Annotated in this window: 55 protein-coding genes (1 of these 55 cut by a window edge); 38 read left to right on the forward strand and 17 right to left on the reverse strand. The window is 65.3% G+C overall.

Annotation, left to right across the window (positions count from 1 at the left end; genetic code table 11):
• Window positions 1-209: 209 nt before the first annotated feature.
• Window positions 210-467 carry a GlsB/YeaQ/YmgE family stress response membrane protein gene (locus AC0IPL_RS12970; protein WP_474274938.1) on the forward strand — a complete coding sequence of 86 codons (258 nt, stop codon included), beginning with the start codon at window positions 210-212 and terminating at the stop codon, window positions 465-467.
• A gap of 62 nt (window positions 468-529) precedes the next feature.
• Here AC0IPL_RS12970 and AC0IPL_RS12975 read toward each other — a convergent pair whose 3' ends face one another.
• Window positions 530-1,369, reverse strand: coding sequence for a universal stress protein (locus AC0IPL_RS12975; protein WP_474274939.1), 840 nt, complete (start codon window positions 1,367-1,369; stop codon window positions 530-532).
• Window positions 1,370-1,573: 204 nt separating this feature from the next.
• Here AC0IPL_RS12975 and ccoN point away from each other — a divergent pair, with 204 nt between their 5' ends.
• From ccoN to AC0IPL_RS13000, 5 genes are all read left to right on the forward strand, one after another.
• Entirely contained in the window at window positions 1,574-3,187 is a 1,614-nt protein-coding gene (gene ccoN / locus AC0IPL_RS12980) for a cytochrome-c oxidase, cbb3-type subunit I (RefSeq protein WP_474274940.1), read from the forward strand.
• A gap of 14 nt (window positions 3,188-3,201) precedes the next feature.
• Window positions 3,202-3,930, forward strand: a complete 729-nt coding sequence (gene ccoO, locus AC0IPL_RS12985) for a cytochrome-c oxidase, cbb3-type subunit II (protein ID WP_474274941.1) — start codon at window positions 3,202-3,204, stop codon at window positions 3,928-3,930.
• 11 nt (window positions 3,931-3,941) lie between these two features.
• Window positions 3,942-4,151, forward strand: a complete 210-nt coding sequence (locus AC0IPL_RS12990; protein ID WP_474274942.1) for a cbb3-type cytochrome c oxidase subunit 3 — start codon at window positions 3,942-3,944, stop codon at window positions 4,149-4,151.
• Window positions 4,148-5,017, forward strand: coding sequence for a cytochrome-c oxidase, cbb3-type subunit III (gene ccoP, locus AC0IPL_RS12995; RefSeq protein WP_474274943.1), 870 nt, complete (start codon window positions 4,148-4,150; stop codon window positions 5,015-5,017). Before AC0IPL_RS12990 ends, ccoP begins: the two co-directional genes overlap by 4 nt.
• Before the next feature lie 134 nt (window positions 5,018-5,151).
• Entirely contained in the window at window positions 5,152-5,568 is a 417-nt protein-coding gene (locus AC0IPL_RS13000) for a VOC family protein (RefSeq protein WP_474274944.1), read from the forward strand.
• A gap of 8 nt (window positions 5,569-5,576) precedes the next feature.
• Here AC0IPL_RS13000 and AC0IPL_RS13005 read toward each other — a convergent pair whose 3' ends face one another.
• On the reverse strand, window positions 5,577-6,269 hold the full coding sequence (locus AC0IPL_RS13005) for a DUF2270 domain-containing protein (RefSeq protein ID WP_474274945.1): 693 nt from the start codon (window positions 6,267-6,269) through the stop codon (window positions 5,577-5,579).
• A 459-nt stretch (window positions 6,270-6,728) separates the two neighbouring features.
• Between AC0IPL_RS13005 and AC0IPL_RS13010 the strand changes: the two genes are divergently transcribed.
• The 5 genes from AC0IPL_RS13010 (at window position 6,729) to ccoS (ending at window position 12,127) form a co-directional block, all read left to right on the forward strand.
• The gene (locus AC0IPL_RS13010; protein ID WP_474274946.1) at window positions 6,729-7,607 is read left to right on the forward strand and encodes a LysR family transcriptional regulator; all 879 of its coding nucleotides are present in this window, start codon (window positions 6,729-6,731) and stop codon (window positions 7,605-7,607) included.
• 197 nt (window positions 7,608-7,804) lie between these two features.
• A complete protein-coding gene (gene ccoG / locus AC0IPL_RS13015; protein WP_474274947.1) occupies window positions 7,805-9,280 on the forward strand; it encodes a cytochrome c oxidase accessory protein CcoG in 1,476 nt (491 codons plus the stop codon).
• A gap of 3 nt (window positions 9,281-9,283) precedes the next feature.
• On the forward strand, window positions 9,284-9,748 hold the full coding sequence (locus AC0IPL_RS13020) for a FixH family protein (protein ID WP_474274948.1): 465 nt from the start codon (window positions 9,284-9,286) through the stop codon (window positions 9,746-9,748).
• 5 nt (window positions 9,749-9,753) lie between these two features.
• Complete coding sequence (locus AC0IPL_RS13025) at window positions 9,754-11,931, forward strand: heavy metal translocating P-type ATPase (protein ID WP_474274949.1); 2,178 nt, start codon at window positions 9,754-9,756, stop codon at window positions 11,929-11,931.
• 34 nt (window positions 11,932-11,965) lie between these two features.
• Complete coding sequence (ccoS, locus tag AC0IPL_RS13030; protein WP_474274950.1) at window positions 11,966-12,127, forward strand: cbb3-type cytochrome oxidase assembly protein CcoS; 162 nt, start codon at window positions 11,966-11,968, stop codon at window positions 12,125-12,127.
• 289 nt (window positions 12,128-12,416) lie between these two features.
• On the opposite strand, the gene AC0IPL_RS13035 is transcribed toward ccoS, so the two are convergent.
• From AC0IPL_RS13035 to AC0IPL_RS13045, 3 genes are all read right to left on the reverse strand, one after another.
• Window positions 12,417-14,024 (reverse strand): D-alanyl-D-alanine carboxypeptidase family protein, encoded by a 1,608-nt coding sequence (locus tag AC0IPL_RS13035; protein ID WP_474275052.1) that lies wholly within the window; start codon window positions 14,022-14,024, stop codon window positions 12,417-12,419.
• A gap of 431 nt (window positions 14,025-14,455) precedes the next feature.
• On the reverse strand, window positions 14,456-14,776 hold the full coding sequence (locus AC0IPL_RS13040; RefSeq protein WP_474274951.1) for a hypothetical protein: 321 nt from the start codon (window positions 14,774-14,776) through the stop codon (window positions 14,456-14,458).
• Window positions 14,777-14,845: 69 nt separating this feature from the next.
• On the reverse strand, window positions 14,846-15,559 hold the full coding sequence (locus AC0IPL_RS13045; protein WP_474274952.1) for an HAD family hydrolase: 714 nt from the start codon (window positions 15,557-15,559) through the stop codon (window positions 14,846-14,848).
• A gap of 88 nt (window positions 15,560-15,647) precedes the next feature.
• On the opposite strand from AC0IPL_RS13045, the gene clpS reads away from it, so the two are divergent.
• The 5 genes from clpS to AC0IPL_RS13070 all read left to right on the forward strand — a co-directional run bounded on the left by clpS (window position 15,648) and on the right by AC0IPL_RS13070 (window position 19,819).
• A complete protein-coding gene (gene clpS / locus AC0IPL_RS13050) occupies window positions 15,648-15,989 on the forward strand; it encodes an ATP-dependent Clp protease adapter ClpS (RefSeq protein WP_474274953.1) in 342 nt (113 codons plus the stop codon).
• Window positions 15,990-16,004: 15 nt separating this feature from the next.
• Window positions 16,005-16,994 (forward strand): class I SAM-dependent methyltransferase, encoded by a 990-nt coding sequence (locus tag AC0IPL_RS13055; protein WP_474274954.1) that lies wholly within the window; start codon window positions 16,005-16,007, stop codon window positions 16,992-16,994.
• Between the two features lie 110 nt (window positions 16,995-17,104).
• A complete protein-coding gene (locus AC0IPL_RS13060; protein WP_474274955.1) occupies window positions 17,105-17,911 on the forward strand; it encodes an SDR family NAD(P)-dependent oxidoreductase in 807 nt (268 codons plus the stop codon).
• A gap of 12 nt (window positions 17,912-17,923) precedes the next feature.
• Window positions 17,924-18,817: an oxygen-dependent coproporphyrinogen oxidase gene (hemF, locus tag AC0IPL_RS13065; protein WP_474274956.1), complete on the forward strand. Its 894-nt coding sequence runs from the start codon at window positions 17,924-17,926 to the stop codon at window positions 18,815-18,817.
• Window positions 18,818-19,000: 183 nt separating this feature from the next.
• A complete protein-coding gene (locus AC0IPL_RS13070) occupies window positions 19,001-19,819 on the forward strand; it encodes a glycoside hydrolase family 25 protein (protein ID WP_474274957.1) in 819 nt (272 codons plus the stop codon).
• 126 nt (window positions 19,820-19,945) lie between these two features.
• Here AC0IPL_RS13070 and hemC read toward each other — a convergent pair whose 3' ends face one another.
• The gene (gene hemC, locus AC0IPL_RS13075; RefSeq protein ID WP_474274958.1) at window positions 19,946-20,905 is read right to left on the reverse strand and encodes a hydroxymethylbilane synthase; all 960 of its coding nucleotides are present in this window, start codon (window positions 20,903-20,905) and stop codon (window positions 19,946-19,948) included.
• Window positions 20,906-21,088: 183 nt separating this feature from the next.
• On the opposite strand from hemC, the gene hemE reads away from it, so the two are divergent.
• Window positions 21,089-22,123: a uroporphyrinogen decarboxylase gene (gene hemE / locus AC0IPL_RS13080; RefSeq protein WP_474274959.1), complete on the forward strand. Its 1,035-nt coding sequence runs from the start codon at window positions 21,089-21,091 to the stop codon at window positions 22,121-22,123.
• A gap of 96 nt (window positions 22,124-22,219) precedes the next feature.
• Entirely contained in the window at window positions 22,220-22,387 is a 168-nt protein-coding gene (locus tag AC0IPL_RS13085) for a hypothetical protein (RefSeq protein ID WP_474274960.1), read from the forward strand.
• Window positions 22,388-22,408: 21 nt separating this feature from the next.
• Here AC0IPL_RS13085 and AC0IPL_RS13090 read toward each other — a convergent pair whose 3' ends face one another.
• Together AC0IPL_RS13090 and AC0IPL_RS13095 are read right to left on the reverse strand one after the other, a co-directional pair.
• On the reverse strand, window positions 22,409-23,503 hold the full coding sequence (locus tag AC0IPL_RS13090; protein ID WP_474274961.1) for a CaiB/BaiF CoA transferase family protein: 1,095 nt from the start codon (window positions 23,501-23,503) through the stop codon (window positions 22,409-22,411).
• Window positions 23,504-23,549: 46 nt separating this feature from the next.
• The gene (locus tag AC0IPL_RS13095; RefSeq protein WP_474274962.1) at window positions 23,550-24,446 is read right to left on the reverse strand and encodes a helix-turn-helix domain-containing protein; all 897 of its coding nucleotides are present in this window, start codon (window positions 24,444-24,446) and stop codon (window positions 23,550-23,552) included.
• An 81-nt stretch (window positions 24,447-24,527) separates the two neighbouring features.
• On the opposite strand from AC0IPL_RS13095, the gene pobA reads away from it, so the two are divergent.
• Complete coding sequence (pobA, locus tag AC0IPL_RS13100) at window positions 24,528-25,709, forward strand: 4-hydroxybenzoate 3-monooxygenase (protein ID WP_474274963.1); 1,182 nt, start codon at window positions 24,528-24,530, stop codon at window positions 25,707-25,709.
• A gap of 185 nt (window positions 25,710-25,894) precedes the next feature.
• Here pobA and AC0IPL_RS13105 read toward each other — a convergent pair whose 3' ends face one another.
• Entirely contained in the window at window positions 25,895-26,569 is a 675-nt protein-coding gene (locus AC0IPL_RS13105) for an NAD(P)-dependent oxidoreductase (RefSeq protein WP_474274964.1), read from the reverse strand.
• A 177-nt stretch (window positions 26,570-26,746) separates the two neighbouring features.
• Here AC0IPL_RS13105 and AC0IPL_RS13110 point away from each other — a divergent pair, with 177 nt between their 5' ends.
• The 10 genes from AC0IPL_RS13110 (at window position 26,747) to AC0IPL_RS13155 (ending at window position 35,946) form a co-directional block, all read left to right on the forward strand.
• The gene (locus tag AC0IPL_RS13110) at window positions 26,747-27,292 is read left to right on the forward strand and encodes a CoxG family protein (protein ID WP_474274965.1); all 546 of its coding nucleotides are present in this window, start codon (window positions 26,747-26,749) and stop codon (window positions 27,290-27,292) included.
• A 111-nt stretch (window positions 27,293-27,403) separates the two neighbouring features.
• Window positions 27,404-28,375, forward strand: coding sequence for an ABC transporter ATP-binding protein (locus AC0IPL_RS13115; RefSeq protein ID WP_474274966.1), 972 nt, complete (start codon window positions 27,404-27,406; stop codon window positions 28,373-28,375).
• A complete protein-coding gene (locus AC0IPL_RS13120; RefSeq protein WP_474274967.1) occupies window positions 28,372-29,133 on the forward strand; it encodes an ABC transporter permease in 762 nt (253 codons plus the stop codon). Before AC0IPL_RS13115 ends, AC0IPL_RS13120 begins: the two co-directional genes overlap by 4 nt.
• A gap of 323 nt (window positions 29,134-29,456) precedes the next feature.
• Window positions 29,457-30,254, forward strand: a complete 798-nt coding sequence (locus AC0IPL_RS13125; RefSeq protein ID WP_474274968.1) for a S49 family peptidase — start codon at window positions 29,457-29,459, stop codon at window positions 30,252-30,254.
• A gap of 171 nt (window positions 30,255-30,425) precedes the next feature.
• A complete protein-coding gene (locus AC0IPL_RS13130) occupies window positions 30,426-31,376 on the forward strand; it encodes a calcium/sodium antiporter (protein ID WP_474274969.1) in 951 nt (316 codons plus the stop codon).
• 73 nt (window positions 31,377-31,449) lie between these two features.
• Window positions 31,450-32,229, forward strand: a complete 780-nt coding sequence (locus AC0IPL_RS13135; RefSeq protein WP_474274970.1) for an SDR family oxidoreductase — start codon at window positions 31,450-31,452, stop codon at window positions 32,227-32,229.
• Window positions 32,230-32,550: 321 nt separating this feature from the next.
• On the forward strand, window positions 32,551-34,440 hold the full coding sequence (gene uvrC / locus AC0IPL_RS13140; RefSeq protein WP_474274971.1) for an excinuclease ABC subunit UvrC: 1,890 nt from the start codon (window positions 32,551-32,553) through the stop codon (window positions 34,438-34,440).
• A 138-nt stretch (window positions 34,441-34,578) separates the two neighbouring features.
• Entirely contained in the window at window positions 34,579-35,250 is a 672-nt protein-coding gene (gene pgsA, locus AC0IPL_RS13145; protein ID WP_474274972.1) for a CDP-diacylglycerol--glycerol-3-phosphate 3-phosphatidyltransferase, read from the forward strand.
• On the forward strand, window positions 35,250-35,495 hold the full coding sequence (moaD, locus tag AC0IPL_RS13150; RefSeq protein WP_474274973.1) for a molybdopterin converting factor subunit 1: 246 nt from the start codon (window positions 35,250-35,252) through the stop codon (window positions 35,493-35,495). Before pgsA ends, moaD begins: the two co-directional genes overlap by 1 nt.
• A gap of 4 nt (window positions 35,496-35,499) precedes the next feature.
• A complete protein-coding gene (locus tag AC0IPL_RS13155; protein ID WP_474274974.1) occupies window positions 35,500-35,946 on the forward strand; it encodes a molybdenum cofactor biosynthesis protein MoaE in 447 nt (148 codons plus the stop codon).
• A gap of 398 nt (window positions 35,947-36,344) precedes the next feature.
• Here the strand turns inward: AC0IPL_RS13155 and AC0IPL_RS13160 are convergent, their stop codons facing one another.
• The 3 genes from AC0IPL_RS13160 to ubiA are packed head-to-tail and all read right to left on the reverse strand — an operon-like array spanning window position 36,345 to window position 39,589.
• Window positions 36,345-36,659 carry a hypothetical protein gene (locus AC0IPL_RS13160; protein WP_222456363.1) on the reverse strand — a complete coding sequence of 105 codons (315 nt, stop codon included), beginning with the start codon at window positions 36,657-36,659 and terminating at the stop codon, window positions 36,345-36,347.
• On the reverse strand, window positions 36,659-38,566 hold the full coding sequence (locus tag AC0IPL_RS13165; RefSeq protein WP_474275053.1) for an OmpA family protein: 1,908 nt from the start codon (window positions 38,564-38,566) through the stop codon (window positions 36,659-36,661). The genes AC0IPL_RS13160 and AC0IPL_RS13165 overlap by 1 nt, the downstream gene beginning before the upstream one ends.
• 60 nt (window positions 38,567-38,626) lie before the next feature.
• Window positions 38,627-39,589, reverse strand: a complete 963-nt coding sequence (ubiA, locus tag AC0IPL_RS13170; RefSeq protein ID WP_474274975.1) for a 4-hydroxybenzoate octaprenyltransferase — start codon at window positions 39,587-39,589, stop codon at window positions 38,627-38,629.
• A gap of 12 nt (window positions 39,590-39,601) precedes the next feature.
• On the opposite strand from ubiA, the gene AC0IPL_RS13175 reads away from it, so the two are divergent.
• From AC0IPL_RS13175 to AC0IPL_RS13190, 4 genes are all read left to right on the forward strand, one after another.
• On the forward strand, window positions 39,602-40,327 hold the full coding sequence (locus AC0IPL_RS13175; RefSeq protein WP_474274976.1) for a 16S rRNA (uracil(1498)-N(3))-methyltransferase: 726 nt from the start codon (window positions 39,602-39,604) through the stop codon (window positions 40,325-40,327).
• Window positions 40,327-41,307: a hypothetical protein gene (locus AC0IPL_RS13180; protein ID WP_474274977.1), complete on the forward strand. Its 981-nt coding sequence runs from the start codon at window positions 40,327-40,329 to the stop codon at window positions 41,305-41,307. Before AC0IPL_RS13175 ends, AC0IPL_RS13180 begins: the two co-directional genes overlap by 1 nt.
• Window positions 41,304-41,831, forward strand: coding sequence for a hypothetical protein (locus AC0IPL_RS13185; RefSeq protein WP_474274978.1), 528 nt, complete (start codon window positions 41,304-41,306; stop codon window positions 41,829-41,831). The genes AC0IPL_RS13180 and AC0IPL_RS13185 overlap by 4 nt, the downstream gene beginning before the upstream one ends.
• A 65-nt stretch (window positions 41,832-41,896) precedes the next feature.
• Window positions 41,897-43,267, forward strand: a complete 1,371-nt coding sequence (locus tag AC0IPL_RS13190; protein WP_474274979.1) for a glutamate--cysteine ligase — start codon at window positions 41,897-41,899, stop codon at window positions 43,265-43,267.
• 149 nt (window positions 43,268-43,416) lie between these two features.
• On the opposite strand, the gene AC0IPL_RS13195 is transcribed toward AC0IPL_RS13190, so the two are convergent.
• The 5 genes from AC0IPL_RS13195 to AC0IPL_RS13215 all read right to left on the reverse strand — a co-directional run bounded on the left by AC0IPL_RS13195 (window position 43,417) and on the right by AC0IPL_RS13215 (window position 47,853).
• On the reverse strand, window positions 43,417-43,890 hold the full coding sequence (locus AC0IPL_RS13195; protein ID WP_474274980.1) for a YHS domain-containing (seleno)protein: 474 nt from the start codon (window positions 43,888-43,890) through the stop codon (window positions 43,417-43,419).
• 521 nt (window positions 43,891-44,411) lie between these two features.
• Window positions 44,412-45,017, reverse strand: a complete 606-nt coding sequence (plsY, locus tag AC0IPL_RS13200; RefSeq protein WP_474274981.1) for a glycerol-3-phosphate 1-O-acyltransferase PlsY — start codon at window positions 45,015-45,017, stop codon at window positions 44,412-44,414.
• Complete coding sequence (gene pyrC, locus AC0IPL_RS13205; protein WP_474274982.1) at window positions 45,017-46,324, reverse strand: dihydroorotase; 1,308 nt, start codon at window positions 46,322-46,324, stop codon at window positions 45,017-45,019. The genes plsY and pyrC overlap by 1 nt, the downstream gene beginning before the upstream one ends.
• A gap of 40 nt (window positions 46,325-46,364) precedes the next feature.
• Window positions 46,365-46,898, reverse strand: a complete 534-nt coding sequence (locus tag AC0IPL_RS13210; RefSeq protein ID WP_474274983.1) for a hypothetical protein — start codon at window positions 46,896-46,898, stop codon at window positions 46,365-46,367.
• A gap of 4 nt (window positions 46,899-46,902) precedes the next feature.
• Window positions 46,903-47,853: an aspartate carbamoyltransferase catalytic subunit gene (locus AC0IPL_RS13215; protein ID WP_474274984.1), complete on the reverse strand. Its 951-nt coding sequence runs from the start codon at window positions 47,851-47,853 to the stop codon at window positions 46,903-46,905.
• A gap of 206 nt (window positions 47,854-48,059) precedes the next feature.
• On the opposite strand from AC0IPL_RS13215, the gene AC0IPL_RS13220 reads away from it, so the two are divergent.
• The 5 genes from AC0IPL_RS13220 to AC0IPL_RS13240 form a co-directional block, all read left to right on the forward strand.
• Window positions 48,060-48,824 (forward strand): uracil-DNA glycosylase, encoded by a 765-nt coding sequence (locus AC0IPL_RS13220; RefSeq protein ID WP_474274985.1) that lies wholly within the window; start codon window positions 48,060-48,062, stop codon window positions 48,822-48,824.
• A 15-nt stretch (window positions 48,825-48,839) separates the two neighbouring features.
• Complete coding sequence (locus AC0IPL_RS13225) at window positions 48,840-49,439, forward strand: metallophosphoesterase family protein (protein ID WP_474275054.1); 600 nt, start codon at window positions 48,840-48,842, stop codon at window positions 49,437-49,439.
• A gap of 159 nt (window positions 49,440-49,598) precedes the next feature.
• Window positions 49,599-50,141 (forward strand): molybdenum cofactor biosynthesis protein B, encoded by a 543-nt coding sequence (moaB, locus tag AC0IPL_RS13230; RefSeq protein WP_474275055.1) that lies wholly within the window; start codon window positions 49,599-49,601, stop codon window positions 50,139-50,141.
• Window positions 50,142-50,270: 129 nt separating this feature from the next.
• Window positions 50,271-51,734: an efflux RND transporter periplasmic adaptor subunit gene (locus AC0IPL_RS13235; protein ID WP_474274986.1), complete on the forward strand. Its 1,464-nt coding sequence runs from the start codon at window positions 50,271-50,273 to the stop codon at window positions 51,732-51,734.
• 5 nt (window positions 51,735-51,739) lie between these two features.
• On the forward strand, window positions 51,740-54,076 hold the 5' portion of the coding sequence (locus AC0IPL_RS13240) for an efflux RND transporter permease subunit (RefSeq protein ID WP_474274987.1). It continues 1,059 nt past the right edge of the window; 2,337 of the gene's 3,396 nt are visible here — the first part of the coding sequence; it begins with the start codon at window positions 51,740-51,742; the stop codon falls past the right edge of the window.

Genomic DNA, 54,076 nt, shown 5'->3' on the forward strand with positions numbered 1-54,076 from the left:
TCCTGTTTGTGCTGAAGTGTTGGGCATTTTGGGGCGTGACACAAAAAAGCGTTCCCACGCCCAACGGGAGGATGCCTTTTGCCCCAAAAGGCGGACGACGGGCGGGAGCCTGCCGCTGCAGCTTCAGGACGGCATTTCCGCACAGAGCGGGCTGACCGCGACGGGCGGTTGTGCTCTAGTGGGCGAGGCACAACACAGAGGAGGCCGGAATGCAGTTCGGAAGTCTTATCGGGATGCTGATCGTCGGAGCGCTGGCCGGCTGGCTGTCGGGCAAGATCATGCAGGGCCGCGGTTTTGGCCTGCTTGGCAATATCATTGTCGGTGTGGTGGGCGCCTTTCTGGCCGGACTCATCTTTCCGGCGCTGGGGTTCGCTGCGGGCGGTGGTTTTTTCTGGTCGCTGGTCCATGCCACCATTGGCGCGGTGATCCTGCTGTTCCTGATTGGCTTGGTCCGCAAGGCCCGCTGAGCCGCAAGGCGCCCGCGAAGGGGCGCCTCTTTTGTCCAGCGCGGCCCTGCTGACCTGCGCGCCTAATGCGCCATCAGAACCGGAAGCTTGGCCTGTTCCAGCATCGTGCGGGTGGCCCCGCCCAGGATTGCTTCGCGGAAGCGGGAATGCCCGTAGGCGCCCATCACGATCAGGTCGGCGGCGGTGTCGGTGGCATGGCGGTTCAGCACGTCCGACACCCGCGGCAAGGTCTTGCTGAGCACGTCGATCTCGCAAGTGACGCCGTGGCGGGCCAGCATCTGCGCCAGCATGCCGCCGGGATCCGAGCGCTCGGGGCTGTGCTGCGGCGGTTCGATCACGACGAGTCGCACCAGCTCGGCAGCCTGAAGAAACGGCAACGCGTGGCGGATTGCGGCCATCGCCTCCATGCTCTCGTTCCAGGCCAGCAGCACGGTGGTCGGGCGCCGCAGCGGCGTGGCCTCGTCCGGCACCACAAGAACCGGCGCGCGGGCCTCGAACAGGGCGGCTTCAACGATGGGGGCCGCCTCGGCGCGTTTGGCCGCGCCATAGGGCTGACCTAGCACCACCAGATCCGAGAACCGGGCGCGGCGCGCCACGTGGCGGCCGATGTCTGCGATCTGGGCCAGGCCGGTCTCGGTGGAGAACGGCACCCCTGCCGCCCGCAGCTGCTGCTCGGCGTAGGTCTCGGCGAGGGCGGCCTCTTCCTCGGCGCGGGCCAGGGTTTCCTGCAGCACCAGCGCATTGGCCCCGGCGTAGTAATAGCCGGTCTGGGTGCGGTCGACGCCCAGGCACAGCGCCTCGGCATGGGCGTCAAAGACGTCGGCCAGCGCCGCGACCTGGGCCAGCGGGGCGTCCGCGCCCTCGGCGGTGGACAAGACGGTTAACACGGATTTGTAGCACATTCGGAGGTCTCCTGCCTGGCCTGCACCAGCCGCCGCAGGGGGGGCGGGCGCGACAATTCACTGCACTGGCAGAAGTGTCACATGTCGTCCTGACGTGTCTTGATGCAGATCAAGGCGGCAAAAACGGGCCCGCGGCATCAAGGGTGCGGACAAAACATGCCTCCGGGACGCAAGATTCGCGGAGTGCGGGCAAAGGGACGCAAGATGTCTAATTATATCAAGCTGATAGCGCTTGGTCTGATCACGCTGTTTGCGATGATTGGCACCAATTACGCGCGCGATCTGGCCTATCAGGTGCATGCGGTCATCGTGATGATCGTGGCCGGTGGGCTGTTTCTCCACACGCTGCGCCAGACCGGCGAGCCAGCCCCGGCAACGGTGGCGCATCCGCAGAACGCGTATTTCGACAGCGTGATCCGCGCTGGCACCATCGCCACCGCCTTCTGGGGCGTGGTCGGCTTTCTGGTCGGGACCTTCATTGCGTTCCAGCTGGCCTTTCCGGCGCTGAACTTTGAATGGGCCGAAGGGCTGGCCAACTTTGGGCGCCTGCGGCCGCTGCACACCTCGGCGGTGATCTTTGCCTTTGGCGGCAATGCGCTGATCGCCACGTCGTTCTACGTGGTGCAGCGCACCTGTGCGGCGCGGCTGTGGGGCGGCAATCTGGCGTGGTTCGTGTTCTGGGGCTATCAGCTGTTCATCGTGCTGGCGGCGACCGGCTATCTGTTCGGCTCGACCCAGTCGAAGGAATATGCTGAACCCGAATGGCACGTCGACCTGTGGCTGACCATTGTCTGGGTGGCCTATCTGGCGGTCTTTCTGGGCACGGTCATCAAACGCAAGGAGCCGCATATCTATGTGGCGAACTGGTTCTACATGGCCTTCATCGTCACCGTGGCCATGCTGCATGTGGTCAACAACATGACCATTCCGGTGTCGATCTGGGGGTCCAAGTCGGTGATTGTCTGGCCCGGCGTGCAGGATGCGATGATCCAGTGGTGGTACGGCCACAACGCCGTCGGCTTCTTCCTGACTGCGGGCTTCCTGGGGATGATGTATTACTTCATCCCGAAACAGGCCGAGCGCCCGGTGTTCAGCTACAAGCTGTCGATCATCCACTTCTGGGCGCTGATCTTTCTGTACATCTGGGCCGGTCCGCACCACCTGCATTATACCGCGCTGCCGGACTGGGCCTCGACCCTGGGCATGGTGATGTCGGTGATCCTGTGGATGCCTTCCTGGGGCGGCATGATCAACGGTCTGATGACCCTGTCGGGGGCCTGGGACAAGCTGCGCACGGACCCTGTGATCCGCATGATGGTGATCTCGGTTGGCTTCTACGGCATGTCCACCTTTGAGGGTCCGATGATGTCGATCCGCGCGGTGAACTCGCTGTCGCATTACACCGACTGGACCATCGGCCACGTGCATTCCGGCGCGCTCGGCTGGAACGGCATGATTACCTTTGGCGCGCTGTACTACCTGGTGCCGGTGCTGTGGAAGCGCGAGCGGCTGTATTCGCTGTCGCTGGTCAGCTGGCACTTCTGGCTCGCCACCATCGGCATCGTTCTCTACGCCGCGTCGATGTGGGTCACCGGCATCATGGAAGGCCTGATGTGGCGTGAAGTGGATGCCAATGGCTTCCTGGTGAACTCCTTTGCCGACACCGTTGCCGCGAAATTCCCGATGTATGTGGTGCGGGGTTTGGGCGGGGTCATGTTCCTCGCTGGTGCCATCATCATGTGCTACAACCTCTGGATGACTGTCCGTAGGGCGCCGGCCAAAGAAGCCAGCCTGACGGCATCTGTCCCGGCTGAATAAGGAGCCAGGAAATCATGTCCATTCTCGACAAACACAAGATACTCGAGACCAACGCGACGCTGCTCTTGGTGTGCAGTTTCCTGGTGGTGACCATTGGCGGGCTGGTGCAGATCACGCCGCTGTTCTACCTGGAAAACACCATCGAGAAGGTGGAGGGCATGCGCCCCTACACCCCGCTGGAGCTGGAGGGCCGCGACATCTACATCCGGGAGGGATGTTATGTCTGTCACAGCCAGATGATCCGCCCGATGCGCGACGAGGTCGAACGCTACGGCCATTACTCGCTGGCAGCCGAGTCGATGTATGACCGGCCGTTCCAGTGGGGGTCCAAGCGGACTGGCCCGGATCTGGCCCGTGTCGGCGGCCGTTACTCGGACGAATGGCACGTCGATCACCTGCGCGATCCGCAGGCGGTGGTGCCGGAATCGGTGATGCCGAAATATGGCTTCCTTGAGAAGACCCGCATTGATGGCCGCTATATCGGCGAAGTGATGGCCACCAACGCCATGCTCGGCACGCCCTACACGGATGAGATGGTAGAGCAGGCGCAGGCCGACTTCCGCGCCCAGGCGGATCCCGACAGCGACTACGACGGGCTGCTGGAGCGCTATGGCGACAGCGTCAACGTGCGCAACTTTGATGGCCAGCCGGGGGTCTCTGAGGCGGACGCGCTGATTGCCTATCTGCAAATGCTGGGGACGCTGGTCGATTTCTCGACCTTCACCCCGGACGCAAGCCGGTAAAGGGGGCAGAGATGGAACTCTATACGCTTCTCAGGCAATTTGCGGACAGCTGGATGATGCTGTTTCTGCTGAGCTTTTTCATCGGTGTGGTGATCTGGGCCTTCCGGCCTGGCAGCACCAAGGTTTACCGCGACACCGCCAATATCCCGTTCCGGCACGACGATGCACCCGCACCCGCCGGACCGGCTGACGCCGCTGCCAAGAAGGAGGCGCAGGCATGAGCAAGAAAGCGCAGAAATTCGAGGATGATCCCAACACCACCGGACATGAGTGGGACGGGATCGAGGAATTCGACAACCCGATGCCGCGCTGGTGGCTGTGGACCTTCTATGCCACCATCATCTGGGGGGTTCTTTACACCATTGCCTATCCCGCGTGGCCGCTGATCAACGGTGCCACCGCTGGGGTGCTGGGCTGGTCAACCCGTGCCGACGTGGCCGCAGAAATCGCCGCGGTGGAGGCCGCCAACGCACCGATGAACGCCCGGCTGGAAGGGGCGGAGCTGGTGGCCATCGGCAGCGACGCGGAGCTTGGCCCCTATGCGGTGTCGTCGGGATCTGCGGTGTTCAAGACCTGGTGCGCCCAGTGCCACGGGTCGGGTGCGGCAGGGGCCAAAGGTTACCCCAACTTGCTGGACGATGACTGGCTGTGGGGCGGCACGGTGCAGGACATCCACGCCACAATCGCGCACGGCATCCGCAACGAAGACAGCGACGACGCGCGCTATTCCGAGATGCCTGCCTTTGGCCGGGATGAGCTGCTTGAGAAGGAAGAGATCTCGCAAGTCGTGAACTTCGTGATGTCGCTGTCGGGGGAGCCGCAGGATGCGACCCAGGTTGCAGCCGGGGCCGGGGTCTTTGCCGACAATTGCGCCTCTTGCCACGGTGAGGACGGCACTGGCGACCGCAGCCAGGGCGCGCCGAACCTGGCGGATGCGATCTGGCTCTATGGGGGCGATTACGCCAGCCTGACCGACACGGTGAACAACGCGCGTTATGGGGTGATGCCGGCCTGGAACAGCCGCCTGACAGAGGCGCAGATCCGCGCGGTCTCGGCCTATGTGCATCAGCTGGGCGGCGGCGAGTAAGCCGGGCTGTCCACCGCAACACCAAAAAGGGCTGCTCTGGCGGGGCGGCCCTTTTTTGCAGAAACCTCCAAGCTTGCGGCAGGGCTGCAACCGCGGTTCAATGCGCCAGTATCCTGGAGGGAGGCAGCCGACAGATGATCGCCTATGTCACGGTTGGCGCGGATGACATTGCGCTTGCGAAACGGTTCTATTCCGCGTTTCTGCCCGCTCTTGGCTACCAGCTGCGGGAGGGTTCAGAGGGGCTGAGTTTTGCCCTGCCGGTGACACCGGGGCAGGCGCCGGTCCTGCCGGATTTCTACGTCAAGCCAACCTTTGACGGGCAACCGGCCTCGGCCGGTAACGGGGCCATGGTGGCATTTGAGGCCCAGAGCCAAAGCCAGGTGCGCGCGCTGCATGCCGCGGCACTGGCGGCGGGCGGATCTGACGAGGGCGCGCCGGGCTTTCGCGCCGCGTACGGGCCGCGGTTCTATGTCGGCTACCTGCGGGATCCCCAGGGCAACAAGATCGCGCTGTTTTCCAGCAACCCGCAGGACCCGGGGCGCGCCGGATAGCACGCACGTCACCCCATTGAGGTCGTATTGCCGCGCAGCTGCGCGCGGGTGCTGTCGCTCCAGGTGCTCCAGGCGCTGATGCCCGCCCACAACAGCACGTAAAAACCACCCGTCGCCAGCACCAGCTCGCCCGGAAACGGGCCGATGTCGGCGCGGCGAATGGCCTGCTCCAGCGAGGTGACCCCGGTGGGATGCACCGCGATCTTGCCAGCATAGGCGAGGGTCTGGATCAGCAGGATCCAGAAGTAATTGCGCCGAATCCGGCGCCCGATCGCGGTCATATGGCTGACGTGATAGTCGGGGCGCAGGTAATCCTCGGCCAACACGATCTGCCAGTTGTCTTCGAGGTGCAGGTCGCCCTCTGTCAGCATCGGTGCATAGAAATGCGTTTCCATCCAGCGGGCGCGGGCGCGGAAGACGTTGAAATAGCGATAGCGCCGCGCCTCCAGCATCAGGAAGAAAATGATCAGCACCCCGACCAGTATCAGCGGCAGCGGGGAGGCCTCGGGCGAGGAATAAGAGATCGACAGCGCCACCCCGAGCGTGACCACGGCCCAGTTGGTGGTGGTGTCCAGCCGCGTGCGCCAGATGGTGCTGCGATAGATTTCGCCCCGGTAGAGGTGCGCCAACGCGCCGATCTCTGCCGCGGTCAGCTCAGCGCGTGGCGGGCCCGGTTGTGGTGCAGGCTGTTGTGTCCCCATGCCCCGAGCGTAGGTTTATTATTCAGTCAGGGCAAGTTTTTACCCAGCTTGGCGCGGCGGTTTGATCGGGATCAAATCACCTGCGCGCGGTCGGCGGTACAGCTGTGTCAGACACGCCATCGTCGCCCCCATGATCCCCTTCAGGGGTGGCATGTGATCCCGCCAGGCAGACGTGCAGGCCCGGCGGGCGCTGCGTCGGCTTTCCGAACTGTTCGCGCGTTTCCCGGAGAGCCGACGCTTTTTTTGTCTGCGCTGCGCGGCGGCGAGGTCTGAGGGCGGGCGGTGTCGGCCTGCGGCGGGGTGATCCGTGTTGCGGTGAACAGGCTCTGTGCAAGAATACCAATCATGTCTGGGCGCTCCTGTGGGCGAGTGGTGAGGTCTCTGAACATCTCCATCCTTGCCCGCAGGGGCGATTCCTGCCAGTTAAGAAAAATCATCAAATGTAAGTCAGGCTTACATATGGATTGGAAGGTGATGCCGCCGATGGCAGGCCTGCGCGCCTTTGCCGCCTTTGCTGAAACCGGCAATCTGGTGCAGGCAGGGCAGGCGTTGAATGTCAGCCATGCTGCCATCAGCCAGCAGCTGCGCGCGCTGGAGGCGCATCTGGGCGTGGCGCTGGTGGACCGTAGCGGGCGCTCGCTGACGTTGACGGCCGAAGGCACACGGCTGGCGCGCGCGCTGGCGCTGGGGTTCGGGGCGATCCAGGCGGCGGTGCAGGAGCTGACTGGCGCCAGCGCCGCCCGCCCGTTGCATGTGACCTGCACCCCCAGTTTTGCGGCACAATGGCTGGTGCCGCGGTTGCCGGGCTTTCAGGCCGAACACCCGGAGACCGAGCTGGTACTGGACCCGTCCGGCGCCTTGGTGGAGCTGAAGCCCGGCGGCGTGGAGATTGCGCTGCGCTATGGCGATGGCCAGTGGCCGGGGCTGGAGGCGGAACTGCTGCTGGCCTCGCCCATGGTGGTGCTTGCGGCGCCGCAGTTGCTGGCGGGGCGTCGGGTCGACACTGCGGCGGATCTGCTGGATCTGCCTTGGCTCGAAGAACTGGGCACCAATGAGGCCAGTCGGTGGTTCCGCTCGCAAGGGGTCGAGGACAGTTTTCGTGGCCCGCGCACCCGGTTGCCCGGCAACCTGTTGATGCAGGCCGTTCGGGCCGGGCAGGGGGTGGCGGTCAGCGTGCAGAACTTCGTCGAGGAAGACCTCGCCGAGGGGCGCCTGCTGGCCCTGTTCACCGAAGCGGAGGGCAGCGGCTATCACATCGTCACGCGCCCCGGTGTTCTGCGCCCCGAGGCCCGCGCTTTCATCGCGTGGTTGCGGCGTGAACGGGGGCGGGCGCAATAGCCGCAGGTCAGGGGGAGGCTCTGCGGCATCGTGCCTCTGGCGGGGGGTGCGCACAGGCATAGGTGGCGGATTGCCTGCGGGACATCAGGTTCGGCGCGAAAACATGATTGTGTCATGTCTTTTTTGATCCACGTCAAAGTTGCCGCTCGCCGCATCTGGGACAAGGGCGCAAGACAGCCATAATCCGGAGTGAGTCCGTGAGCGATTCAGAACCCGCACCCAGCCTGTATGCCGCACGTGAGCCGATTTTTCCGCGGCGCGTCTCCGGTAAGTTTCGGAACCTGAAGTGGTACATCATGGCGGTGACGCTAGGGATCTATTACCTGACGCCCTGGATCCGCTGGGACCGCGGCCCCAGCCTGCCGGATCAGGCGGTATTGCTGGATCTGGCCGGGCGGCGGTTCTATTTCTTCTGGATCGAAATCTGGCCGCATGAGTTCTATTTCGTTGCGGGCCTGCTGATCATGGCAGGACTGGGGTTGTTCCTGTTCACCTCGGCGCTGGGGCGGGTCTGGTGCGGCTATGCCTGTCCGCAAACCGTCTGGACCGACCTGTTCATCCTGGTGGAACGCTGGATCGAAGGGGACCGCAACGCGCGGCTGCGGTTGCACCGGCAGCAGGGCTGGGATCTGCGCAAGGCCCGGCTGCGCGTCACCAAATGGATCGCCTGGTTGCTGATCGGACTCGCCACCGGCGGTGCCTGGGTGTTCTATTTCGCAGATGCGCCGACGTTGCTGCGCGACCTGGTGACGCTGAATGCCCACCCCGTGGCCTATACGACCATGCTGATCCTGACGCTGACCACCTTTTTCTTTGGCGGCTTCGCGCGTGAGCAGATCTGCATCTACGCTTGTCCCTGGCCGCGCATTCAGGCGGCGATGATGGATGAGGACACCCTGACCGTCGGCTATCGCGACTGGCGCGGAGAGCCGCGCGGCAAGCTGAAAAAGACGCCCGCGACAGCCGCCGCCGTTCCTGCCACCGCCGCTCCCGCCGCCGCTGTGCCGACGCCGCAGGGTGATTGCATCGATTGCATGGCCTGCGTCAACGTCTGCCCGGTGGGCATCGACATCCGCGACGGCCAGCAGATGGAATGCATCACTTGTGCGCTGTGCATCGACGCCTGTGACGACGTAATGGCCCGGATCGGCAAACCGCGCGGGCTGATCGACTATATGGCGCTGTCGGATGAGGCGGAGGAGCGCGCAGGCAAGCCGCCCCGAAACATCTGGAAACACATCCTGCGCCCGCGCACGGTGCTTTACACGGCCCTGTGGGGGCTGGTTGGTCTGGGGCTGGTGTTTGCCCTGTTCATCCGCGCCGCCATTGAGCTGACCGTCGCGCCGGTGCGCAACCCGACCTATGTCACCCTGTCCGACGGATCGATCCGCAACACCTATGACGTGCGGCTGCGCAACAAGCATGGCGAGCCGCGTCCCTTCACACTGTCGATCAAGGGTGGCGCCGCCATGCAGATCGAGCTGGAGGGCGTCGACGGCACCACCGTCGAGGTGCCCGCCGACAGCGCTCTGCTGCAACGGGTCTATATCGTGGCCCCGCCAGAGGCTGCATCCGCGGTGGCAGCGGCGACCCCGGTGCGGATCTGGGTGGAAGACCAGCTCAGCGGCGAACGCGCCCACAAGGACAGCAGCTTCAACGGACGGGGGAATTGAACCATGGCTGAGCAAACACGGGAATTCACCGGAAAGCATGCGTTGATGCTGTTCTGCGGTGCTTTTGCAGTGATTATCGGCGTGAACATCGCGCTGGCGGTGAATGCGGTGAAAACCTTTCCGGGGCTGGAGGTGAAAAACTCCTATGTCGCCAGTCAGCAGTTTGATCAGCGTCGCAGCGCGCAAGAGGCGCTGGGCTGGTCGGTCTATGCCTCCGCGCAGGGCGATCAGGTCCGGCTGGAGATCTCCGACGCGCAGGGCAACCCGGTCGAGGTCGCCAAGCTCAGCGCAACGCTGGGCCGCGCTACCCATGTGCTGGACGATCAGGAACCGCAGTTCATCTTTGACGGCACGGCCTATGTGGCGTCGGCCGATCTGGGACCGGGCAACTGGAACATCCGCATGGTGGCGCGGGCCGCAAATGGCACCGAGTTCACCCAGCGGGTGATCCTGCACGTAAAGGGCTGACGGCGATGACCGCACAGCTTCGCCCCGCCCTGGCCGCCTGCCCGGCCTGCGTGGCCGCCCCGCAAGCCGCAACCGCAGCGCCGCCGGCCGACGCGCGGCTGGCGCTGTCGCTGCCGGGCATTCACTGTCAGGCCTGCATCTCGACGGTCGAAAGCACGCTGAACGCGCATCCGGCGGTGCATTCGGCGCGGGTGAACCTGACCCTGAAACGCGCCCTGATTGAGGCGGAGCCAGAACTGCGCGCGGCCGACCTGATCCCGGTTTTGGCGGCGGTTGGCCATGAGGCACATGAACTGGACTTGGCGGCGCTGGCGACGACGCAGAGCGACCGGGCCGGGCGCGATCTTCTGATGCGACTGGCGGTGGCCTTCTTTGCGTCGATGAACGTGATGCTGCTGTCCGTCTCGGTCTGGTCCGGGGCGTCGGATGCCACGCGCGACCTGTTCCACTGGATTTCCGCCGCGATCACCTTTCCGGCGATCCTTTTTTCTGCCCAGCCGTTTTTCCGCAACGCCTGGAGCGCCCTGCGGGTGGGGCGGTTGAACATGGATGTGCCGATCGTTCTGGCGCTGGGGCTGGCGCTGGTGACCTCCCTTTGGGAGACCGCGCTGTCAGGAGAACACGCCTATTTCGACGCGGCGCTGACGCTGACCTTCTTTTTGCTGGCGGGCCGCTACCTCGATTACCGCACCCGCGCCGTGGCACGCTCCGCGGCAGAGGAGCTGGCGGCCCTGGAGGTGCCCCGCGCCATTCGTCTGGAGGACGGCGCAGAGCAGGAGCGGCCAGTCGCGGAGCTGACGATCGGCGATGTGATCCGGGTGCGTCCCGGCGGGCGGATGCCGGTGGACGGGGAGATCGTGGAGGGCCAGTCGGAACTGGACCGGTCTTTGCTGACGGGCGAGACGCTGCCGGTCTATGCGCAGCCGGGGTTTTTGGTGTCCGCGGGCGAGGTCAACCTGACCGGACCGCTGACCATCCGCGCCACGGCGGTGGGCGAGGACAGCTCGCTGCACCGGATGGCGGATCTGGTGGCAATCGCGGAATCAGGACGGTCGCGTTATACCTCGCTGGCGGACAGGGCGGCGAAGCTCTATGCGCCGGGCGTGCATATCCTGTCGGCGCTGGCCTTTGCCGGCTGGTACCTGTGGACCTTCGACATCCGCATGGCGCTGAACATCGCGGCGGCGGTGCTGATCATCACCTGTCCCTGCGCGCTGGGCCTTGCGGTGCCCGCGGTGACCACCGCCGCCTCGGGGCGGTTGTTCAAGCGCGGCATGCTGATCAAACACGCCACCGCCCTGGAGCGGCTGGCAGAGGTCGATACGGTCGTTTTTGACAAGACCGGCACGCTGACCGAGGGCACGCCGCAGCTGGCCAATCTGGACGATCACTCCGCCGAGGATCTGGCGATTGCGCTGGCACTGGCCGATGGTTCGGCGCATCCGTTGTCGGTCGCGCTCGCCCGTGCGGCGCGCGCCGCAGGGGTCGCGCCGGCAGATGTGCAGCAGATTGCAGAGGTGCCGGGACATGGCACGCAAGGGCGCTACCGCGGCCGCGCCGTGCGTCTGGGGCGGGCCGCCTGGGTGGGGGCACAGCAGGGCCGCCAGACGGCGGCCTGGCTCGACACCGGGCGCGGGCGGCCGCAGCCGTTCCTGTTCACCGATGCGCTGCGCCCCGGTGCTGCGGCGGCGGTTGAGGCCTTGCAGGCGGCGGGCAAATCGGTGCTGCTGATCTCCGGCGACGCCACTGGTGTGGTTGAGGATCTGGCCACCCGGCTGGGGGTGAGCCGTTGGGTGGCCGAGGCGCTGCCGCAGGAGAAATCCGCCCGCGTGCAGCAGCTGACGGACCAGGGGCACAAGGTGCTGATGGTTGGTGACGGGTTGAATGATACCGCGGCGCTGGCGGTGGCACATGTGTCGATTTCGCCCGCGTCGGCGCTGGACGCGGCGCGGGTGGCGTCGGACATCGTGTTGCTGGGACAGGATTTGACGCCCATCGCCGAAGCCTGCGGCGTGGCGCAGAAAGCGACCCGCCGGATCCGCGAGAATTTCCGCATTGCGACGCTGTACAACGTGGTGGCGGTGCCGCTGGCGATTGCGGGTCTTGCGACGCCCTTGATCGCGGCGCTGGCGATGTCTACGTCTTCGATCACCGTGTCGCTGAATGCGCTGCGCCTGCGCTGAACGTCACAGGGGCCAAACTGGAGCGAAACCAAACATGAGTGTGCTTGCCTATCTGATCCCGATTTCGCTGTTCCTCGGATTGGTGGGGCTGGTGGCCTTTGTTTATACGGTGCGCAGCAACCAGTATGACGACCCGGAGGGGGATTCCCGCCGGATCCTGAGTGACGACTGGGATGATAAGCCGCGCCCGGATTGATCGTGTGGCGGGGGGCTCCCGTCCGCCGCCTGTCTTTTCTTGCGAAAAGACTGCCGTCCGTTGGGCGTGGCACCGCGCCACGGCGCGGTGCCACGCCCAACCCCGCCAGCGGGTGCTGGCCTTCGCCAGCGCCTGCGCGGGGGCGGGAGGGCCACCTGGGCGACATGGAGCCGCGCCTGCCAGTTTGGGAGCCGGGCGGGGGCGAGAAAAAAGGCGCCACCTGTGAGGGGCGCCTTGGGTGTTCGACGGGTGGGCAAGCCACCTCAGGGCAGGGCCGCGGGCCTGTGCGTCAGGAGGGGCCGATGGTCTTGCAAGCGACGTTGCGCGCGTTGAGGCGGCGGCAGGCCAGCTCGGCGCGTTGCTGGCTCATGCCGAGGAAATTCGCCTCGAAACCGCGGCGGGTTTTGGCGACCTTGCGCAGGGAGCCGTCAAGCGTCTCCAGTTCCGACAGCGCCGTGCGCAGCAGCACCTTCTCTGCCTTGTAGCGATTGGTATAGAGGCCGACATTGATCCCCCAGTAGCGCCCGCCCGAGGTCGACAGGCGGGTGACCACCACCGGCTCCGGCTGCGGCTCCGCCTGGGCCAGACGGGCAGGGCGGGCGACAGGGCGCAGTCCGCTGAAGGGCTGCTTCTGCACCGCCGGGCGAATCTGTGCGGAGACCGAAGAGGGAGCGGCGGCGTTGCGAACCTCGGTTTCGCCAAGGGCGGCAGCAATGCTGCTGAGAACAGCGTCGCCAATCGGGGCGCCCGCGGCGCTGACAGTCTGGAGGTTTTCGATCTGGCCCCCGGGCTGCGCGTCCGCATCGTCGACCGATTGTGACGCAGCGGTCTCAGACGTGGCTGCGGCGACATCCACAGTGTCGGCTGCCAGATCCTCTGGCCGGGGGCGAGGCTCGAGCACGGGTTCGGGGGCCTGCAGGGCTTCCTCCAGCGCGGCCACCAGAACCGGCGAGTCGCCACTGGCGGGGCGCAGCTTGGGCCGCAGGCTGGTGGTCACCTGACCGCTGACGCGCAGGGTCTTGCCGGCGGCGCCAGTGCTGCTGCCATCGCCGCTGTCGGCCACCACCACATCGGCGCCCATGTAGGCGGGGCGTTGCGGGCGGCGCAACTTGGCCCGCGAGGGCGCGCGGCGGAAGCCGAGGTCCAGCAGCTCTGCCACCTTGGCATTGCGCGACGCCGTGGATTTGCCGCCGAACACGGTGGCGATGATGCGCTCGTCGCCACGTTTGGCCGAGGCCACCAGGTTGAAGCCCGCGGCGCGGGTATAGCCCGTCTTGATGCCGTCGGCGCCGCGATAGGCGGCCAGCAGGCGACGGTTGGTGTTGGGCACTTCGCGGATGCCCGCATGGGTCGAGCGGCGCGAGAACAGGTTGTAGTATTCCGGATAATCATACAGCAGGTGCCGCCCCAGCGTGGTCATGTCGCGCGCGGTCGACAGGTGCCCGCTGGCAGTGAGCCCATGGGCATTCTTGAAGGTGGTGCGGCTCATCCCCAGCGCCTTGGCGGTGCGGTCCATGCGGCGCGTAAAGGCGGCCTCGCTGCCGGACAGCGCCTCGCCGATGGCGGTGGCGGCATCATTGGCGGATTTCACGGCGGCGGCGCGAATCAGGTAGCGAAAGGCGATCTTCTGCCCAGATTTCAGCCCCAGTTTCGACGGCGGTTCGGCGGCGGCGTTGCGGCTGATCCGAACCTTGGTGTCCAGTGTGATCTCGCCGTTACGCACCGCTTCGAACGCGATGTAGAGCGTCATCATCTTGGTCAGCGACGCTGGGTGCAGCCGGGTGTCGGCATTGCGCGAATGCAGCACCTCGCCGGTGCGGGCATCAATCACCATGGCCGCATATGGCGCCGCAGCCGCCTGCCGCGCTGGCAGGGATAGCCCGGCCATCGCCAGCATCAGCAGGGCAACGACCCATCGCAACCTCGTGGCGTGCCACGCAGCGACCGGTCGCACGGACGCCTGCGGCCCCGACGAGGGGCGCCGAGTTGCGTTGAATCGAAAAGGAAGAAGCCGGTTGCGAAGCGACCGGAAACCGACTCGCGGGGTACGGGTATGCCGACCCGCCGCCGGATTGACCTGCGTGTTCACTGCCATGTTTGCCTCATGTCGCCGGTTTTCCGGCTGACGATTTTTGCCTGATGCAAAAAACGTACCACAGGGTTTATGAGGAATAAACAGCCGCCGCAGCACGCCCGCGCAGGCGAAGGCAGGATTTGGCCGGCATCTAGTGGGTTATATTCGCGTGCCCGCTAGATGCGCCAAGTGCTAACAAAAGGTTACCAAAAAAACTTGCACTTTCCCTGGTAATACTGGCCGAGGGGTCACATTCAGAGATCGCGTGCGGAGAAAAACGGGCTGAAAAAGTCCAGTTCGACGGTGAAGGCGCAGGGTTGGGCGATCCGTGCGCCGATGCGGGCGTCAAGATCCGCCAGCAGCGCGGCGCAAAAGTCCGCATCGCGGTGCGGTTTGGTCAGCAAAGTGACGCGCAGGGCGGCATGGCTGCGGTGAAACCGGTCGCTGGGATAGGCGCGGCCCTTGCACGCTCCGGCGCCGTCGTCATGGGCGCGGATGATGGTTTCGGTCTCTGCCAGAATCGACTCGACGTCGATGTCGAGGTCGCCGGAGAATTTCAGTTCCACATGCGGCATTGGGGCGCTCCCTTCAGGTTTTCAACCGGATAGCGCCCCGACCTGCCAGCGTCCAGTGTGGGGATGCGATCATCCCATCCGCTCGAGCAGAGCCGCCAGACCGCCGAGATCGGCAATCTCGGTGTAGCGGGGATTGTCCGCGGGGGTGTCGGCGTGCTCGACCTCCCAGACCAGCCCATGCGGGACATAGGTGCCCCAGGCACCGGCCTCGATCGGGGCGACCACGTCGGAGCGCATCGAATTGCCCACCATCATGGCGCGGGCGGCGCCGTTGCCGTGGCGGTCAAAAATGCCGCCGTAGACTTCGGCGGTCTTTTCCGACACCACTTCGACCGCGTCGAACAGCTCGCCCAGGCCGGATTGCGCCAGTTTGCGTTCCTGATCCAGCAGGTCGCCCTTGGTAATCAGCACCACCTTGTAGCGCGCGGCCGCCGCCTCCACCGCCTCGCGGGCATGGGGCAGCAGCTCGATCGGGTAGGAGAGCATCATCTGCCCGGCCACGATCAGCTCTTTGAGCACGCTGGCGGGCACCTGCTCCTGGGTCACCTCGATCGCGGTTTCAATCATCGACAGGGTAAAGCCCTTCACCCCGTAGCCATAGCGCCCGAGGTTGCGTTTTTCGGCGTCCAGCAGCAGCCGGTCCAGCTGCTCCGGGCCGACCTCATCGGGGGTGTGATCCATCAGCAGTTCGGCGAAGCGTTCCTGGGTCACGCGAAAGAACCGTTCATTGTGCCAAAGGGTATCGTCGGCATCAAAGCCGATTGTTGTCAAATTACGTGCCAATCTGTGTGTCTCAGTCTCTTTTCCTGCCCCCCCAAGAGGCTATATAAGCGTCACAGGAAATTCCATCCATCACTGGAACAAATTGCTTATGCCGCTGCAGACCGTAATGATGACCGATCATTCAGACGACGACACCGACGCCGGTGTCCTGACCAAGACGCGGCCCAAGACCAAGCGCCCGCCGCGCTACAAGGTGCTGCTGTTGAACGACGACTACACCCCGATGGAATTCGTGGTGATGGTGCTGGAGCGGTTCTTTGGCATGACGCACGCGCAGGCGTTCGAGATCATGCTGACGGTGCACAAGAAGGGCGTTGCGGTGGTTGGCGTGTTCAGCCATGAGGTCGCCGAGACCAAGGTGGGCCAGGTGATGGATTTTGCCCGCCGCCAGCAGCATCCGCTGCAATGCACCATGGAAAAAGAAGACTAAACAAGAGGCTGCAAGATGTCCCTACGCCTGTCACTGGCCGTTGAGACGGGCGGCTTTGCCGTGCCGTCCGACGGCCGCATCGCGGTGTTTCACCCGCGCGCGGACCATGATCTGTCGGCGTTGCCCAAGGCACGCGTGCAGGTGATCCAGCCGCTGCGGCCAGAGCATGACCACTTTGCCGCGCAGGGCTATGACTGCGCCCCGACCGCACAACCCGGCGCCGTATTTGCCGCCGCGGTGGTGTTCCTGCCGCGCGCCAAGCTGCTGGCGCGGATGCTGGTCGCGCAGGCCGCGGCGGCCACGGATGGGCCGGTGTTGATTGATGGCGCAAAGACTGACGGAATTGATTCGCTGCTGAAGGCGCTGCGCCAGCGCGGCACACCCTCCGCGCCGATCTCCAAGGCCCATGGCAAGGTGTTCTGGATCGACGGCGGCATCGACCTGTCCGACTGGCTGCCCGCCGCACCGAAGGTGGTCGAAGGGTTCGTCACCGCGCCGGGCGTGTTTTCAGCCGATGGGGTCGACCCGGCGTCGGCGCTGCTGGCGGCGGCACTGCCGCAGAAGCTGGGGCGGTGCGTGGCGGATCTCGGCGCGGGCTGGGGCTACCTGTCGGCGGAGGTTCTGAAGCGCGAGAGCGTCGAGGAACTGCATCTGGCAGAGGCCGACTATCACGCGCTGGCCTGCGCGCGGCAGAACCTGCCAGACAGCCGGGCGCAGTTCCACTGGGTGGATGCGCGCGGCTGGAAAGCGCCGGGCACGGTGAACACGGTGGTGATGAACCCGCCGTTTCACACCGGCCGCGCGGCGGAACCGTCGCTGGGCCAGGCCTTTATCGGTGCGGCAGCGTCGATGCTGGCGGCCAGTGGCAGCCTGTGGATGGTGGCCAACCGGCATCTGCCCTATGAGGCAGTCCTGGGCGAGCGCTTTGCCCAGGTGCGCGAAGAGGGCGGCGACAACCGGTTCAAGATCCTGTCTGCCGCCAAGCCCCGGCGCGCCCGCCGCTAGCGGTGCACGTTCTCGGGGCTGACGGTTTCCAATTCGGCCGCCCCGGTCTAACGTGCCCTGCGAACGTGCCAGTCAAATGTGCCAGTCAAACGGCCAAGGGAGCCTACCGCATGTCCTTTTCAATCTCTGGCAAGACCGCCATTGTCACCGGTTCTTCCAGCGGAATCGGCCTGGCGATCGGCAAGCAGTTCGCCGCCGCCGGGGCCAATGTGATGTTTGCCGACACCCAGGAGGCGCAGCTGCTGGCCGAGCTGGGCGCGCAGGCCGATGACAGCAACATCCGCTATTTTGCCGGCGACCTGCGCGAGCGGCTGACCATCGCCAACCTGCTCTCGGCCACCATCGACGCCTTTGACGGGGTCGACATTCTGGTGAACGGCGCACGGCAGATGGTGGTCACTGACCCGCTGGACCCGACCGATGACACGCTGGACCAGCTGTTGACCCAAAGTCTGCTGCCCACCATTCGCCTGTCGCAGCAGGTGGCCAAGCGGATGATCAAGCAGGGCGAGGAAAGCCAGGGTGGCCAAGGACCGCTGGGCAGCATCATCAGCCTGTCCTCGATCGCGGCGCGGCGCACCCACCCGGAGCTGATGGCCTATTCGGTGGCCTCCGCTGCGCTGGATCAGGCGACGCGCTCGCTGTCGGTGGCGCTGGCGCCGCATCGGATCCGTGTCAATTCCATCGCCTTCGGCTCGGTGATGAGCGCGTCGATGCAGGGCACGCTGAAAGACAACCGCAGCTATCGCCAGGACATCGAGGCGCATACGCCGCTGGGCCGCATCGCCTCGCCCAACGAATTGACGGAAACCGCGCAATACCTGGCCTCGGATGCGTCCGGCTTCATGACGGGGCAGGTGCTGACGTTGGATGGCGGCCGCACGCTGCTGGACCCGGTGGCGGCGCCGGTACATTGATTGGACAGTCCCATGACGCTTGAGATGACAGAAGAAAAGGCGCAGGCGGCCGCCTGGTTCCGCGCGTTGCGCGACCAGATTGTCGCCGCCTTCGAGGGGCTGGAAGCCAGCCATGATCAGGGGCCGTTTTCGGACATGGCACCGGGCCGCTTTGAGGTGACGCAAACGACGCGCAGCGCCGAGGATGGCAGCGATGCCGGCGGCGGGCTGATGAGCGTGATGCGCGGCGGCCGGGTGTTTGAAAAGGTTGGCGTCAATATCTCCGAGGTGTATGGAACCCTGGGCGAACGGGCCCAGCACGCGATGGCAGCGCGCAAGGGGCTGCCGGGCATGACGGAAGACCCGCGGTTCTGGGCCTCCGGAATCTCTTTGGTTGCGCATATGCGCAACCCGCATGTGCCGGCGGTGCATATGAACACCCGCATGTTCTGGACCCCGCATGGCTGGTGGTTCGGCGGTGGCTCGGATCTGAACCCCTGCATCGAATACGAAGAAGACACCGCGCATTTTCACCACCAGCAGAAACAGCATCTGGGGCCGCATGGGGCGGAGCTTTATCCGCGGCTCAAGGCCTGGGCGGATGAGTATTTCTATATCCCCCACCGTGGTCGCGCCCGTGGGGTTGGCGGCATCTTCATGGATGACCGCAACAGCGGCGACTGGGCGGCGGATTTCGCCCTGACACAGGACATCGGCCGCGCCTTCCTGCCGGCCTTTGTGCCCCTGGTGGAACGGCGCCGGGTGCAGAGTTTTGACGACACCGACAAGGACGCCCAACTGATCCATCGCGGGCTTTATGCGGAATACAACCTTGTCTACGACCGCGGCACCAAGTTCGGGTTGGAAACCGGCCATGACGCAAACGCGGTGCTGATGAGCCTGCCGCCGCTGGCCAAGTGGGTCTGAGCCAAGGGCCGACCTTTGAGAGTTTTGAACGCGCTGTCCCGCTCCCGGGCGGCGCGTTTTGCCTTGAGGCGGATTTGCGCTGATGTCCGTTTGCGATGCGCGACTTTCCTCCGACCTACGCTAAGATGACGGGAAACAGGCAAGACAAAAGCAGGCTATCCATCGGGGCAGGGAGTATCTCACATGCGCAGCAGGGTCGTGGCGTTTCTGGTAGTGGCAGCATTGATGGGGGGCTGCGGCAGCTCGCCAGAGCGGACGGCAAGCGGCGCGGAGGTCAGTCGCGGCGAACCCGCCAGCGGGGCGCTAAGCGGCCTGCGCACCTATCCGCGCTTTGCCGACAATGACCCCCATGACTGGGACGGGCGCAATCCCTGGTCCTATCCCATCCACGGAATCGACGTGTCGCGCTATCAGGGCGATGTGGATTGGAACCAGGTGCGCCGTGCGGGCGTGTCCTTTGCCTACATCAAGGCGACCGAGGGCGGTGACCACACGGATGCGCGGTTTCGCGACAACTGGCGCGGCGCCGGGCGGGCCGGTCTGAAACGCGGCGCTTATCACTATTACTACTTCTGCCGCCCGGCAGCTGAACAGGCGCGTTGGTTCATCAAACATGTGCCGCGCGATGCAAACGCCCTGCCGCCGGTACTGGACATGGAGTGGAACCACCGCTCCCGCACCTGCCGCACCCGCCCCGACGGCGCCACGGTGCGGGCCGAGGCGCGCAAGTTCCTGAACATCCTGGAACGCCACTACGGCAAGCGCCCGGTGGTCTACACAACTGTGGATTTCTACCGCGACACCGGCATCGGGCGGCTTGGCGGCACCGAGTTCTGGTTGCGCTCGGTCGCGGGCCATCCGCAACGCGTTTATCCGGGCCAAAGCTGGAGCTTCTGGCAATATTCCGGCACCGGCGCGGTGCCCGGCGTGGCAGGCAATGTCGACCTCAACACCTTCCGTGGCAGCCCGCAAAGCTGGCTCAGGTGGTCGGGTCAGATCTGAAGACGGGCAGGGGGCTTTGCCCCCTCGCGCCGCTGGCGCTCACCCCCAGGATACTTTCAGCCAGAAGAAGGGCGGATCTGGCTTCTTCTGGCCTGAAATATCCCGTAGCGCGAGGCAGAACCTCCCTCAAGATTTCCAGTCGAAGAAGCCTTTGCCCGCCTGTTTCAGCAGTTTCGCTGCCATCTCCCGGCCCAGGGCGGCGCCGTCCTCGATTGTACAGGTCTGGTCGTCGCTGATCGCCTCGGAACCGTCCGGGCGCAGAACTTCGCCGCGCAGGCGCAGGGTGGAGCCGTCCAGGTCCGCAAGGCCCGCAATCGGCGTCTCGCAGGAGCCATCCAGCGCCGCCAGAAACGCGCGTTCCGCCGCCAGCCGCTGGCCAGTCAGCGTGTCATGGATCGCCGACAGCATGTCACCAGTGCGGCTGTCGTCGTCGCGCCGCTCAATGCCGATGGCGCCCTGCGCCACCGCGGGCAGCATGTCGGCGGTCTCCATCGCGGTGGCGGGCACATCGGCCATCCCCAGTCGGTTGAGGCCGGCCATGGCGAGAAAGGTGCAGTCGGCCACGCCCTCGGACAGCTTGCGCAGCCGGGTCTGCACATTGCCGCGGAACTCCACCACCTTCAGATCGGGGCGGCGGTTCATCAGCTGTGCGCGACGGCGCAGGGAGGAGGTGCCGACAACCGCGCCCGGTGCAAGGTCGTGGATCGAGGACAGCGCCGGTGAAATGAAGGCATCCCGCACATCCTCGCGCGGCAGGTAGCAGTCCAGCGCGAGCCCGTCGGGCTGGGCCACTGGCATGTCCTTCATCGAATGCACCGCGATGTCGATGCCCCCGGACAGCAGCGCCTCTTCGACCTCTTTGGTGAAAAGGCCTTTGCCCCCCAGCGTCTTCAGCGGTTTGTCCGCCGCGATCAGCGCCTGATTGTCACCGGTGGTGGTGATTGGCACGATTTCGAACGCCTCCTGCGGCAGGTCGAAGGCCGCAGCCAGCCGGTTGCGGGTTTCATACGCCTGGGCCAGCGCCAGCGGCGATCCGCGGGTGCCGATTTTCAGGGGCGAGGCGGGGGAGGGCAGGGTCAGTGTCATGGGCAAAGCCTTAAATCAGATTGCGCCCCGGTGGAAACCGGTTTTTACCGGTCTCCCGGCCTGTGTGGGGCGGCTTTGACATAAACCAAAGCAGGCGTGCAGGGGGCGCGTCAGATCGCCCCTGCCCTTGACATTCGCCGACGCAGGCGTGACCTCAGGGGGGCGAATGATTGCGAGGATGACATGGCCGGACAAAAGAAGCTGCTGCGTGCGTTGGCGGGGGAAACACAGGATGTGCCGCCGATCTGGATGATGCGCCAGGCGGGCCGCTACCTGCCGGAATACCGCGCCACGCGGGCCGAGGCAGGGGATTTCCTGAAGCTGTGTTACAATCCCGATCTGGCAGCAGAGGTCACCCTGCAGCCGATCCGGCGCTACGGCTTTGACGCGGCGATCCTGTTTGCCGACATCCTGTTGGTGCCGCAGGCGCTGGGGGCGGATCTGTGGTTCGTGACCGGCGAAGGCCCGCGGCTGTCGACCATCACGACCGAGGCGGATTTTGCCAAGCTGGGCCCGGTTGCCGACATCCATGAGACCCTGAACCCGGTCTACGAGACCGTGCGCATCCTGTCGCGCGAGCTGCCGCGCGAGACCACGCTGATCGGCTTTGCCGGGGCGCCTTGGACGGTGGCGACCTATATGATCGCGGGCCGTGGCACGCCGGATCAGGGACCGGCCCATGGCTTGCGCGAGGAAAACACCGCCCTCTTCGAAGCACTTCTGGCGCGCATCACCGAGGCGACAATTGAATACCTGTCCTGTCAGATTGAGGCCGGGGCCGAGGTGGTCAAGATCTTTGACAGCTGGGCCGGTTCGCTGAAGGGCGCGGCGTTTGAGAAATACGCGCTGGAACCCTGTCGCCAGATCACCGCGGCGCTGAAGGCGCGTCATCCGGATATTCCCGTCATTGGCTTCCCGCGCGAGGCGGGCGAGAAGTACGTGGGGTTTGCAAAGGCAACCGGCATTGACTGTGTTGCGCTGGACAACTCGGTCGATCCGGATTGGGCCGCGGCGCATGTGCAGGTCGATGGCTGCGTACAGGGCAATCTGGCGTCGCGCCATATGGTCACGGGCGGCCAGGATCTGGTGGAGGACACCCGCCGCATCGTCGCGGCCTTCAAGAACGGGCCGCATATCTTCAACCTGGGTCATGGTATCACGCCCGATGCCAACCCGGATAACGTGCAGCTGATGATCGACACGGTGCGCGAGGGCTGATACCAGCGCTTCGTCTGACCAAACCTGCCCGGCCTTGTGCCGGGCGGCGGTTTCGGGCATCAGCGGTGCGATTGGGCTGCTAGCGAGGATATGGCCATGGATTACGGAAAATCTGGAGCGCCCAAGAAGGGCAGTAACAAGCCCCGGCACTCTGAACATAACGCCAAGGGATCCGGCAAGAACCCCTATGACAAGCAGGCCGACAAGTCCGCGCTGCTGAAGCGCATGAAGGCCGCCGCCGACAAGGCCAAGAAGGCAGACTGAGCGCCACCCGCCAGCCATTTGTCAGTCGCCATTCACAAGGCCCAGTTCCGTCAGGATACCCTCCCGGTGCTGGCCGCGCTTTGGGATTTCGGGCGGCGTCCAGGCGGGCTGGTCGGAAAACCGCGGCGCGGGGGCCGCTTGAAGTACGCCCTCGGGCGCGGCCCAGCTGCCGCGTGCGTTCATCGGATGGTCCATCGCTTCTTCGGGGTTCAGCACCGGGGCGACGCAGGCGTCGGAGCCATCAAACAGCTCCGCCCAGTGATCGCGCGGCTGGCTGGCAAAGATCCCGGCAAGCCGCGCCGTCAGCACTGGCCATTGGGCCCGGTCGAACTGCTGTTGAAAAGCTGCATCCTCTGCCAGCTCCAGTTTTTCCAGAAACAGTGCATAGAACTTCGGCTCCAGGCATTGCACGCTGACATGCCCGCCATCGGCGCAGGCATATGTGCGGCTCCAATGCGGGCCGTCCAGCAAATTCGCGCCGCGGGTGACGCCAAAATTCCCGGCTTGTCGGATGCTCATCAAAAGGTTCATCATATGCGCCGATCCGTCATAGATCGCCGCGTCGACCACGCAGCCTTCGCCAGTGGAGCGGGCTTTCAGCACCCCTGCCAGCATGCCGGCCACCAGATACATCGCGCCGCCGCCGATGTCGCCCACCAGCGTGGCGGGGGGTAACGGCGCATCGCCGGGGGCTGACGCATACCACAGCGCGCCGGACAAGGAGATGTAATTGAGGTCATGCCCCGCCGCGTGGGCCAGCGGGCTGTCCTGACCCCAGCCCGTCATGCGACCATAGACCAGCGCAGGGTTCACGGCGTGGCATTCGGTCGGGCCAAGGCCCAGCCGTTCCATCACGCCGGGGCGAAATCCCTCGATCAACCCATGCGCGGTTTCGGCGAGTTTCAGAAAGATCTCCGCGTCGCCAGGATCCTTCAGGTCCAGCGTGATCGACCGTTTGCCGCGATCGAGCAGCGAGCGTTCGGACATGCCCGGCGTGGGGTTGGGACCGGGGCGGTGCACGCAAATTACCTCGGCACCGAGATCGGCCAGTGTCATCGCGGCAAAGGGGGCCGGGCCCAGGGCTTCGACCTCAAGAATGCGAATCCCGTGCAGCATGTGTTCCCCCTTTGCCTGCCGTCCTGCGTCGCCAGCTTGCGGCAGCTCAGCCGCTGCGGGCAAGCTGTTGGCGGAACTTTCGTGGCGGCACACCGGTGCCCTTGGCGAAAAAGCGGCTGAAGTGGGCCGGGTCGGAGAAGCCCAGCTCATAGCCGATCTGGGCGGCACTGAGAGTGGTGTAGATCAACAGCCGCCGCGCCTCGCGCAGGGTGCGGGCGCGGATCAGCGCCGAGGCGGGTTGGCCGGTGGCCTGATGGGCAAGGCGGTTCAGGTGGGTGGCAGAGACCGCCAGCTGTCGGGCGTAATCGGCCAGCGGCAACCGCTGGCGAAAGCTGTCCTCGACGAGGGCTTCGAATCGAGCAAACAGCGGGCTTGCCTGCTGTGCGCCGGTGCTCGGTTGTGCGGTGGCGATGGCGCGGGCCGCCAGCGCGGTTGTCGCCAGTGCCAGCCCCCGCAGCATCTGCGCCCGCCCGAAGTCGCGGCGGCGGTGTTCGGCATGGAGCTGCCGGGCCAGCGGTTCCATCGCCTCTGGCAGCGGCAACACCGCGGGCTGATCCAGCGGCGCCTGAACCCCCTGCGCGGCGGTTAAGCCCTGGTCCAGCAGGTCGGATGTCAGCGTCAGCACCCAGCCGTTGGTGTCATTGGCGAACCGGAACCCATGCACGGCCCCGCGTGGCACGTTGATCAGGCAGGGGGCGGTCAGAGGATGGGTGTTTGCGTCAATATCGGCACGGCCGCCACCGTGGGTCAGCAGCAGCAGCTGGTGCAGCCGGTCGTGGCGGTGTGGGGACAGATGCCAGTCGTGCAACGCAGAGCGGGCGCGGATCGTCTCCACATGCAGCTCATCTTCCAGTTCGGCGGTTTCGCCAAACAGGTGGTAGCTGCTGATGCTGGAGGTGGAGGGCATGTTCGAAATGTACAAGAACTGGCGCAGTTGGTCCATTCGCAATCCTGCAATCCAGGTGCATAATTTGCGTCAATGTATGCCCGGCACCACCGTTGCCGGGCCGGATGGGAGACGCACATGACCAGCCATCAGACCCAGATCGTCATCATTGGGGGCGGACCGTCGGGGCTGCTGCTGTCACAGCTGTTGCACCGCAAGGGGATCGCCTCGCTTGTGCTGGAGCGGCGCAGTCGGGCGCATGTGCTGGGCCGGATCCGCGCCGGGGTGCTGGAACAGGGCTTTGTGGCGCTGATGCGCGAGGCCGGCTGCGGTGCCCGCATGGACCGTGAAGGCGAGATCCACCACGGTTTCCATATCGCGCACCAGGGGCGGCTGGACCGGATTGACCTGGCGTCCGCAAGCGATGGCGCGGCGGTGATGGTCTATGGTCAGACCGAGGTGACCCGCGACCTATATGCGGCACGCGATGAGATGGGCGGGCAGGTGATCCATGGGGTGGAGGACGTGCGGCTGCACGGGCTGAAGGACGCCCGGCCACATGTCACCTGGCAGCAGGACGGCGCGGCGCATCGCGCTGACTGCGATTTTATCGTCGGGGCTGACGGGTTCCATGGGGTCAGCCGCAAATCCATCCCGGCCGATGTGCTGACGGAATATGAGAAGGTCTATCCCTTCGGCTGGCTTGGTGTCCTGTCGCAGACGCCACCGGTGTCGGAGGAGCTGATTTATGCCCGCCACCGGCGCGGCTTTGCCCTGTGTTCGCAGCGCAGTCGCGTGCTGAGCCGCTATTACATCCAGGTGCCGCTGAGCGACCGGGCCGAGGACTGGAGCGATGACGCCTTCTGGGCCGAACTGAAGCGCCGCCTGCCGGAGGAGGTGGCCGCTGGGCTGCAGACCGGGCCGTCGATCGAGAAATCCATCGCGCCGCTGCGCAGCTTTGTGGCGGAGCCGATGCGCTATGGCGCGTTGTTTCTGGCGGGGGACGCCGCCCATATCGTCCCGCCCACCGGGGCCAAGGGGCTGAACCTGGCGGCTTCAGATATTTATTATCTTTATCACGGTTTCCAGGACCACTACCTGAAGGGCGACATCACCGGGCTGGACAGCTATTCCGAAAAGGCGTTGGCGCGGGTCTGGAAGGCGGAGCGGTTCAGCTGGTGGATGACCAACCTGCTGCATAGCGCGCCGAACCGCGATGAAACCGACCTGCGGCTGCAGCAGGCGGATCTGGACTATCTGTTCTCTTCGCGGGCGGCACAGGCCTCGCTGGCGGAGAATTACGTGGGGCTGCCGTATTGACGTGAAAGCCGGCTGTAAGGGCGGCGCTCCCGCGCCTGCGCCCCGCATCGCAGATGCACGCCAAAGCCTTGGGCCGGGCACCGCGCTGGCGCGCGCTGCCCAACAGCGTGTGGAGAACCGGTGCGGAACGCACACGGCAGCGCGCATGGCGCGCTGCCGGGCCCAACGCGGCCCAAGGCGCGGCGTCAGCCGACCGCCCGGGCCGGGGCGGGAGCGCCCCAGGCCACGGTCAGTTTGCTGCGGCTGCCGCGGGGGGCTTCGGCCAGATCGACCAGCGCCGCGCCAAAGTCAGCGAAGGAAATCTGCGCGTTGCCGTCCTCATCCACCACCAGCGTGTCGGTTCCGAACCGGTAGCTGCCCGTGGCTGGACCGTCGATCAGCATCGCAGGTGGGCGCAGGCAGCTCCAGTCCGCGCCCGTGGAGGCGTCCAGCAGGGCGTCCTGCTCGGCGCAGGCCTCGGCAATCGGGCGAACGCTGTCAGGCAGGAAGCCCGGCGCCGACAGCACCGTATGGCCGCTGCCATCGGCCAGTTTCAGCGTCGCGGCACCGCCGGTGACCAAAACAGGAATGCCCGCCTGCTGCGCCGCCGCGAGTGCCGCACGGGTCAGCGCCACCAGATCGGTCTCGCGGCCCGCTGGCGGGCGCAACGCGCTGAGGATCAGATCGTGCCCCCGCGCCGCCGCCGCCGCGGACTGTGGATCAGCCAGCAGGTCCAGTGGATAAGGTGTGACCAGCGGGCTGATCGCCCCCAGTGCCTGCGGCCTGCGCGCCACCGCGGTGACCTGGTGTCCGCGTGCCACCGCCGCCCGCAGCGCCGCACCGCCGACATCGCCTGTGGCGCCAAGAATGAGGATCTTCATTGCGTGCTTCCTTTCAGTTATCTTGATGTCGAGATAGTAGTCTTAAATCTTGATGTCAAGATAAATCTCCAGGTGACTTCCCCCGGCGATATCCGTTCGATGCAACGGATGTCTTGGCAGGCGGCTGTCTGACCGCTAGGTCTGGACGTCAACGAGATCACGCCAGGGAGGCACCCCATGCAGATGACAGATCAGAAGGAAATCGCCGCCGATCCTGCCACGGTCTACGCCGCGCTTCTGGATCCGAAGGTCCTGAGAGCCTGCGTGCCCGGCGCGCAGGAGGTGAGCGGCACGCCCGATGAGGGCTTCGAGGCCAAGGTCACCCAAAAGGTCGGTCCGGTGAAAGCCACCTTTACGGGACAGGTCACCCTGTCCGACCTGGTGCCGGGAGAGCGGCTGACCATCACCGGCGAAGGCAAGGGCGGTGCAGCTGGCTTTGCCAAGGGGGGCGCCTTGGTGACACTGGCACCTTCGGACACAGGCACACTCTTGTCCTATGACGTCGAGGCCAAGGTGGGCGGCAAGCTGGCGCAGCTGGGCAGCCGCATCATCGACGGCTTTGCCAAGAAGATGGCGGACCAGTTCTTTGCCAACCTTCAGTCCCACCTGGCACCGGAGGGCGCGGCGGGCGCAGCCGATGATGCCGCCGAAACAGCACAGGATTCCGGCGCCGAGGGCGCGGAGAAGAAGAGCTGGTTCAACAAGGTCACGGGCCGCAGCTGACCCGCGCCGAACTCCGCATGGGCGCACAGGGCTATATGCGGGGCGAAGGGCTGGCAGATGCGGCACGGTCCCGCTAGGGTGGCCGGGATTTGAGCACATACCGGAGGCATCATGGCAGCCATCCTGTCCATCCGCGACCTGCGCAAGGTCTATGACGGCGGATTCGAGGCGCTGAAAGGCGTTTCTCTGGATATCGAAGAGGGTGAAATCCTGGCTCTGCTGGGTCCCAATGGCGCGGGCAAGACCACGCTGATTTCCACCATTTGCGGCATCACCACCGCGACCTCCGGCCATGTCAGCGTCGGCGGCCATGACAATGTCACCGCGTTTCGCGCAGCGCGGTCGCTGATCGGGCTGGTGCCGCAGGAAATCACCCTGGAACCCTTTGCCAAGGTGCTGGACACGGTAACCTTCTCGCGTGGTCTGTTTGGCAAACCGTCTGACCCGGCGCGGATAGAGGCGGTGCTGCGCAAGCTGTCGCTTTGGGATAAGCGCGAGGCCAAGATCATGGAGCTGTCGGGCGGCATGAAACGCCGGGTGCTGATCGCCAAGGCGTTGGCGCATGATCCGCGCATCCTGTTCCTGGACGAACCCACCGCGGGCGTCGATGTGGAGCTGCGCAAGGATATGTGGGAGATCGTCGCCGAGCTGAAAGCGGATGGTGTCACCATCATCCTGACCACCCATTACATCGAGGAGGCCGAGGCCATTGCCGATCGCGTCGGCGTCATCACCGGCGGTGAGCTGCTGCTGGTTGAGGCCAAGGAACAGCTGATGGCGCGGATGGGTCAGAAGCAGCTGGAGGTGCAGCTGACGGCGCCAGTCACGGCTATCCCCGAGTCGCTGTCGCCGCATGGGCTGGAGCTGGTGAATGGCGGCTGCGGGCTTCTGTACACCTATGACACGCGGGCCGAACGCACCGGTATCACCACGCTGTTGAACGACGTGGCCGAGGCCGGGCTGGTGCTGGCGGATGTGCAGACACGGGAATCCAGCCTCGAAGATATCTTTGTCGGCCTTGTTGCGCGCAATGGCGCTGGCAGCGGCGGCGGTGGCGCGGCGAATTCGGGAGATGCAGCATGAACTGGACGGCGGTTGCCACCATCTACAAGGCGGAAATGGCGCGGTTCTGGCGCACCTTCCTGCAAAGCTTCATCTCGCCGGTGCTGTCGACCTCGCTGTATTTCGTGGTTTTCGGCAGCGCCATCGGCAGCCGCATTCAGGAGGTCGACGGGGTCGAATACGGCGCCTTCATCGTGCCCGGTCTGATCATGCTGTCGGTGATCACCCAAAGCATTTCCAACGCGTCCTTCGGGATCTATTTTCCGAAATTCATCGGCAACATCTATGAGATCCTTTCGGCTCCGATCAACTTTCTCGAGGTGGTGGCGGGCTTTGTCGGCGCGGCGGCAACCAAGTCGCTGTTCATTGGGACGGTGATCCTATGTACGGCCTCGCTGTTTGTGGATCTGAACATCCAGCATCCCTTTGCGATGGTGGCCTTCTTGGTGCTGACCTGCCTCAGCTTTGCGCTGATGGGCTTCATTATCGGTATTTGGGCCGGCAATTTCGAGCAATTGCAGCTGGTGCCGCTGCTGGTGGTCACGCCGCTGGTGTTCTTGGGTGGCTCTTTCTATTCGATCTCGATGCTGCCGCCGGTGTGGCAAACCATCACCCTGTTCAACCCGGTGGTTTACCTGGTGTCGGGCTTTCGCTGGGCGTTCTTTGGCCAGGCAGACGTGCCGGTGTTGCTGAGCCTCTGCGCAATCGGCGGCTTTACGTTGGCCTGCGTGGGCGTCATTTGGTGGATCTTCAAGACCGGCTGGCGCATCCGCGCCTGAGCCCTGAGCCCTGAGCCCTGAGCCCTGAGCGCCGCGGGGGCTCCCGCCTGCGCCGAGGGCCTGGCGGCCGCCGTCGCAGTTGGGCCCGGCACGCTGCGCGTGCCACGCCGCGCTGATGCGCGGCGCCCGGCCCAACGGGAAGGCAGCCGCTTTGGCGGCTGACCTGACGGGCGGGAGCCTTCCCCTTGACCTCTCGCGCAGAAGTTCACAGGTCGCACGGCAGCGTTGCAATTTTACCCACGATCGTGTGGTTTTTGCATTTCACGGCAATTCCCCTTGCGGCGCATCTTGTTTCACCCCGGACGGGTCTCTACATCGGCGCCATGAGCATTCGCCTGCCTTTCCTGAACAAGCAGCCGCTGGTCGCCGTCGTGCGGCTGAATGGGGCCATCGGCATGACCGGCCGCGGCTCGCTCAGCGACACCGCGCTGGCGCCGGTACTGGAACGTGCCTTTCGCAAGGGCAAGCCTGCCGCGGTGGCGCTGGAGATCAATTCGCCCGGCGGCTCGCCGGTGCAAAGCTCGCTGATCGGTGCCCGCATCCGCAGTCTTGCCGCGGAGATGAAGATCCCGGTCTATGCCTTTGTCGAGGACGTTGCCGCCTCCGGCGGATACTGGCTGGCGGCGGCGGCGGATGAGATCTGGGCCGATGCCAGCTCCGTGGTGGGATCCGTCGGGGTGATCTCGGCCGGGTTTGGCGCCCATGTTCTGCTGGCCCGCCAGGGGGTGGAGCGGCGGGTCTATACCGCGGGCGAGAGCAAATCCATGCTGGATCCGTTCCGCCCGGAAAACCCCGAGGACGTCCAGCGCCTCAAGGTCATCCTCAACGACATCCACGCCAATTTCATCGACCATGTCACCACACGGCGCGGCCCCAAACTGGCGACAGATCAGGACTTGTTCTCCGGCGAGATCTGGTTGGCGCGTCGGGCCGCCGAGCTGGGGCTGATCGACGGTATCGGCCATTTGAAGCCTAAAATGCAGGAACGGTTCGGCAAGAAGGTCCGGTTCCGCCGCTATGGGATCAAGAAGCCGCTGCTCAGCCGCTTTGGCGTTCAGATTGCCCAGGACGCGCTGGCCGGGATCGAGGAGCGCGCCGAGTTCGCGCGTTTCGGGCTCTGACGTGCTGTTCAAGATCGTAGCAATCTTCCTGGCCGTGATGGCTGTGCTTGCAATGTTCGGCAAGCTGCGCTTTCCGGGCCAGAAACACATCAATTCAAGGCGCTGCCCGTCCTGTGGCCGTTTCAAGATCGGCAGGGGCACCTGCGCCTGCAAGAACGGAGGGTCTGGCACATGATGCCATGGCTGTATTCGGCCCTGGGGCTGGTGATTTTGCTGCTGGCTGGCGATGCGCTGGTGCGCGGCGCGGTGAACCTCAGCCTGCGGCTGGGCGTGCCTGCGCTGATCGTCAGCCTGACGATCGTGGCCTTCGGCACCTCGGCGCCGGAGCTGCTGATCGCCATCAAGGCGGTGAGCAACAATGCCGACGGCATCGCGCTGGGCAATGTGGTGGGGTCCAACACCGCCAACATCCTGTTGGTGCTGGGCATTCCGGCCTTGATGCGGGCGCTGCACACCAGCGAATGCAGCACGCGCAAGAACTATGTCTTCATGCTGCTGGCCTCGGTTCTGTTCATCGGCCTGGCCTTCTTTGGCACCTTTACCATCTGGTCCGGCCTGATCCTTCTGGCGGCGCTGTCGGTGGTGTTGGGTATCGCCTTTCGCGAGGCGCGCAACCACCGTCGCAATGGCAAGGCCGCACAGGCGGAGCTGGAGGAGATCGAGGAAGCCGACCCGGACATGCCGTATTGGCGGGTGGGGCTCTACTTGCTGCTTGGCCTCGTCGGTCTGCCACTGGGGGCGGATCTGCTGGTCGACAACGCCACCATCATCGCCCGCACCTATGGCATCAGCGAGACCGTGATCGGGCTGACTCTGGTGGCCGTCGGCACCTCGCTGCCGGAGCTGGCCACCACGGTGATGGCGGCCCTGCGGCGGCAGGCGGATGTGGCGCTGGGCAATGTGATCGGCTCTAACATGTTCAACCTTTTGGCCATTGTCGGTCTGGCCACGTTTATCGGGCCGATCTCGGTCGATCCGGAGTTCCTGCGCTTTGACCTGTGGGTCATGCTGGCATCCTCGCTGCTGCTGATTCCGTTCGTGTTCTTCAAGCAGGACATTACCCGCGCCTGGGGCATCGGCCTCACGGCGCTCTATCTGGCGTATCTTGCGGTGCTGCTCTAACGTCCGGAGCCAAAGGAGCAGTGGCACCCGGGTGCCGCTGACGCCAGTTTGCAACGGCACGAGGGAGACAGCGATGCGGGCATTGGTGACCGGAGCGGGCAGGCGGCTGGGCCGCGCCATGGCGCTGGAGCTCGCCCGCAGCGGACATGCGGTTGCCGTGCATTATGGTAGCTCGGCCGCGGCGGCGGCAGAGGTGGTGGCGGAAATCATCAGTCATGGTGGGCAGGCGGTCGCCTTGCAGGCCGACCTGCTGCAAGAGGCGCAGTGCCAGTCATTGCTGCCCCGCGCCGCTGAGGCGCTGGAAGGGCCGATCACCTGCCTGGTGAACAATGCCTCAGTGTTTGAACGTGACACGCTGGCCAGCGCCACCCGTGACAGCTGGGAGCGCCACATGGGCAGCAACCTGCGCGCGCCCTTCGTGCTGCTACAGGCGATGGCGGCGCAACAGGGCCTGCCGCAGCAGCGCGACCGCGACGCAGAGCCGCTGGCCTGGGGGCTGGCGGTCAACATGATTGACCAGCGGGTTCACAAGCTGACTCCGGACTTCATGTCTTACACGCTTGCCAAGTCAGCGCTGTGGACGCTGACCCGCACAGCCGCGCAGGCGCTGGCACCCTGGATCCGGGTTAATGCAATCGGACCGGGACCGACGTTGCGCGGTGCGCAGCAAAGTGCCGAGCAGTTTGAGCGCCAACGCGCGGCCACCATTCTCCAGCGTGGTGCGGCCGCCGAAGATGTTACAGCGGCGCTGTCCTATCTATTGCGTGCGCGGGCGGTAACCGGCCAGATGATCTGCCCCGACGGCGGCCAGCACCTGGCTTGGCGGACGCCCGACTGCGATGGCCTGGAGTAGCTCGACGGCCCCACAGGGCCGCAGTTGGACGGCGCAGCTGGGAAAGTTGTGCACCGCTCGGGGTGCCGTCACGGAAGCGTTACAAAATCCCCTTTGTTTTCATAACCTTGACAGGGGTGCCAGAAAGTTTCTTTTGTTATCAGCGGCTTGACATATTGCCCAATTTTTAGGCGTTTGCCCGGGATGTCGTTAAAATAGGAAGAAATGCCAGATAGCCCAAAGTTATCTCCGTAGTTATCCACAAGTTGCGTGGATTACCTCTCTCTTGAACCTGACTTGCAAACATTGCAGCCGCGGGCCGGGAATCATATGTCTTGGCGCATGACTGATCTGCCCACCGATACAGCCCAGGATTCGCCCGCCCCCCAGCCGCGCAGCGGCTATGCGGTGATCCAGGGCTACCTGAAAACCCTGGACGCTTCGCCGGGCGTCTACCGGATGCTGGATGCGGACAGCCGCGTGCTGTATGTGGGCAAGGCGCGCAACCTACGGGCGCGGGTGTCGAACTATGCCCGACCCGGCAACAGCCCCCGGATTGAGCGCATGATCGCGCTCACCACCTCGATGATGTTCCTGACCACGCGAACGGAAACCGAGGCGCTGCTGCTGGAGCAGAACCTGATCAAGCAGCTGAAGCCCAAGTACAACGTGCTTTTGCGCGATGACAAAAGCTTTCCCAATATCCTGGTGGCCAAGGATCATGATTTTCCGCAGCTGAAAAAGCACCGCGGTGCGCGTAAGCAGAAAGGCAGCTACTTTGGCCCCTTCGCCAGCGCGGGCGCGGTGAACCGGACGCTGAACCAGCTGCAAAAGGCGTTCCTTCTGCGCAACTGCTCGGATTCGATGTTCGAGAGCCGCACCCGGCCCTGTCTGCAATACCAGATCAAGCGCTGTTCGGCGCCCTGCACCGGACTGATCTCGGAAGTGGATTACGCGGCCAGCGTGCGCGATGCCGAACGGTTCCTGTCGGGCCGCTCCACCAAGATCCAGGAGGAACTGGCAGCGCAGATGATGGCAGCTTCTGAGGCGATGGAGTTCGAGCGCGCCGCGGCCCTGCGCGATCGCATCAAGGCCCTGACCCAGGTGCAGTCCAGCCAGGGCATTAACCCGCGCGGCGTCGCCGAGGCCGATGTGATCGGCCTGCATATGGAGGGCGGCCAGGCCTGCGTGCAGGTGTTCTTCATCCGCGCCAACCAGAACTGGGGCAACCAGGATTTCTACCCGCGGGTGGACGCTGATATCAGCCCGGCAGAGGTCATGGAGGCCTTCCTCGGCCAGTTCTATGGCAACAAGGAGCCGCCGCGGCAGCTGATCCTTTCCGACGCGATCGAAAATGCCGACCTGATGGAGGCGGCGCTGGAGGAGAAGGCGGGCCGCAAGGTGGAGCTGCTGGTGCCCCAGCGTGGCGAAAAGACCGAACTGGTGGCCTTTGCCGTGCGCAATGCCCGTGAAAGCCTAGCCCGCCGCATGGCCGAGAGCGCAACGCAAGCCAAGCTGCTGCGCGGGCTGGCCGAGGCCTTTGAACTGGACGGCCCTCCGCAGCGGATCGAAGTCTACGACAACTCCCACATTCAGGGCACCAATGCGGTGGGCGGCATGATCGTCATGGGCCCGGAGGGTTTCATGAAGAACGCCTACCGCAAGTTCAACATCCGCGGTGACGATCTGGTGCCAGGGGATGACTTCGGCATGATGAAAGAGGTTCTGAACCGGCGTTTCTCGCGCCTGCTGAAAGAAGACCCAGACCGCGACAAGGGGCTGTGGCCGGATCTTTTGCTGATCGACGGCGGCGCCGGGCAGGTCTCTGCGGTGGCCGAAATCATGGCAGAACACGGCGTGCAGGATATCCCGATGGTCGGCGTGGCCAAGGGCGTCGACCGCGATCACGGCAAGGAGGAATTCCACCGCCCCGGCCAACGCCCCTTTGCCCTGCAACGCAATGACCCGGTGCTGTATTTCGTCCAGAGGATGCGGGACGAGGCGCACCGCTTCGCGATCGGCACCCACCGCGCCAAGCGCGCCAAGGCGGTCAGCGCGACCCCGCTGGACGAGGTGCCGGGCGTCGGCGCGTCCCGCAAGCGGGCGCTCTTGGCGCATTTTGGCAGCGCCAAGGCGGTCAGCCGCGCCAACCTCGCGGACCTGAAGGCGGTCGAGGGCATCTCGGCCGCGCTGGCCGAGCGTATCTACGACCACTTCCACGCCAGCAGCTGAGATCCCGATGCTGAATGCCGCAGGACCCGGAGCTTCTTCTGGCGATAAATATCCCCGCCGGAGGCATTTGCCCCGCAAGGGGCGGATTTTTCTTCCCATCCGCTTTCCACTTTCTAATCAGCCGGATAATGTGCGCCTATGAAATGGACCCTGCCGAACATACTCACCCTGATGCGCCTGCTTGCGGCGCCCGGCCTTGCGGTGATGTTCCTCTACTTCTCGCGCCCTTACGCCGACTGGTTCGCGCTCTTGCTGTTCATCACGGCGGCGGTAACCGACTGGTTCGACGGCTACCTGGCGCGGGCCTGGAAGCAGGAAACCAAGATCGGCGCGATGCTGGACCCGATTGCAGACAAGGCGATGGTGGTGATCGCGCTGATGATCATCGTCGGGTATGCCGCCGAACACTGGACCCCCTGGCTGGTGCTGCCCGCAACCGTGATCCTGTTTCGCGAGGTTTTTGTCTCGGGCCTGCGCGAATACCTCGGCGACACCGCAGGGACGCTGAAGGTCACCAAACTGGCCAAGTGGAAGACCACCGCCCAGATGGTGGCCATCGCGACGCTGTTCTCGCAGGGCATTTTTGAGCACTACCTGGTGATGTCGTCCTTCGGCATGGACGATCACATCTACAGCCAAGTCATCGCCGGCGAGTTGGAGGACCTGTTCGGCCTGCGCTGGAAGGAGGCCGGGGTGTTCTGGACCGGGCGCATCGGTCTGTGGCTGCTGTGGATTGCCGCCGGGCTGACGATCATCACCGGTGCCGATTACCTGCGCAAGGCGATGCCGCATCTGAAGGAGGCGCATTGATGGACATCCTTTATTTCGCCTGGGTGCGCGAGCGCATCGGGGTTCCGCGCGAGCAGGTGGATAGTTCGGCCGCAACGGTGGCCGACCTGGTGGCCGAACTCAGCGCCCGCGAGGCGCGTTATGCCGCTGCCTTTGCCGATCAGTCGGCGCTGCGTGTGGCGCTGGACCAGGAGTTGTCGGATTTCGATGCGCCGCTCAAAGGCGTGCGTGAGGTGGCGTTCTTTCCGCCGATGACGGGCGGCTGACGCGATGCGGATTGCGGTTCAGGAGGCTCCGTTTGAGCTGGGGTCGGAAAGCGATGCCTTTGCTGCGGGCGTGCCGGGCGCAGGCGCGGTGGTGACCTTCACCGGCGTGGTGCGCGATGCCGATCAGGGTGGCCTTGTGGCGATGGAGATCGAGCACTACCCCGGCATGACCGAAAAGGCGCTGACCGCCATCGCCGAGGACGCCATGCGCCGCTGGTCGCTGGTGGATGCGCTGGTGATCCATCGTCACGGACGTCTGGCGCCGGGAGAGCGGATCATGATGGTTGCCACCGCCGCGCGTCACCGCAACGATGCTTTTGAGGCGGCACAATACCTGATGGACTACCTCAAATCCCGCGCGCCCTTCTGGAAGAAGGAAATCCTGTCCGGGGGCGGCGCCGACTGGGTCGAAGCCAAAGACGCCGACGAGGCCGCGCTGAAGCGCTGGTAAGTCGCCGGCCAGGGCGGCCGCTCCCGCCAGTTGATCGATCATCAAAGATGATCTCCGCCTGTTGGGCCCGGCGCCGCGCTGCGCGCGGCGTCTATGTCCGATTGCTTCTGTTGAGCAGGGGCGAGAAGGCTCGGACGGACCGCGTCGCTCATTCGGACTCAATACGACACGAACAATCGAGTGCTGGATCGGGTGCCGTTCAGCGCAGAGCACATCAGGGCCAGGTTGCCTCGGGAGGCCTGCGGTGCCCCTGACCCGGGTTGGTGCGTTGCGACACGCTGGGGTCTCAATTCTGCCCGCGCCGTGCGTCAGCACGGCGCCCGGTCCAAGGCTGCTCACCCTGTGCTGGCAGGGCCAGCGCGGGGTGCAGGCGCGGGAGAGCCCGGTCTGCGATAGCGCTACTGCGGCAGTTGGGCGCGCAGCTCTTCGGCCTCGCGGCGGGCCTCACGCAGACCGTCCATGGCGGCGCGCAGCTCTGCCTCCGTCTGGGTCAGCTGGTTGGTCAGCTCGGCCTCGCGCTGTTGCAGGTAGGTGATCGCCTGGTCGCGGGTCTCTTCAGCCTCGTGCAGTTCCTGACTCATCCGGTCCAGATCCGCCACGTCGCTTTGTCGCACCCGCGTAAAGCGATGCACCAGCCAGTTGGCAAACCAGCCGAGCGCAAAGGCGACGAACAGGATGATCGCGGTGGTGATGATGAACTCTGTTCTGTTCATTACTCTGAGGTCTCCTGTGCGTCTTCGCTTGTGCCGCTGTCCGCACCGTCAGCAGCATCCGAACCGGTCTCCGCATCCTTCGCCGCATCCTGCGCGCCTGCAGGTTCGATCAATCTGAATTCGATGCGACGGTTGGCCTCGCGGCCCTCTTCGGTGCCATTATCGGCAATCGGGGTGCTTTCGCCATAGCCCTTGGCCGTGAAGGTCGAGGTGACGATGCGCCGCGCGCGCAGCTCATTCAGCACCGATTGTGCCCGCGCCTGGCTGAGGCTCTGGTTCATCGATTCGCGGCCCTGGCTGTCGGTGTGCCCCTGAATTTCCAGCCGCACCGGGCCGCAGCGGGCCAGGACCTCTGCGATCTTGTCCATCGTGTTTGCACTGTCCGAGGCAATGGTGGCCGAGCCGGGTTCAAAGGTGATCTTGGTCTCGCTTTGGGCGCTGGCGAGCTGGGCCTCGCAGAGTTCCGGCGGAATCGGCTGGTCCTTGGGCGCCGGTGGCTCTTCGTAGGTGATGTCGAGCCCGTAGGTTTCCGCCTCGCCCAGCTTGGCCGAGAGGAACCGGGCGATCTCCGCCGGGGCATCCTTGCGATAGCTCATGCCGCGCAGTTCCAGGTTCTCCGGTGTTACGGTGACCGCACCACGCTGCAGGTAGGACAGCGCCTCGATCCCGGCCAGCACCCGCACCGGCCAGTCGGCGGGCAGATCCGCCACCACCCGCGCTGCGCTGTGCACATTTCCAGAGCCGAAGCGCGCCTTGGCATAGCTGTCGGCAACCTCGCGCAGGGCGGCGTCGGACAGGCGGCCGCGCAGCTGCACCTGGCCCTCGGGGCTGAGGGTGGCGGTGAATTCGGGCACCCCGTCCGCATCCTGCGCTTCGGGAACCGGCAAAACCGCATGCAACGCAAAGACGCGGGGCAGGGCGCTTTCCAGCTCCCCCACCACATGGTCGAACCGGGCGTTGGGGGTGCCCTCGGCGGCGGCCAGGGTGATGTCGGCATTGGCGATGGTGACCGACCCCGCGCCCAGTTCCGCGAGAGCGGCAATGCTCAACTCCGCGGCGCGGGCCCAGTTGGGCGAGGGCACGCCCATGCCGATCACGCAATCGGCGCTGCCGGTCAGACCTGCCTTTCGCGCCGCGGCCAGGATGCGATCGCGGCTGGCTTCGCTCTCGGCAGAACAGGCATTGAAGCTGGCACCCTCTTCGTCGAGCAGAAACCGCAGGGTGAAAGGGGTGATGACGGGGCGCGGCGCTGCGATGTCCAGGGCCAGCCGCAGACCGGCCGGCGCCTTGCGCCCCAGCTGCTCTTCCAGCCGCGCCTTGGCTTCTTCGCTGCCAGAGATTGCGGTGATCGACACTTCGCCCGCCGCGACTGAGATCTTGGCCCGCGGCAACAGCTTCAGGGCCTCCACCGCGTAGTCCATCGCCTGGGTCCAGCCCTCGGGGGTGTCGTATTTGGCAACCTCCAGCAGGTCGGCAACACTGTCCGCGCCCGCCAGCTCCACCAGTTCTTCGACCAACGTGCTGCGGCCGGAGCCCGCCGGGATCAACCCGATGATCGAGATGCCGCCATCATTGCGCAAAATCTCTGCCGAGAACCGCGGCGGTGCCAGGCCATCTGCGGGCGGCACCTCCATCCCGTCGAGGATGCGGGCGGCATCCACCACCGTGCCGACCGTGGATTTCACCGAGAACCGTGTGGCCTCATCCGGGGCCGTGCCCTCAAGCAGCACCCGAAGCCCGTCCGCCGTGACCTCGGCCCAGGTGTATCCGCGCGCGTCCAGCGCCCGCCGCACCTCGGTTTCAGTGCCGCGCTCGACCGCGGTCACCGCAAATCCGGCGGCAACGAGGCTCAGCCCCGCAGCAGACACAAAGGCAAGGGCCGGGATGAACAGCTTAGACAGGCGCATATGGCAATAGCTTTCCAGTTTGCGTTGAACGCTCATACCGCGCGGGCGGCTGGGGTTCAATCATGCGAACATGGCGATGGTGAAGAAGATAAGCGGAATCAGGCCGGTATCTCGGTTGAGCCGGAACAGTTGCAGCAGCCGTGGGTTGTTCTCGGCATCGAAAATGCGCAGCTGCCAGGTCATGTGCCAGCCCATTGCCCACGGGCCCGCCAGCGCCAGCACCAACGCCAGTACAGAGGCGCGGTCCTGCATCGCAAGGATCACGGCCAGCGCCATCAGGCAGACAAAGGCGGTGATGAAGCGGCGCAACCACTTGGGGGTGTCGGTGCCAAACAGCCGGGCGGTGGATTTCACACCGATCAGCGCGTCATCTTCGGTGTCCTGATGGGCGTAGATGGTGTCGTAGAACAGCGTCCAGGCGATCCCCGCCAGATAAAGCAGCACCGGCGGCCAGCCCAGCGTGCCCGTGTGCGCCACCCAGGCCAGCATCGCCCCCCAGTTGAACGCCAGCCCCAGAAAGATCTGCGGCCACCAGGTGAAGCGCTTGGCAAAAGGGTAGACTGCCACCGGCAGCAGCGACAGGATCCCCATCGCAATGGCCGCCTGGTTGAAGGTCAGGAGGATCATCAGGCCCGCCAGACATTGCAGCCCCATCCACGCCAGCGCGCCCCTGACCGTGACCTGGCCCGCCGGGATCGGGCGCGAGCGCGTGCGCTCGACCTTGTCGTCGATGTCGCGGTCGGTGATGTCGTTCCAGGTGCAACCCGCGCCGCGCATCAGCCAGGCGCCGGCCGCGCAGCCGACGGCGATCCACAGATCCTGCCAGCGCGGGCTCTGATCCGCCAGCATGGCCAGCGCCAGCCCCCACCAGCAAGGGATCAGCAGCAGCCAGGTGCCAATCGGCCGGTCGGCGCGGCTCAGCCGCAGATAGGGGCGGATGTTCTGGGGCGCATATCGGTCCACCCAGTTTCCCTTGACGGCATCCGCGACCTGACCCTCTGGTACTGGCTCTTGCCCTTGCATATGTAGGATCCCATGAGTGCAAAAATCAGACTGTATGTAGATCAGCCGCTGGGGGCAGGGCAAACGGTTCCTTTGGACCGGGATCAGGCGCATTACCTGTTCGGCGTGATGCGGCAGGCGGTGGGGGCGCATGTGGCGCTGTTCAACGGCCGCGACGGCGAATGGCTGGCCGAGGTGGTCGAAGCAGGCAAGCGCGGCGGTGCGCTGCTTTGCCGCGCGCAGAGCAAGCCGTTGCAGCTGCCCCCCGATCTGTGGCTGCTGTTTGCCCCGATCAAGAAGGCGCGCACGGATTTCATCGTCGAGAAGGCGGCGGAGATGGGCGCGGCCCGTATCCTGCCGGTGCAGACTGATTTCACCAATTCCGAGCGCATCCGCCAGGACCGCTTGCAGGCCCACGCCGTCGAGGCCGCCGAGCAATGCGGCGGCACCTATGTGCCCGAAGTGGCGGAGTTGCAGAAGCTTTCGCGTCTGCTGGACGATTGGCCCCACGATCGGCACCTGATGTTCTGCGACGAGGCGGAGGTGGGCAACGCGCTGGACTTGGCTGCCGAGGAGCGCAAAGGCGCGCCCTGGGCCATCCTGATCGGCCCCGAGGGTGGCTTTTCCGAGGCCGAACGCAAGCGCCTGCACAGTCATCCGCAATCCCATGTGGTCAGCCTCGGCCCTCGCATCCTGCGCGCTGACACCGCAGCGGTGGCGGCCCTGACCCTGTGGCAACGGGCGCTGGGGGACTGGTGATGGCAGGGCTGTTGCGCTTGCCGCGGATTTCGGTGCCAAAAGCTGCCGAGCGTCAAATGACGCGGGTGCAGCGGCAGGCGTTGCTGAAATGGCCGTTTGGCGGCATCACGCTGGAGAGCACGCTGAAAACCTCCAGGGAGGCGTCCGTTTTTCGTGGCCACCGCGGATTGGAGCCGGTGGTCGTAAAGAAGTTTTGGGACAGGGGCACGCGCCGCCAGTTTGTGGGCGAAACCGTTCATGCCTTGTCGCGCTTTGACGGGCTGCGCCGACACGCGAAATATTCGGTAAACAAGTACTTTGCCAGCTCCGGCAATCTGGGCCTGGTGGTGGTGAGTTTCGAACCCGGCACGCCGGTTGACCAGCTGCTCAGGCAACCCGCTGCAAACCGGTCCGACGTGATCCGGCGCTGCTGCGCCTGGCACGACTGGGCCGGACAGGGCGACGTCGCTGCAACCGCGCTCCCGGCAGACCGGTTCGCCGCCGAGATTGACGCGGTTCTGGCCGCTTCAATGGATCATCCAGATGCGCCGCTTGTGGCCGAACTGGGCGACGCGTTGCTCCGGATGCTGGCAGAATTCGGGGAACGTCCCGCCCTCAGAGGGCCGGGCCACCCGGATTTCGCGCCACGCAACCTGATCTTACGGCCAGACGGCGGTGTCGCCGCGATAGACATCCATCGCAACGGAACCTTCTTCAGGTCCCGACAAGCCGCCATTTTTCTGGTGTCCAAGGACTTCCAGAGCCAAAATCTGGATGGCGATCTGATCTACGGTCTGGATGAGGGCGAGATGCGCGAGTTCCTGGCCCGCAACACTGCGCCAGAAGAGGAGGCGGAGAGCTTTCTGGTCTTCTTCATTGGTCTGACGTTTCTTCGAATGTATTCCAAGAAAACGAAACGCCTGCGGCGCGTGCGGATGAGACGGGCGAGGATCCAAGCGTACCTCAGGGATTTGCATCAGGGCAGGAGGATCGTGCCGTGAGTTTCATTCGACCCGAGGCCCGCACCGCATTGTGGAAATGGCGCGAAGTCATTGGCGCCGCGCTGATGACCCTTCTGGGCTTGAAATGGGCCTTCACCTCCTTTGGCTTCACCGCCATCACTGGCTGGGCGTTGGTCGCCACCGGACTGGTTACCGCCGTCATCGGGGCACAGCGGATGCGCTTCCGGCGCGGCACTGGCGGGCCGGGCGTGGTGCAGGTGGACGAGGGACAGATTGCCTATTTCGGGCCGCTGACAGGCGGGGCGGTGGCCGCATCCGAACTGGAGCGGCTGGCGCTGGACAAATCCGCCCGGCCACCGCATTGGCTGCTGGAACAGCCCGGGCAGCCGCCGCTGGCGATCCCGGTCAATGCCGAAGGCTCCGAGGCGCTGTTTGACGTCTTTGCCGCGCTGCCTGGCCTGCGGACCGAGCGGATGCTGACCGAATTGCGCAAAGGCGGCCCTCACCAGGTCGTGATCTGGGAGCGGATCCCCAGTCGGCCCGAACATCAGCGGCTGCATTGACACCGGCGGCGATTCCGACCACCACTGACCCTTCATGACAGACCTAACAGGACGGAGTGCCAGGCATGTCCATTCCCCAGTCCGGCGGCGGGCCGATCGAACGCCACGACCAGCTTGCCGAATATCTTGCCGCGGGCTGCAAGCCCAAGGATGCCTGGCGCATTGGCACCGAGCATGAGAAATTCGGCTACTGCAAAGACACGCTGAAACCGCTGCCCTACAGCGGCGAACGCTCGATCCAGGCGGTACTGGAAGGGCTGCGTGACGCACATGGCTGGGATCCGCTGATCGAGGGCGGCAATCTGATCGGCCTGACCAAGGGCGGCGCCAACATCAGCCTGGAACCGGGTGGCCAGCTGGAACTCTCCGGCGCGCCGCTGGAAACCATCCATGAGACCTGCGATGAGGTGAACGCCCACTTGCGCGATGTGAAAGACATTGCCGACAAGATCGGCGTTGGCTTCATCGGACTGGGCGCGGCCCCGATCTGGCGGCACGAGGACATGCCCTTGATGCCCAAGGGCCGCTACAAGCTGATGGACAGCTACATGCAAAAGGTCGGCACCATGGGCACCACCATGATGCGCCGCACCTGTACCGTGCAGGTGAACCTCGATTTCGAGAGCGAGGCCGACATGGTGCAGAAGATGCGCGTGGCACTGGCCTTGCAGCCCGTGGCCAATGCGCTGTTTGCCAATTCTCCTTTTCTGGACGGCAGGCCCAATGGCATGAAATCCACCCGCGGGCTGGTCTGGCGACACCTAGACGATGCCCGCACCGGCATGCTGCCCTTCGTCTTCGACGAAGGTTTTGGCTTTGAGGCCTGGGTGCAGTACGCGCTGGATGTGCCGATGTATTTTGTCTACCGCAATGGTGAATACATCAACGCGCTGGGCATGTCGTTCCGCGACTTCCTCAAGGGGGAGCTGCCGGCCCTGCCGGGCGAGACCCCGACCCTGTCCGACTGGGCTGATCACCTGACCACTGTGTTCCCCGAAGCACGGGTCAAGAAGTTCATCGAGATGCGCGGCGCAGACGGCGGCCCCTGGCGGCGGCTCTGTGCGCTGCCGGCCTTCTGGGTGGGCCTGACCTATGACCAGTCGGCGCTGGACGCGGCTTGGGATCTGGTCAAGGGCTGGGACGCCGAAACCCGCGAGGAACTGCGTGCGGCGGCATCCGAACAGGGCTTGCAGGCGCAGGTGGGCAGCATCAACATGCATGAGCTGGCCCGCGAAGTGGTGGCGATTTCCGACAGCGGCCTCAAGGCCCGCGCCCGCCCCGGTGCTGGCGGTCTGGTGCCGGATGAAACCCATTTCCTCAACGCTCTGAAGGACAGCCTGGAGAGTGGCAAGGTGCCAGCGGATGAACTGCTGGAGCGCTACAACGGTGCTTGGGGCGAAGACCTCAGCCAGATTTACAGCGAGTTTGCCTATTGATGGCGGGGCTTGCCTGACTGGAAGCTTGCAAGGGGCTGCGTCTGAGGCGCAGCCCTTTTGGGTTGCAGTATCGGTCGCCGAGTACCAAAAAATGACCGGCGGCGGGTCGCCCCGCCACCGGCTGCGTCTTGGGTGAGTGGTGGTTTGGCTTACTTTTGCAGCGCTGCCGGTTCTACGTCAGCAATGTCGTCCCATTTGGCGTCCGCGCTTTCAATGAAACCCGGAATGTCGCCTTCCCAGCGGGTTTGAATGTCCTTGGCCAGGTTCAGATAAAGTTTGTCGTCAACGATTTTCCACAGGGTCGGGTCCCCGTCGAATTTGAAGCCCATCGCCGCGCCAAATGCGCAGTAGCCGCCATAGGCAGGCAGGTAGGCTTCGGGATTCTTTTCAAATGCGGCTTTGTTTTCCTCAGAGGCAAAACGATACTGCGCGTCATCATGGGTTGCAGTGATTTTCCAGTTGCCGGGGGTGGGTTCGCCGACGGTGAAATAGGCAACGGGGTCATAGCCCTGCATGGCCAACCCGGTGGAGGAGGCGTTGATTTCCACACCCGCCGCCAGCGCCGAGGTTGCCAGAGTGACCGACAGGGCCACGCCGCTGATCAGTGCCTTAACTTTGTTCATTGTTCCGTCCTTTATCAATGCCCGGCGGGGATCTGAAAATGCTCTCCCTGGCCGGTGTCTCTTTGCGAAAGTTGCGTGTGCACCGCGCAGTGCTGCGGGGTACGGAACCGAATTGGGGGTTTGTGCGTTCACGTTCAAAACAACTCAATTTGAGTGTTTGGTGACGACGGGCCAACTGTGCAATTTCGCGCACACGCGGGCGTGACAGCCGGTAATGACAGCGCCCTTCTGTCGGTGTCAGACTGGCGGCACGACAGGGAGGGCGGAATGACGAAACTTCTCTACGCGCGACGGTCGGTTCTGGCCGGGCTGTTGGCGCTGGGCGCGATGATCGCCACGTCGGCAGCCGCGCAGAGCATCGCGGGCAGCTACCGCGCCGAGGGACGCAACCCCGACGGCAGCGCCTATGTCGGCACCGTGCAGATCAGCGAACATGGCAGCACTGTGGAAATGCGCTGGCAGATCGGCGCGCGGTTCCTGTTGTGGCTGTGCGAGGCGCGGCATGTCGTAACGTTTGGTCGCTATTTCTGGCCGATCTTTGGTTCGGTGCGGGTGCGCAGGCGGCCAATGTTGGCGCTATGGCGCACGAAGACCACCATCGCCAGCAGCAGCGCCAGCAGCGCGGTCGACGGATGGCCCAGCGACACCGCCCAAACCGGGGCCAAAGCCGCCGCAACCAGCGCGCTGAGCGACGAGATCCGGCTGAGTACAGCCGTCGCCAGCCAGCTCAGACAGCAGGCCACACCTACCGGCCAGGCAAGCGCCAGCATCAGGCCGAGGAAGGTCGCCACCCCCTTGCCGCCCTTGAAACCCAACCAGATCGGGAAACAATGGCCGAGGAAGGCCGCAAGACCTGCCAGCTGTGCCGCGTCCTCTCCAGCCAGCGCCCGCGCGATCAGCACCGCGGCGGCCCCCTTGCCGCCGTCCAGCAGCAGCGTCAGTGCCGCGGCGGGTTTGCTGCCAGTGCGCAGCACGTTAGTGGTGCCGATGTTGCCGGATCCGATCTCGCGCAGGTTGCCCAGGCCGAACACCCGCGTGACCACCACGCCAAAGGGCACCGAGCCCAGCCCATAGCCGATCACGGCCCACAGCAGCAGCGTGGCGGCAGTACTTTCGATAACGGGCATCAGTCTCTCCGGTAGACGGTTTCACCCGCCACAAATGTTGCCTCGACCCGGCCCTGCAGGCGCTGGCCGTCAAAGGGGGTGTTCTGCGATTTGGAGCGCAGCTTGAACCGGTCCAGCACGAAAGGCACATCGGCATCGAACAGCACCAGATCGGCAGGCGCGCCGACGCTCAGTCGGCCGCTGTCCAGCCCCAGCCGTTTTGCCGGGTTCAGCGCCATAGCGCGGAACAGAGTGGGCAGGTCCAGCAGATCCGCGTGATACAGCCGCAGCGCCGCGGGCAGCAGCGTCTCCAGCGCCACGGCACCCGCGGCGGCCTCTTCAAACGGCAGGCGCTTGCTTTCCTCGTCCTGCGGCGTGTGCATTGAGGATATGGTGTCGATCAGCCCCGTGCGGACGGCGTCAACCACCGCCAGCCGGTCGTCTTCGGACCGCAGCGGCGGCTTCACCTTGAAGAAGCTGCGATAGCCCGCCACGTCCAGCTCGTTCAGCGTCAGATGGTGGATCGAGGTGCCGGCGGTGATGTCCAGCCCGTTGGCCTTGGCACGTTCCAGCGCGGGCAGGGCGCGGGCGGTGGTGATCTGGTCAGCATGATAGCGCGCGCCGGTCATTTCCAGCAGCGCGATGTCGCGGTCGAGCCCCATGCGCTCCGCCATCGGCGATACCGACGGCAGGCCGTAGAGTGCTGCGAACTTGCCGCTGGTGGCGGCAGCACCGCGGCTCAGGCCGGGGTCTTGCGGATGGGCGATCACCAGCGCGCCGCAGCTGCGGGCATAGGCCAGCGCGCGTTGAAACACCTTGGTGCTGGAAATCACATGGTCGCAGTCGGAAAACGCCACTGCACCGGCATCCATCAGGAAGCCGATCTCGGTCATCTCGCGCCCCTCGCGCCCCTTTGTCAGCGCCGCCATTGGCAGCACGTTCACCGGCGTGTCCGCCTGCGCGCGGCGGGTGACAAACTCCAGCGTTTCCGGGCTGTCGATTGCGGGCGTGGTGTCGGGCCGGGTGACGATGGTGGTGACCCCGCCCGCCGCTGCCGCCAGACCCGCGGATTTATAGCTTTCCTTGTGGCGTTCGCCCGGCTCGCAGACCTTGACGCCGATGTCGACGATCCCCGGTGCCAGGCATTTGCCGCCGCAGTCCTGCACGGCCACGTCCTCGACGCGAAGATCCCGCGCCGCCAGCAGCGCCGCCCCCTCCGTCGCGGTCTCGACCGCGGCAATGCGACCGTTTTGCACCAGCAACGCCCCCCGCGTGTCGCTGCCACCTTCCGGATCGATCAGGCGGGCATTGGTAAATAGAGTGGTCATGTGCTTACCTTGATTGAAGAAACGAAAGCGCTGCGCGCCATTACGCCAGCAGCGCCCAGACCAACAGGACTATCAGCAGCATCCCCACCGCAAACAAAACCGCCCCGATGCGCTGCGCCTTGGCGCGCGCGTGCTTCGGCGGCATCCGCGAGGCGGAGAAGGGCTTCGCGCTCTCGGCGCTCATCGGCGCGGCGCGCCAGTCGGTCGGGCGCTCCTGATAGGTGGCGAGGAGGGTGATCTGGCTGGCGGGGGTCAGCCGCGCCGCCTCGCCCCGAAAGGCGGGCGAGCGGATCAGCAACACGTGCCCTTCCAGCCCCTCCAGCATTTCGCGGTCTGCCTCTAGCTGTTCGAGCGGCACACCCAGACCCTCACGCAAGTAGCCGGTCAGACCGATGTCCTCAAGGTCGCTGACCGGGAAGATCTCCACCTGTTCCATGTCGATGTCCGCGACCCCCAGCACCTGCGCCAGCGCGTCGGAGTCTTTCAGAAACGCGGCTTGTTCGGGCCGCATGTCCAGCGCAAACAGCCGCACCACGCCGCGTTCGCCGGCCGGAATTTGGAGCCTGTTGGTCATCGCGTCACCCCGCCTTTGCTTGTCTTTCCAAACGCAGATTGCGTGCCAAAAGATCCATTGCCGCCATTCGCACCGCGACGCCCATCTCCACCTGCTCCTGGATGACCGAGCGGTTGATGTCATCCGCCAGGGTGCCGTCGATCTCCACGCCGCGGTTCATCGGGCCGGGGTGCATGACGATGGCGTCGGGCTTGGCCAGCGCCAGCTTTTCGGCATCCAGCCCGTAGCGGTGGTAATATTCGCGCTCCGACGGGATGAAGCCACCGTCCATCCGTTCCTTTTGCAGTCGCAGCATCATGACCACGTCGACGTCCTTCAGCCCTTCGCGCATGTCGTCATAAACCTCGGCGCCGAACGCGGCGAACTGGGCCGGCACCAGCGTCGGCGGGCCGATCAGGCGGATGCGGTTTTCCATCTTGCCCAGCAGGATCAGGTTTGACCGCGCGACGCGGCTGTGCGCAATGTCGCCGCAGATGGCGATGTTCAGACGGTGCAGCCGCCCCTTGGAGCGGCGGATGGTCAGCGCGTCCAGCAGCGCCTGGGTCGGATGCTCATGCTTGCCGTCGCCCGCGTTCAGCACCGCGCAGTTCACCTTCTGTGCGAGGAGATCCACCGCGCCGGAATGCGGATGCCGCACCACCAGCAGGTCCGGGTGCATGGCGTTCAGCGTCATCGCGGTGTCGATCAGCGTTTCGCCCTTTTTGATCGAGGACGCCTGCATCGCCATGTTCATCACATCCGCGCCCAACCGCTTGCCCGCCAGTTCGAAACTGGCCTGGGTGCGGGTGGAGTTCTCAAAGAACATGTTGATCTGGGTGAGGCCTGCCAGCACGTCGGAATGTTTCTCCGGACGGCGGTTCAGCGCCACATAGTCATCGGCCAGATCGAGGATCGCGGTGATCTCATGCGGTTTCAGCGGCTCGATGCCAAGCAGGTGGCGGTGTTCGAAGGACATGGGGGGCGGCTCCGCTTGATTTAGCGGCAGTTATAGGCGGGGCAGGTGCCTGCGGCAAGACGCTGCGGCGGTTTGCCAGTGTCGCCCGGGCGAGGGGTCGGCCCCTCGCGCTCCCCGGCGTATTTTTTGAAAGATGAAGGGCTTTTATCTTCCGCGCAGCGGCGGAGAGGTGTTCCGCTTGGGGCGCGGGCAGAGTAGCTTGGGGCATGGAATCGGCATTGGATTACTGGAGCGCGCGGGCGCTGTTGGAGTGGCAGGTGGAGCTTGGCGCCACCGATGCCCTGTGCGAGGCGCCGGTGGACCGTTACGCGCTGGAAGAGCCTGCGCCAAAGACCAAGCGCGGCGCCATCCCGGCCCCGCCGCCCAAGCCCGAGGAGGTGGACCCCCTTGAGGAGGCCCGCAAGGCGGCGCGAGCCGCAGGCTCGCTGCCAGCGCTGCGCGCGGCGATGGAAGGTTTCGGCCATTGCGAGCTGAAGCGCGGCGCCCGCAATCTGGTGTTTGCCGACGGTCAGGCGGGCGCGCGGGTGATGATCATCGGCGAGGCACCCGACCGCGAGGAAGACCGCGCGGGCCAGCCTTTTGCGGGCCAGGTGGGGGGGTTGCTCGACCGGATGCTGGCGGCGATCGGCCTCAGCCGGGATGAGAACGTCTATCTGACCAATGTGCTGCCATGGCGGCCGCCGCAGGGGCGCGATCCGATGCCTGCGGAAATTGCTATGATGCACCCCTTTCTGGAGCGGCACGTGGCGCTGGCAGAACCGGAGATTCTGGTGCTGATGGGCAACGTCAGCTGCCAGGCGGTGCTGGGCAAACCGGGCATCTCCCGTCTGCGCGGCACCTGGGCGCAGGCCTGGGGCAAGCCGGTGGTGGCGATGTACCACCCCGCCGACCTGCTGCGCCAGCCGCGGCAAAAGCCGCTGGCCTGGGCGGATCTGCTGGCGCTGCGGGCGCGGCTGGATACCGTCAGCTGAACCGGGGGCGTGTCGATGAAGATACTGGCGTTTTCCGATCTGCACCTGTCAGCGCCTCATGCGGCGGCCATCGTGGCCGCCAGTGCCGGGGCCGATTTGGTGATCGGGGCGGGCGATTTTTGCAACATGCGTCGCGGGCTTGACCGCGCGGCGGCGATGCTGGCAGGGCTGCAAGCGCCGATGGTGGCGGTGCCCGGCAACGGCGAAAGCGCTGAGGAGCTGCGAACCGCGGGCTTTGCCCGAACCACTGTGCTGCATGGGAGCGGCGTCGAGGTTGCGGGGCTGCGCCTGTTCGGTCTGGGATACGGCGTGCCACAGACCCCGTTTGGCAGCTGGTCCTGCGACCTGAGCGAGGCCGAGGCGGAAAGGATGCTGAGCGAATGCACGGCGGCGGATGTCCTGATTTGCCATTCCCCGCCCAAGGGTGTGGTCGATGTGACTTCCGGCGGCGTTTCGGTGGGCTCCACTGCGGTTCGGGACGCGGCGATGCGGATCCAGCCGCATTTGCTGCTTTGTGGCCATGTGCATGACTGCTGGGGGCAGGGCGGCAGGATCGGTAAAACGCAGGTCGCCAACCTTGGACCCGGCGTTACCTGGTTCGAGGTGGCACGATGACAGGTGGTCTGACCTGTTGGGTCACCAGCCCATGGTTTGAGCGGCTGATGCCGCACCGGTTCCGGCGGGGTTCCTGCCCTCCCCTGCGAAGCGGATGTCGGGGCCGGGTCTTGCAATGCGCGCCCAGCGGTTGGACACCATGAAAGGGAAATGACGGATATGTCCTCGATTGACGAAACCAAGGACTTCATACCGGTCCGCATTGCGGTGTTGACGGTCTCCGACAGCCGCCGGATGGAGGAGGACCGCTCTGGCCAGGTGTTGGTGGACCGGCTGCGCGATGCGGGCCATGTGTTGGCGGATCGCAGGATCATCCGGGATGAACGGGCCGACATCGCCGCCCAGCTGCGCGCTTGGGTGGCTGACCCGGAGGTCGATGTGGTGATCTCCACCGGAGGCACCGGGTTGACCGGCCGCGATGTCACCGTCGAGGCGCACCGCGATGTCTACGAAAAAGAGATCGAGGCCTTTGCCACCGTCTTCACCATGATCTCGATGCAGAAAATCGGCACCAGCGCGGTGCAGTCGCGCGCCACGGGCGGGGTCGCGGGCGGCACCTATCTGTTTGCGCTGCCCGGCAGCCCCGGTGCCTGCAAGGATGGTTGGGATGACATTCTCGCCAAACAGCTCGATTACCGGCACCGGCCCTGCAACTTTGTGGAAATAATGCCCAGATTGGACGAGCATCTGCGCCGGAAATGAGTGCGGCTTGCGTGTAAGCTCGAAAACCTCCGCCCAAGACGGTATGTTTGCGGCCGGGTGCATGGCGTTCGCGCCAAGCCATAAGACAGCGGCGGCCCCGGCAGCAACCGCCACCGGAAGGATGTGAAGATGCGCTTTTTGCGGCAGAGTGTGACAGGGCTTTTGCTGGTGGCAGTGACGGCGGCATTGCTAATCTTTGCCGCGCAGTTGGTTCTTGATGCGGTGCAGACGCGGCTGGGGGCCGAGCGCCGCGCCCCGCCGGTGCGCGAGCGGGTGTTTGCCGTCAATATCGTCACCGCCGAGATGCAGACCGTGGCGCCAGAGCTGACCGCCTTTGGCCGCGTCGAAAGCCGCCGCACGCTGGAACTGCGCACCGCGTCGTCGGGGCGGGTGGTGCACCTGGCCGATGGCTTTGTCGAGGGGGGCAGCGTGCGCGCGGGCGAGGTCCTGGTGCAGATCGACCCGGCGGATGCGCAGGCCACACTGGACCGTGCCGAAGCGGATATGATGGACGCCCGCGCGGAGGAGCGCGACGCGGAACGGGCGCTGATCCTCGCGCAGGACGAATTGCGGGCAACCCAGGACCAAGCGGAGCTGCGAACCCGCGCCTTTGCGCGCCAGCAGGATCTTCAGGCGCGCGGGGTCGGCACTGCCGCCACCGTGGAGACCGCCGAGCTGGCCGCGGTGCAGGCGCGCCAGGCGGTGATTTCGCGTCGTCAGGCGGTCAGCCAGGCCGAGGCCCGCGCCGATCAGGCGGCCACGCGGGTGGCGCGCGCCCAGATTGCCCTGGAGGAGGCCCGCCGCGACGTGGAGGACACCACCATCACGGCCGGTTTCAGCGGCACGTTGCAGGGGGTCAACCTGGTGCAGGGGCGGCTGGTCTCGGCCAATGAAAAATTGGCAGAGCTGGTGGACCCCAATCTGCTGGAGGTGGCCTTTCGCGTCTCCACCGCGCAATACGCGCGGCTGCTGGACAGGGACGGCCAGGTGCTGCGCGCGCCCGTGCGGGTGACGCTGGATGCGGCCGGCGCGGGGCTCAGCGCCAGCGGCCGGATCTCGCGTGCCAGCGGCGCGGCCGGTGACGGGCAGACCGGGCGGCTGATCTATGCGGAACTGGAGGCGGCACCGGGCTTCGAGCCGGGGGATTTCGTTACCGTTCGGGTGCGCGAACCGGAGGTCGAGGGCGTGGCGCGTGTGCCGGCCTCGGCGCTGGGCGCGGATGGCAGCGTGCTGGTACTGGACAGCGACGACCGATTGCAGGCGCTGCCGGTGGAGCTGGTGCGCCGCCAGGGCGATGACGTGCTGATCCGCGGTGCGGGTCTTGGCGGGCGCGCCGTGGTCACCGGGCGCACGCCGCTGCTGGGGCCGGGGATCAAGGTGCGGCCACTGCGCCAGGGTGCCGAAGCGCAGGCGCGGCCCGATCTGCCCGATCTGATCGAACTCAGCGATGAACGCCGCGCCCGCCTGGTCGCCTTTGTCGAAGGCAACGGGGCGATGGCCGCGGAGGTGAAACAGCAGATGTTGCAGAAACTCGCCGCGGCGCGGGTGCCCGCCGGGCTGGTCAGCCGCATAGAATCGCGGATGGGGGGCTGAGCGGGATGATGCGCGATCTGCCCGATACCGCCAGCGGCCTGTTCAGCTATTTCACCCGCCATCGCACCGCGGCCAATCTGATGTTGGTGCTGATGCTGGTGCTGGGGGCGATGGCGATGCCCAACATGCGTGCACAATTCTTCCCCGATGTGATCGTCGAAAGCGTCACCGTCACCGTCGACTGGGAGGGCGCCGGGCCGGAGGATGTGGACAGCGCCATCGTGCAGGTGCTGGAGCCGGTGCTGCTGGCGGTTGACGGGGTCGAGGAAACCGCCTCCACCTCGCGGGAGGGGCGCGCTTCCCTGACGCTGGAATTCGAACCGGGCACGGACATGGGCCAGGCTGCCGATGACGTGCAGTCGGCGGTGGACGGCGTTACCACCCTGCCGGAGGAGGCAGAGGAACCCAACGTGCGCCGCGGCGCCTGGCGGGACCGGGTGACGGATGTGGTGATCTCTGGCCCGGTGGCACCGGGGCAGCTGGGGCAATTCGCGGATGAGCTGGTGATCCGCCTGTTCGAGGCGGGTGTCACCCGCACCACCATCCGCGGGGTGGCGGCGCCGCAGACCATCGTCGAGGTTCCGACCACCAGCCTGATTACCCATGACATCACCATGCGCCAGATTGCCGATGCCATCGCCGCCGAGGCCGATGCCGACCCGGCCGGCGACATCAGCGGCGCCAACGCCCGCGTGCGCACCGGCAGCGCGAAACGCACGCCCGATCAGCTGGCAGCCATCGTGCTGCGCACCAATGCCGACGGCTCGGTGCTGACGGTGGGCGATGTGGCGCGGTTGCGGATCGAAGGCGTCGACCGCAATCGCTCTTATTTCGTCGGCGACAACCCGGCGATGTCGATCAGGGTCGACCGATCCGACCAGGGCAACGCGATCCGCTTGCAGGCAAAGGTCCAGGACGTGGTGGACACCTTGCAAGCCAGCCTGCCGCAGGGGGTAACGGCCGAACTGATCCGCACGCGCGCCCAGGCGATCACCGACCGGCTGGATATTCTGGTCGACAACGGTCTGGCCGGATTGGGGCTGGTGCTGTGCCTGTTGTTCCTGTTTCTGAACACCCGCATCGCCTTTTGGGTGGCGGCAGGAATCCCGGCGGCGATGTTTGCCGCGGTGGCGCTGATGTATGCGGCTGGCATCACGCTCAACATGATCAGCCTGTTCGGGCTGATTATCACCCTTGGTATCGTGGTGGACGACGCCATCGTGGTCGGTGAACACGCCGATTTCCGGGTGCGCCGTCTGGGCGAAAGCCCAGTGCAGGCGGCCGAGAACGCCGCCCGCCGCATGTCGATGCCGGTCTTTGCCGCCACCCTGACCACCATCATCGCCTTCTTTGGTCTCGTGCTGGTGGGGGGGCGCTTTGGCGAGCTGATCCGCGACATTCCCTTCACCGTAATTGCGGTGCTGGCGGCCTCCTTGGTGGAGTGTTTCCTGATTCTTCCCAATCACCTGGCCCATGCGCTGACCCACGCGCAGGCGCGGCACTGGTATGACTGGCCCAACCGAATGGTGAACCGCGGCTTTCGCTGGCTGCGCGACCATGGCTTCCGCCCCTTGATGGGGTTGGTCGTGCGGGCGCGTTATGTGGTGCTGGCGGGGGCGCTTGCCGTGCTGGCCAGCCAGGCCGCGCTGTTCATTGGCGGCGATGTGAAATGGCGCTTCTTCAATGCGCCCGAACGCGGTTCTGTCACCGGTAACTTCGCCATGGTCGAGGGCGCCAGCCGCGCCGACACCCTGGCGATGATGCAGGAGATGCAGCGCGCGACCGAGGCCCTGGGCGCGGAGTACGAGGAGCGCTATGGGCGCAACCCCTTGGCCTTTGTGATGGCGGAGGTGGGTGGCAACAGCGGCCGGGGGCTGGCCGGGGTCGACGCCAAAGACGCGGATCTTCTCGGCGGCATCTCGATAGAGCTGATAGAGGCCGATCTGCGCCCCTATTCCAGCTTTGCCTTTGTCGCCGAACTGCAGGAGCGGGTGGCGCGTCATCCACTGGTGGAAACGGTCTCCTTCCGCGGCTGGCGCTCCGGTCCGGGGGGTGACGCGCTGGACGTGCAGCTCTTCGGCGCCGATGTGCAGGTGTTGAAACGCGCCTCCGAAGATCTGAAGACCGCGCTTCTGCGGTTCCCCGAGGTCTCGGCGGTCGAGGACAATCTGGCCTATGACAAGGAAGAATTGATCCTGGATCTGACCCCGCAGGGGCAGGCGCTGAACTTCACCATCGGCAGCCTGGGCCAGGCGCTGCGGGCGCGGCTGAACGGGATTGAGGCGGCGACCTATCCGGACGGGCCGCGCAGCGCCACCATCCGGGTTGAACTGCCCGAGGGT

This window comes from Leisingera sp. SA32 (genome assembly GCF_056033425.1).

What these genes read in the sequence shown, in the direction of transcription:
- AC0IPL_RS13000 (WP_474274944.1), top strand. Translation starts at nt 5,152, where the DNA reads ATGATCGCCTATGTCACGGTTGGCGCGGATGACATTGCGCTTGCGAAA.
- moaB (WP_474275055.1), top strand. Translation starts at nt 49,599, where the DNA reads ATGTCCTCGATTGACGAAACCAAGGACTTCATACCGGTCCGCATTGCG.
- AC0IPL_RS13070 (WP_474274957.1), top strand. Translation starts at nt 19,001, where the DNA reads ATGCGCAGCAGGGTCGTGGCGTTTCTGGTAGTGGCAGCATTGATGGGG.
- AC0IPL_RS13190 (WP_474274979.1), top strand. Translation starts at nt 41,897, where the DNA reads ATGTCCATTCCCCAGTCCGGCGGCGGGCCGATCGAACGCCACGACCAG.
- AC0IPL_RS13160 (WP_222456363.1), bottom strand. Translation starts at nt 36,659, where the DNA reads ATGAACAGAACAGAGTTCATCATCACCACCGCGATCATCCTGTTCGTC.
- AC0IPL_RS13135 (WP_474274970.1), top strand. Translation starts at nt 31,450, where the DNA reads ATGCGGGCATTGGTGACCGGAGCGGGCAGGCGGCTGGGCCGCGCCATG.
- AC0IPL_RS13225 (WP_474275054.1), top strand. Translation starts at nt 48,840, where the DNA reads ATGAAGATACTGGCGTTTTCCGATCTGCACCTGTCAGCGCCTCATGCG.
- AC0IPL_RS13055 (WP_474274954.1), top strand. Translation starts at nt 16,005, where the DNA reads ATGTCCCTACGCCTGTCACTGGCCGTTGAGACGGGCGGCTTTGCCGTG.
- AC0IPL_RS13130 (WP_474274969.1), top strand. Translation starts at nt 30,426, where the DNA reads ATGATGCCATGGCTGTATTCGGCCCTGGGGCTGGTGATTTTGCTGCTG.
- AC0IPL_RS13005 (WP_474274945.1), bottom strand. Translation starts at nt 6,269, where the DNA reads ATGGGGACACAACAGCCTGCACCACAACCGGGCCCGCCACGCGCTGAG.
- AC0IPL_RS13125 (WP_474274968.1), top strand. Translation starts at nt 29,457, where the DNA reads ATGAGCATTCGCCTGCCTTTCCTGAACAAGCAGCCGCTGGTCGCCGTC.
- pgsA (WP_474274972.1), top strand. Translation starts at nt 34,579, where the DNA reads ATGAAATGGACCCTGCCGAACATACTCACCCTGATGCGCCTGCTTGCG.
- hemF (WP_474274956.1), top strand. Translation starts at nt 17,924, where the DNA reads ATGACGCTTGAGATGACAGAAGAAAAGGCGCAGGCGGCCGCCTGGTTC.
- AC0IPL_RS13175 (WP_474274976.1), top strand. Translation starts at nt 39,602, where the DNA reads ATGAGTGCAAAAATCAGACTGTATGTAGATCAGCCGCTGGGGGCAGGG.
- AC0IPL_RS13105 (WP_474274964.1), bottom strand. Translation starts at nt 26,569, where the DNA reads ATGAAGATCCTCATTCTTGGCGCCACAGGCGATGTCGGCGGTGCGGCG.
- AC0IPL_RS13215 (WP_474274984.1), bottom strand. Translation starts at nt 47,853, where the DNA reads ATGTCCTTCGAACACCGCCACCTGCTTGGCATCGAGCCGCTGAAACCG.
- ccoS (WP_474274950.1), top strand. Translation starts at nt 11,966, where the DNA reads ATGAGTGTGCTTGCCTATCTGATCCCGATTTCGCTGTTCCTCGGATTG.
- uvrC (WP_474274971.1), top strand. Translation starts at nt 32,551, where the DNA reads ATGACTGATCTGCCCACCGATACAGCCCAGGATTCGCCCGCCCCCCAG.
- hemE (WP_474274959.1), top strand. Translation starts at nt 21,089, where the DNA reads ATGGCCGGACAAAAGAAGCTGCTGCGTGCGTTGGCGGGGGAAACACAG.
- plsY (WP_474274981.1), bottom strand. Translation starts at nt 45,017, where the DNA reads ATGCCCGTTATCGAAAGTACTGCCGCCACGCTGCTGCTGTGGGCCGTG.
- pyrC (WP_474274982.1), bottom strand. Translation starts at nt 46,324, where the DNA reads ATGACCACTCTATTTACCAATGCCCGCCTGATCGATCCGGAAGGTGGC.
- AC0IPL_RS13115 (WP_474274966.1), top strand. Translation starts at nt 27,404, where the DNA reads ATGGCAGCCATCCTGTCCATCCGCGACCTGCGCAAGGTCTATGACGGC.
- clpS (WP_474274953.1), top strand. Translation starts at nt 15,648, where the DNA reads ATGCCGCTGCAGACCGTAATGATGACCGATCATTCAGACGACGACACC.
- hemC (WP_474274958.1), bottom strand. Translation starts at nt 20,905, where the DNA reads ATGACACTGACCCTGCCCTCCCCCGCCTCGCCCCTGAAAATCGGCACC.
- ccoN (WP_474274940.1), top strand. Translation starts at nt 1,574, where the DNA reads ATGTCTAATTATATCAAGCTGATAGCGCTTGGTCTGATCACGCTGTTT.
- ubiA (WP_474274975.1), bottom strand. Translation starts at nt 39,589, where the DNA reads ATGCAAGGGCAAGAGCCAGTACCAGAGGGTCAGGTCGCGGATGCCGTC.
- AC0IPL_RS13040 (WP_474274951.1), bottom strand. Translation starts at nt 14,776, where the DNA reads ATGCCGCATGTGGAACTGAAATTCTCCGGCGACCTCGACATCGACGTC.
- AC0IPL_RS13020 (WP_474274948.1), top strand. Translation starts at nt 9,284, where the DNA reads ATGGCTGAGCAAACACGGGAATTCACCGGAAAGCATGCGTTGATGCTG.
- AC0IPL_RS13155 (WP_474274974.1), top strand. Translation starts at nt 35,500, where the DNA reads ATGCGGATTGCGGTTCAGGAGGCTCCGTTTGAGCTGGGGTCGGAAAGC.
- AC0IPL_RS13060 (WP_474274955.1), top strand. Translation starts at nt 17,105, where the DNA reads ATGTCCTTTTCAATCTCTGGCAAGACCGCCATTGTCACCGGTTCTTCC.
- AC0IPL_RS13195 (WP_474274980.1), bottom strand. Translation starts at nt 43,890, where the DNA reads ATGAACAAAGTTAAGGCACTGATCAGCGGCGTGGCCCTGTCGGTCACT.
- moaD (WP_474274973.1), top strand. Translation starts at nt 35,250, where the DNA reads ATGGACATCCTTTATTTCGCCTGGGTGCGCGAGCGCATCGGGGTTCCG.
- AC0IPL_RS13010 (WP_474274946.1), top strand. Translation starts at nt 6,729, where the DNA reads ATGGATTGGAAGGTGATGCCGCCGATGGCAGGCCTGCGCGCCTTTGCC.
- AC0IPL_RS13180 (WP_474274977.1), top strand. Translation starts at nt 40,327, where the DNA reads ATGGCAGGGCTGTTGCGCTTGCCGCGGATTTCGGTGCCAAAAGCTGCC.
- ccoP (WP_474274943.1), top strand. Translation starts at nt 4,148, where the DNA reads ATGAGCAAGAAAGCGCAGAAATTCGAGGATGATCCCAACACCACCGGA.
- pobA (WP_474274963.1), top strand. Translation starts at nt 24,528, where the DNA reads ATGACCAGCCATCAGACCCAGATCGTCATCATTGGGGGCGGACCGTCG.
- AC0IPL_RS12975 (WP_474274939.1), bottom strand. Translation starts at nt 1,369, where the DNA reads ATGTGCTACAAATCCGTGTTAACCGTCTTGTCCACCGCCGAGGGCGCG.
- AC0IPL_RS12970 (WP_474274938.1), top strand. Translation starts at nt 210, where the DNA reads ATGCAGTTCGGAAGTCTTATCGGGATGCTGATCGTCGGAGCGCTGGCC.
- AC0IPL_RS13110 (WP_474274965.1), top strand. Translation starts at nt 26,747, where the DNA reads ATGCAGATGACAGATCAGAAGGAAATCGCCGCCGATCCTGCCACGGTC.
- AC0IPL_RS13090 (WP_474274961.1), bottom strand. Translation starts at nt 23,503, where the DNA reads ATGCTGCACGGGATTCGCATTCTTGAGGTCGAAGCCCTGGGCCCGGCC.
- AC0IPL_RS13220 (WP_474274985.1), top strand. Translation starts at nt 48,060, where the DNA reads ATGGAATCGGCATTGGATTACTGGAGCGCGCGGGCGCTGTTGGAGTGG.
- AC0IPL_RS13025 (WP_474274949.1), top strand. Translation starts at nt 9,754, where the DNA reads ATGACCGCACAGCTTCGCCCCGCCCTGGCCGCCTGCCCGGCCTGCGTG.
- AC0IPL_RS13035 (WP_474275052.1), bottom strand. Translation starts at nt 14,024, where the DNA reads ATGCTGGCGATGGCCGGGCTATCCCTGCCAGCGCGGCAGGCGGCTGCG.
- AC0IPL_RS13120 (WP_474274967.1), top strand. Translation starts at nt 28,372, where the DNA reads ATGAACTGGACGGCGGTTGCCACCATCTACAAGGCGGAAATGGCGCGG.
- AC0IPL_RS13210 (WP_474274983.1), bottom strand. Translation starts at nt 46,898, where the DNA reads ATGACCAACAGGCTCCAAATTCCGGCCGGCGAACGCGGCGTGGTGCGG.
- ccoO (WP_474274941.1), top strand. Translation starts at nt 3,202, where the DNA reads ATGTCCATTCTCGACAAACACAAGATACTCGAGACCAACGCGACGCTG.
- AC0IPL_RS12990 (WP_474274942.1), top strand. Translation starts at nt 3,942, where the DNA reads ATGGAACTCTATACGCTTCTCAGGCAATTTGCGGACAGCTGGATGATG.
- AC0IPL_RS13095 (WP_474274962.1), bottom strand. Translation starts at nt 24,446, where the DNA reads ATGGACCAACTGCGCCAGTTCTTGTACATTTCGAACATGCCCTCCACC.
- AC0IPL_RS13235 (WP_474274986.1), top strand. Translation starts at nt 50,271, where the DNA reads ATGCGCTTTTTGCGGCAGAGTGTGACAGGGCTTTTGCTGGTGGCAGTG.
- AC0IPL_RS13085 (WP_474274960.1), top strand. Translation starts at nt 22,220, where the DNA reads ATGGATTACGGAAAATCTGGAGCGCCCAAGAAGGGCAGTAACAAGCCC.
- AC0IPL_RS13165 (WP_474275053.1), bottom strand. Translation starts at nt 38,566, where the DNA reads ATGCGCCTGTCTAAGCTGTTCATCCCGGCCCTTGCCTTTGTGTCTGCT.